The sequence below is a fragment of the Alistipes sp. 56_sp_Nov_56_25 genome, assembly GCF_001915285.1.
Taxonomy (GTDB): Bacteria; Bacteroidota; Bacteroidia; order Bacteroidales; family Rikenellaceae; genus Alistipes; species Alistipes shahii.
On sequence record NZ_MNQF01000001.1, the window covers coordinates 57,672 to 115,342 of the forward strand.

The 57,671-nt window shown below is 58.6% G+C and carries 40 protein-coding genes (2 of these 40 cut by a window edge); 17 read left to right on the top strand and 23 right to left on the bottom strand.

Features of this window, described 5'->3' with window-relative positions; translation table 11 throughout:
• From purM to folD, 5 genes are all read left to right on the top strand, one after another.
• A protein-coding gene (gene purM / locus BHV64_RS00185) for a phosphoribosylformylglycinamidine cyclo-ligase (RefSeq protein ID WP_015547967.1) crosses the window boundary here: on the top strand, positions 1-497 show its 3' portion. It extends 529 nt beyond the left edge of the window; 497 of the gene's 1,026 nt are visible here — the last part of the coding sequence; its start codon lies off the left edge, out of view; it ends in the stop codon at positions 495-497.
• A 4-nt stretch (positions 498-501) separates the two neighbouring features.
• A complete protein-coding gene (gene purN, locus BHV64_RS00190; RefSeq protein WP_022061308.1) occupies positions 502-1,062 on the top strand; it encodes a phosphoribosylglycinamide formyltransferase in 561 nt (186 codons plus the stop codon).
• Entirely contained in the window at positions 1,062-2,591 is a 1,530-nt protein-coding gene (gene purH, locus BHV64_RS00195; RefSeq protein ID WP_288115431.1) for a bifunctional phosphoribosylaminoimidazolecarboxamide formyltransferase/IMP cyclohydrolase, read from the top strand. The genes purN and purH overlap by 1 nt, the downstream gene beginning before the upstream one ends.
• A 249-nt stretch (positions 2,592-2,840) precedes the next feature.
• Positions 2,841-4,097: a phosphoribosylamine--glycine ligase gene (gene purD, locus BHV64_RS00200; RefSeq protein WP_015547965.1), complete on the top strand. Its 1,257-nt coding sequence runs from the start codon at positions 2,841-2,843 to the stop codon at positions 4,095-4,097.
• Between the two features lie 12 nt (positions 4,098-4,109).
• Positions 4,110-4,967: a bifunctional methylenetetrahydrofolate dehydrogenase/methenyltetrahydrofolate cyclohydrolase FolD gene (gene folD, locus BHV64_RS00205; RefSeq protein WP_015547964.1), complete on the top strand. Its 858-nt coding sequence runs from the start codon at positions 4,110-4,112 to the stop codon at positions 4,965-4,967.
• 107 nt (positions 4,968-5,074) lie between these two features.
• Here folD and BHV64_RS00210 read toward each other — a convergent pair whose 3' ends face one another.
• From BHV64_RS00210 to BHV64_RS00270, 13 genes are all read right to left on the bottom strand, one after another.
• Complete coding sequence (locus BHV64_RS00210) at positions 5,075-6,577, bottom strand: BACON domain-containing protein (protein ID WP_288115432.1); 1,503 nt, start codon at positions 6,575-6,577, stop codon at positions 5,075-5,077.
• Positions 6,578-6,604: 27 nt separating this feature from the next.
• Complete coding sequence (locus tag BHV64_RS00215) at positions 6,605-8,422, bottom strand: RagB/SusD family nutrient uptake outer membrane protein (RefSeq protein WP_288115433.1); 1,818 nt, start codon at positions 8,420-8,422, stop codon at positions 6,605-6,607.
• A gap of 21 nt (positions 8,423-8,443) precedes the next feature.
• Positions 8,444-11,713: a SusC/RagA family TonB-linked outer membrane protein gene (locus tag BHV64_RS00220; protein WP_288115434.1), complete on the bottom strand. Its 3,270-nt coding sequence runs from the start codon at positions 11,711-11,713 to the stop codon at positions 8,444-8,446.
• Between the two features lie 56 nt (positions 11,714-11,769).
• Positions 11,770-13,743: a calcineurin-like phosphoesterase C-terminal domain-containing protein gene (locus BHV64_RS00225; RefSeq protein ID WP_168949013.1), complete on the bottom strand. Its 1,974-nt coding sequence runs from the start codon at positions 13,741-13,743 to the stop codon at positions 11,770-11,772.
• A 594-nt stretch (positions 13,744-14,337) separates the two neighbouring features.
• The gene (locus BHV64_RS00230; protein ID WP_217727253.1) at positions 14,338-15,723 is read right to left on the bottom strand and encodes a GNAT family N-acetyltransferase; all 1,386 of its coding nucleotides are present in this window, start codon (positions 15,721-15,723) and stop codon (positions 14,338-14,340) included.
• Positions 15,716-17,626, bottom strand: coding sequence for an LTA synthase family protein (locus BHV64_RS00235; RefSeq protein WP_288115436.1), 1,911 nt, complete (start codon positions 17,624-17,626; stop codon positions 15,716-15,718). Before BHV64_RS00235 ends, BHV64_RS00230 begins: the two co-directional genes overlap by 8 nt.
• Positions 17,627-17,629: 3 nt before the next feature.
• Positions 17,630-18,484 carry a carboxylating nicotinate-nucleotide diphosphorylase gene (gene nadC, locus BHV64_RS00240; protein ID WP_015547957.1) on the bottom strand — a complete coding sequence of 285 codons (855 nt, stop codon included), beginning with the start codon at positions 18,482-18,484 and terminating at the stop codon, positions 17,630-17,632.
• Between the two features lie 45 nt (positions 18,485-18,529).
• Positions 18,530-19,009, bottom strand: a complete 480-nt coding sequence (locus BHV64_RS00245) for a hypothetical protein (RefSeq protein WP_288115438.1) — start codon at positions 19,007-19,009, stop codon at positions 18,530-18,532.
• Between the two features lie 12 nt (positions 19,010-19,021).
• Positions 19,022-21,301 carry a TonB-dependent receptor gene (locus tag BHV64_RS00250; RefSeq protein ID WP_217727256.1) on the bottom strand — a complete coding sequence of 760 codons (2,280 nt, stop codon included), beginning with the start codon at positions 21,299-21,301 and terminating at the stop codon, positions 19,022-19,024.
• 78 nt (positions 21,302-21,379) lie between these two features.
• Complete coding sequence (locus BHV64_RS00255; protein ID WP_195579541.1) at positions 21,380-21,955, bottom strand: helix-turn-helix transcriptional regulator; 576 nt, start codon at positions 21,953-21,955, stop codon at positions 21,380-21,382.
• Positions 21,955-22,428 (bottom strand): 23S rRNA (pseudouridine(1915)-N(3))-methyltransferase RlmH, encoded by a 474-nt coding sequence (gene rlmH / locus BHV64_RS00260; RefSeq protein ID WP_022061294.1) that lies wholly within the window; start codon positions 22,426-22,428, stop codon positions 21,955-21,957. Before rlmH ends, BHV64_RS00255 begins: the two co-directional genes overlap by 1 nt.
• 141 nt (positions 22,429-22,569) lie before the next feature.
• Entirely contained in the window at positions 22,570-23,358 is a 789-nt protein-coding gene (locus BHV64_RS00265) for a S1/P1 nuclease (RefSeq protein ID WP_217727257.1), read from the bottom strand.
• Between the two features lie 13 nt (positions 23,359-23,371).
• Positions 23,372-24,727, bottom strand: coding sequence for a glycoside hydrolase family 2 TIM barrel-domain containing protein (locus BHV64_RS00270; RefSeq protein ID WP_022061292.1), 1,356 nt, complete (start codon positions 24,725-24,727; stop codon positions 23,372-23,374).
• 203 nt (positions 24,728-24,930) lie between these two features.
• Here BHV64_RS00270 and asnS point away from each other — a divergent pair, with 203 nt between their 5' ends.
• From asnS to BHV64_RS00285, 3 genes are all read left to right on the top strand, one after another.
• Positions 24,931-26,319 (top strand): asparagine--tRNA ligase, encoded by a 1,389-nt coding sequence (gene asnS, locus BHV64_RS00275; RefSeq protein ID WP_015547951.1) that lies wholly within the window; start codon positions 24,931-24,933, stop codon positions 26,317-26,319.
• Between the two features lie 197 nt (positions 26,320-26,516).
• A complete protein-coding gene (gene rpoN / locus BHV64_RS00280) occupies positions 26,517-27,941 on the top strand; it encodes an RNA polymerase factor sigma-54 (RefSeq protein WP_147620539.1) in 1,425 nt (474 codons plus the stop codon).
• A gap of 236 nt (positions 27,942-28,177) precedes the next feature.
• Entirely contained in the window at positions 28,178-28,786 is a 609-nt protein-coding gene (locus BHV64_RS00285) for a hypothetical protein (protein WP_015547950.1), read from the top strand.
• A 68-nt stretch (positions 28,787-28,854) separates the two neighbouring features.
• Here the strand turns inward: BHV64_RS00285 and gdhA are convergent, their stop codons facing one another.
• From gdhA to BHV64_RS00330, 9 genes are all read right to left on the bottom strand, one after another.
• Entirely contained in the window at positions 28,855-30,210 is a 1,356-nt protein-coding gene (gene gdhA, locus BHV64_RS00290; RefSeq protein ID WP_217727258.1) for an NADP-specific glutamate dehydrogenase, read from the bottom strand.
• Between the two features lie 251 nt (positions 30,211-30,461).
• Positions 30,462-31,064: a DUF4923 family protein gene (locus BHV64_RS00295; protein WP_015547948.1), complete on the bottom strand. Its 603-nt coding sequence runs from the start codon at positions 31,062-31,064 to the stop codon at positions 30,462-30,464.
• A 10-nt stretch (positions 31,065-31,074) separates the two neighbouring features.
• On the bottom strand, positions 31,075-33,000 hold the full coding sequence (locus BHV64_RS00300; RefSeq protein WP_217727259.1) for an NAD(+) synthase: 1,926 nt from the start codon (positions 32,998-33,000) through the stop codon (positions 31,075-31,077).
• 30 nt (positions 33,001-33,030) lie between these two features.
• Positions 33,031-34,248 carry a peptidase T gene (pepT, locus tag BHV64_RS00305; RefSeq protein ID WP_015547946.1) on the bottom strand — a complete coding sequence of 406 codons (1,218 nt, stop codon included), beginning with the start codon at positions 34,246-34,248 and terminating at the stop codon, positions 33,031-33,033.
• A 19-nt stretch (positions 34,249-34,267) separates the two neighbouring features.
• A complete protein-coding gene (locus BHV64_RS00310; RefSeq protein WP_138265958.1) occupies positions 34,268-36,271 on the bottom strand; it encodes an OPT family oligopeptide transporter in 2,004 nt (667 codons plus the stop codon).
• A 66-nt stretch (positions 36,272-36,337) separates the two neighbouring features.
• Entirely contained in the window at positions 36,338-36,664 is a 327-nt protein-coding gene (locus BHV64_RS00315; RefSeq protein ID WP_015547944.1) for a nucleoside triphosphate pyrophosphohydrolase family protein, read from the bottom strand.
• Between the two features lie 135 nt (positions 36,665-36,799).
• On the bottom strand, positions 36,800-37,891 hold the full coding sequence (locus tag BHV64_RS00320; protein ID WP_288115439.1) for a DUF4091 domain-containing protein: 1,092 nt from the start codon (positions 37,889-37,891) through the stop codon (positions 36,800-36,802).
• On the bottom strand, positions 37,831-38,538 hold the full coding sequence (locus BHV64_RS00325; RefSeq protein ID WP_288115441.1) for a hypothetical protein: 708 nt from the start codon (positions 38,536-38,538) through the stop codon (positions 37,831-37,833). The genes BHV64_RS00320 and BHV64_RS00325 overlap by 61 nt, the downstream gene beginning before the upstream one ends.
• A 145-nt stretch (positions 38,539-38,683) precedes the next feature.
• The gene (locus BHV64_RS00330) at positions 38,684-39,937 is read right to left on the bottom strand and encodes a UDP-N-acetylmuramoyl-tripeptide--D-alanyl-D-alanine ligase (protein WP_217727261.1); all 1,254 of its coding nucleotides are present in this window, start codon (positions 39,935-39,937) and stop codon (positions 38,684-38,686) included.
• Positions 39,938-40,364: 427 nt separating this feature from the next.
• On the opposite strand from BHV64_RS00330, the gene BHV64_RS00335 reads away from it, so the two are divergent.
• The 8 genes from BHV64_RS00335 to BHV64_RS00370 all read left to right on the top strand — a co-directional run bounded on the left by BHV64_RS00335 (position 40,365) and on the right by BHV64_RS00370 (position 54,693).
• Complete coding sequence (locus BHV64_RS00335) at positions 40,365-41,354, top strand: glycoside hydrolase family 43 protein (RefSeq protein ID WP_288115442.1); 990 nt, start codon at positions 40,365-40,367, stop codon at positions 41,352-41,354.
• 36 nt (positions 41,355-41,390) lie between these two features.
• Positions 41,391-44,492, top strand: a complete 3,102-nt coding sequence (locus tag BHV64_RS00340; RefSeq protein ID WP_288115443.1) for a DUF5107 domain-containing protein — start codon at positions 41,391-41,393, stop codon at positions 44,490-44,492.
• 37 nt (positions 44,493-44,529) lie between these two features.
• Positions 44,530-46,311 carry a DUF4091 domain-containing protein gene (locus BHV64_RS00345; protein ID WP_168949028.1) on the top strand — a complete coding sequence of 594 codons (1,782 nt, stop codon included), beginning with the start codon at positions 44,530-44,532 and terminating at the stop codon, positions 46,309-46,311.
• Positions 46,312-46,335: 24 nt separating this feature from the next.
• The gene (locus tag BHV64_RS00350; RefSeq protein WP_288115444.1) at positions 46,336-49,479 is read left to right on the top strand and encodes a SusC/RagA family TonB-linked outer membrane protein; all 3,144 of its coding nucleotides are present in this window, start codon (positions 46,336-46,338) and stop codon (positions 49,477-49,479) included.
• 12 nt (positions 49,480-49,491) lie between these two features.
• Complete coding sequence (locus BHV64_RS00355; RefSeq protein WP_288115445.1) at positions 49,492-51,429, top strand: RagB/SusD family nutrient uptake outer membrane protein; 1,938 nt, start codon at positions 49,492-49,494, stop codon at positions 51,427-51,429.
• Positions 51,430-51,503: 74 nt separating this feature from the next.
• Positions 51,504-52,763, top strand: coding sequence for a DUF5126 domain-containing protein (locus BHV64_RS00360; RefSeq protein ID WP_278409181.1), 1,260 nt, complete (start codon positions 51,504-51,506; stop codon positions 52,761-52,763).
• A 13-nt stretch (positions 52,764-52,776) separates the two neighbouring features.
• On the top strand, positions 52,777-53,868 hold the full coding sequence (locus tag BHV64_RS00365) for a DUF4998 domain-containing protein (protein WP_288115446.1): 1,092 nt from the start codon (positions 52,777-52,779) through the stop codon (positions 53,866-53,868).
• 60 nt (positions 53,869-53,928) lie between these two features.
• Positions 53,929-54,693, top strand: a complete 765-nt coding sequence (locus BHV64_RS00370) for a DUF5040 domain-containing protein (RefSeq protein ID WP_288115447.1) — start codon at positions 53,929-53,931, stop codon at positions 54,691-54,693.
• Between the two features lie 61 nt (positions 54,694-54,754).
• Here BHV64_RS00370 and BHV64_RS00375 read toward each other — a convergent pair whose 3' ends face one another.
• Positions 54,755-57,295, bottom strand: a complete 2,541-nt coding sequence (locus tag BHV64_RS00375) for a GH116 family glycosyl hydrolase (RefSeq protein WP_288115448.1) — start codon at positions 57,293-57,295, stop codon at positions 54,755-54,757.
• A 299-nt stretch (positions 57,296-57,594) separates the two neighbouring features.
• Between BHV64_RS00375 and BHV64_RS00380 the strand changes: the two genes are divergently transcribed.
• Positions 57,595-57,671, top strand: the beginning of a protein-coding gene (locus BHV64_RS00380; protein ID WP_288115449.1) for a two-component regulator propeller domain-containing protein. The gene runs 3,946 nt beyond the window's last position; 77 of the gene's 4,023 nt are visible here — the first part of the coding sequence; its start codon is at positions 57,595-57,597; its stop codon lies beyond the right edge, outside the window.

A 57,671-nucleotide genomic window follows, 5' to 3' on the forward strand; every position in this document is an offset into this window, starting at 1 on the left:
TGCTGGTGGGCGTTGCGTCGAGCGGCGTGCACTCCAACGGCTTCAGCCTCGTGCGCAAGATCGTCGCGGACAACTGCCTGAACCTGCGCGAGTCCTATCCCGAACTGTCGAACAAACAGCTCGGCGAGGTGCTGCTCACGCCGACGAAAATCTATGTGAAGCAGGTGCTGGAGGTGGTTCGCAACTGCGACGTGCACGGCATCAGCCACATCACGGGCGGCGGTTTCGACGAAAATATTCCCCGCATCCTCCGCGAGGGGCAGGGGCTTGAGATCGACGAAGGGTCGTGGGAGATTCTGCCCGTGTTCCGCTTCCTCGAAAAGTACGGCAAGGTGGCCCACCGCGAGATGTTCAACATCTTCAACATGGGCATCGGCATGGTCATCGCCCTCGATGCCGCCGAGGCGCAGAAGGCCATCGGCATCCTCACGGAGCAGGGCGAGCGTGCCACGGTCATCGGACGCGTAACCGACACCGAGGGTGTCGTCATCCGATAGAGGGATGCGGCGCCTTGCGGTTTTCGCCAGCGGCAGCGGCACGAACTTCGAAGCCATCGTCACGGCCTGCGAGCGGGGCGTGCTGGATGCCGAAGTCGTGCTGATGGTCTGCGACAAACCCGGTGCGAAGGTGGTCGAAAGGGCTGCCGCTCACGAGGTCGGGGCGTTCGTCTTCGCGCCGAAGCAATATGCCTCGAAGGCCGACTACGAGCGGGAGATCGTCGCGCGGCTGGATGCCGCGGGCGTGGAGCTGGTCTGCCTGGCGGGCTACATGCGCATTGTGGGCGACGTGCTGCTGGGGGCCTACGGCGGGCGGATCATCAACATCCACCCCTCGCTGCTGCCGGCCTTCCGCGGGGCGCATGCCATCGAGCAGGCGCTGGAATACGGCGTCAAGGTCTTCGGCGTGACGATCCATTACGTCGACGCCGAGCTGGACGGCGGACGCATCATCGCCCAGCGGGCCTTTCCCTACGAGGGCGATGACATCGGGGAACTGGAAGCGATGATTCATGCCGTGGAATATCCGTTATACATTGAAACTATTAAAAAACTGATCGAATAATGCGCGCATTAATTAGTGTAAGTGACAAGACCGGTGTCGTGGAGTTTGCCAAAGGGCTGCGGACTCTGGGCTGGGAGGTGATCGCCACGGGCGGTACGATGAAGCTCCTGGCCGACAGCGGCGTGGAGGTAATCAACATCAGCGACGTGACGGGATTCCCCGAGATCTGCGACGGCCGCGTGAAGACCCTGCATCCCAACGTGCACGGCGGACTGCTGGCCCGCCGCGACGATCCGGAGCACCTGAAAGCCCTGAAGGATAATCATATCGAGTTCATCGACATGGTCTGTGTGAACCTTTATCCGTTCCGGGAGACGATTTCGAAACCCGGCGTGAAGATGGAGGACGCTATCGAGAACATCGACATCGGCGGACCTTCGATGCTTCGCTCGGCGGCCAAGAACTGGGCCGACGTGACGGTGGTGTGCGACCCCGCGGACTATGACGCGATTCTGGACGAGATTCGCGCCGGCGGCAATACCGAAAAGGCCACGCGCCTGAAGCTCTCGGCCAAAGCCTATACGCATACCGCCGAGTACGACGCGATGATCGCCGCCTATATGCGCGCGCAGGCGGGTCTGAACGAGAAGCTTTTCCTCGAGTTCGACCTCGTGCAGTCGCTGCGCTACGGCGAAAACCCCCACCAGTCGGCCAAATTCTACCGCGAGGGGAAGGAGGTGCCCTATTCGCTGGCATTCGCCAGACAGCTCAACGGCAAGGAGTTGTCGTACAACAATATCCAGGACGCCAACGCCGCGCTGTGCATCGTGCGCGAGTTCGACAAGCCGTTCTGCGTGGGCCTCAAACACATGAATCCCTGCGGCGCCGCGACGGGCAAGGATGTCGTCGAGGCGTGGACGAAGGCCTACGAGGCCGACAAGGTGTCGATCTTTGGCGGCATCGTGGCGACGAACTGCACGGTGACGCGCGAAGCGGCCGAGCTGATGAAGCCGATCTTCCTCGAAATCATCATGGCCCCGAAATTCGACGAGGGGGCGCTCGAAGTGCTCTCGGCGAAGAAGAACCTGCGCCTGCTCGAGGTCAGCATGGACAAGGGCGACGTGGACCCGAAACAGTATGTGAGCGTCAACGGCGGCCTGCTGGTGCAGGACCTCGACGTGGCGACGAAGGCCGTTACGGCCGATATGTGCGTCACGAAGGCGAAGCCCGCTGCGGAGCAGATGGAGGATATCAATTTCGGCTGGCATATCGTCAAACACGTGAAGTCGAACGCCATCGTGGCGGTGAAGGACGGCCGGACGCTGGGCGTCGGCGCCGGACAGATGAACCGCATCGGCTCGGCGGAGATCGCCCTGAAGCAGGCGCATGCCGCAGGCGTCACCGAGGGTCTCGTGCTGGCGTCGGACGGTTTCTTCCCCTTCGACGACTGTGTGACGCTGGCCGCCGAATACGGCGTGACGGCGATCGTGCAGCCCGGCGGTTCGGTCCGCGACGAGGATTCGATCCGGAAGGCCGACGAGAAGGGTATCGCCATGGTATTCACCGGTGAGAGGCACTTCAAGCATTAGTATCACCGGCGTTACCATTTTGGGGTAGTACAGAAATCCGACCGGATACCGGAGCCGTTGGCAAGGGACGGGCTAAAAGCGCGAGCGGAGGGGACGGTTTGTTTACAAACCCGCGAATAGTCGCCCGGAGCCAGCGTTAGACCGTTCCGGGCAGGCGGAGGTATCGTCGGAGAGTTTTTGTGGCACTTTTTGCGGAAAAAAGTGCCGGAATCTGCGGAGTTTATTCTGCGATAAAAAGGAATTTTGTTTATGAAGGTACTGGTTATCGGCGGCGGAGGCCGCGAACACGCCATTGTCGACGCGCTGTCGCGTTCGCCGCAGGTTGAAAAAATTTACTGCGCACCCGGGAATGCGGGCATCGCCCGGCAGGCCGAGTGCGTGGCCATTCGTGAAACCGAGGTGGAACGCCTGCGTGACTTTGCCGCGGAGCGGGGCATCGGCCTCACGGTCGTGGGTCCCGAAGTGGCGCTGGCGGCGGGTGTCGTCGACTGCTTCAGGGCCGCGGGGCTGCGCATCTTCGGTCCGACGAAGGCTGCGGCGCGCATCGAGTCGTCGAAGGAGTTCGCCAAACGGCTGATGGCTAAATATGCCATCCCGACAGCCGGATTCCGCGCATTCAACGACTATGCCGGGGCGCTGGCCTATGTGCAGGGGCGTCCTCTGCCCGCAGTGCTGAAATACGACGGACTGGCCGCCGGAAAAGGCGTGGTGATCGCCCGGACGATGGCCGAGGCCGAAGCGGCGTTGCGGGATATGTTGCTCGACGATAAGTTCGGCGAGGGCAAGGTGGTCGTCGAGGATTACCTCGAAGGTCCCGAGTTTTCGTTCATGTGCTTCGTTTCGGGACACAAGGTGTGGCCGATGGCGCTGGCGCAGGACCACAAACGGGCCTACGACGGCGATGAGGGTCCCAATACGGGCGGTATGGGCGCCTATTCGCCCCTGCCGTTCGTGACGGCGGAGGACGAACGCTATGCCCTGGAGAAGATCATGCAGCCCGTGGCCGACGCGATGATCGCCGAGGGGTGTCCCTTCGAGGGCGTGCTCTACGGCGGACTGATGAAGACTGCGCGGGGTATCGAGGTCATCGAGTTCAACGCCCGTTTCGGCGATCCCGAGACCGAGGTGGTGCTGCCGCGCCTGAAGAGCGACATCGTCGACATCTTCTGTGCCGTGGCCGAGGGACGCGATACGCAGCTGGAGTGGCACGATTTCGCCGCGCTGGGCATCGTGCTGGCCTCGAAGGGCTATCCGGGCGACTACGAAAAAGGACACGAAATCAAGGGCCTGGACCGCGTCGAAGGGGCTGTTTATCACATGGGAACCCGGGCCGACGGCGGGCGGATTCTCACCAACGGAGGCCGCGTGCTGTTCGTGGTGGGCAAGGGCAGGGACCTGGCCGAAGCGCGGAGGAATGCGCTGGCCGACGTGGCCCGCATCGACTGCGACAATCTGTTCCACCGCACCGACATCGGCCACCGGGCTTTCGACGATTTGGAAAGATAATACGAGCGATATATGGCAAAAATAATCAGCGGAAAAGAACTTTCAGCGAAACTGAAACTTGAAATGGCGGACGAGGTGAAGACCTTCCCCGCGAAATACGGCCGTGTGCCCCATCTGGTTGTCATCCTCGTGGGCGAGGACCCCGGCAGCGTGAGCTATGTGACGGGCAAGGCCAAGGCTTCGGCCGAGGTGGGCATCCGCAATACCACGATCCGAAAGCCCGAGTCCGTTTCCGAGGCCGAACTGCTGGACATCATCACGGCCCTGAACCTCGACGACGAGGTGGACGGCATTCTGGTCCAGCTGCCCCTTCCGAAACATATCGACGAGGACAAGGTGATCGCCGCCATCGACAAACAGAAGGATGTCGACGGCTTCCATCCCCTGAACGTTGCGGCGCTGTGGCAGAAACAGCCCTGCACGCTCCCCTGCACCCCGAAAGGCATTCTCAAGATGCTGCGGGCCGCAGGCGTGGAGATCGCCGGCAAGCGCGCCGTGGTGATCGGCCGCAGCAATATCGTGGGGCTTCCCGTGTCTAAACTGCTCTTGGACGCGAACGCTACGGTGACGATGGCCCACAGTCGTACGCGCAACCTCGCCGAAGTGACGCGCGGGGCGGAGATTCTGGTGGTGGCCATCGGGCGGCCGAAGTTCGTCACGGCGGAGATGGTGTCGCCGGGCGCCGTGGTGATCGACGTGGGGGTGAACCGCGACCCGGAGACGGGCAAACTGTGCGGCGATGTCGATTTTGCGGCCATCGAACCCAAGGCCTCGGTGATCACGCCCGTGCCGGGCGGCGTCGGGCCTATGACGATCTGCTGCTTGATGGAGAACACGATCGAGTGTTTCCTCCGGCGAGCGGGCCGGTAGCCGGCGGAACGGAGCGAAAACTTCGGTTTTTTTTGCGCCTCCGCTGAAAAAAATCAGCCGTTGACTCACGGGTCAACGGCTGATTTCGTTTTACAGGGTTCCTGTTATCAGAGTTTGATCGGTTCGGATATTTTGATATTGTCGAGGAACCAGCGGTTGGCTGTTCCGACTTCCCACTGCGTCTGCGTAATGGTGATCTTCGTATCCTTGTTGACCGTAATGCCCTTCAGGCTGACTTCGGCGCGAACCCATTCGAGCTTGTGACCATCCTCCCATCCCAGTTCGGGTATGTCGATCTGCACTTTGTCGCTGCCGTTCTCGAAGATGACGATCAGATTGACGGGGTCGATCTTGCCGGACCCCTGGCGCATTCCGCACCAGTCGAACGAGAGTGTCACATTGTCCTTTGCTTCGGGAACCCTGTCTATCGGAGGAAGAATGATACCTGCGTGATTGCCGGTCTTGCCGAATTTGAGGTAGTTCTGCTGGAGGTAGATGCGTTTGTTGTCGTTCTTGTCGTAGATAAACTTGTAACCGAGTTTTTCGACAGCGTCGAATGCAGTCACTCCATCGACAGTTATGGAGGTAAGCGCTGTCGCTTTTGCATCGAGGTTATCCGTCTCGACCGTTTGGCCGACACCGCTTGCTACGGACCACGGTTCGAGCCATTCGAAGTTCTCCAGGAAATAGACGATCTCGTTCAGGCCGTTGTCCTCGACATCGGTGGCCATGATGCGCTGTACAGGCTCGGCCAAACCGGCGTAGTAGCCGGTGACGGTTACGATATGGCCGGTCAGGGCGGAAAGGCCCAGACTCGACGGGGCGTCCACGACGCTGACCGAGTACTTGGCATCCTCCGAAACGGTGAGGGTGCTGCCGTTGAAAACGCCCTTGACGGTGACGTATCCCCGTTTGGAGGAGGTGTAGTCGTCGATCTTTGCGCTGATGTCCTCCGGTTCGGGGTAGTTCACCGCTCCGCCGGACAGAACCGTCACCTCGTCGCAGTCGATTACCGTAGCGAGTTTCTGCGAGTCGGATGACTTGGTGCCCAAGAGCGAAATCTTGTCGCCGACGGCAACCGTCGTGGCGTCCGAGACGAAGATATTGTCCGTGTTTTTGTCGTCGCTGATGACGAAGCCTTTGGTCGTCACGGCCACGACGATCGCCGACGGTACGGAAATGACCGTTTCGTCCGCCAGGGCGGCGAGTTCACCTGCCGTGTACTCCTTCACATCGCGGTATTTGTCTCCGTTCTGCGTGATGAGCACCTGTGCGCGGCTTGCAAGAGTCCGTCCCTTGAAGACGAGGGTGGCCTTGCGGGGATTGTCCTCCGCGCCGTCGCGCATGTTGTCGGTCACCGAAATCGTCACGTCCATGACGCCGGTTCCCGAGTTGGGCGTGACCGTCACCCAGTCGGGGACTTCCGTCACCCAGTCGGCGTCGGCATAGATGGTGATGATCTTTTCCGCCGCTCTTTCCGCTTCGAAATTCAAGGTGTTGGCGCTCGCCAGAACAGCTTCGGAAAGGTGGTCCTCATCCTTGTCGCAGCCCCAGAAGGAACACAGGGCCGCCATGAGGATCGGGGCTGTCATATATTTTACAAATCTCATAATCTTGTTTTTTAGGTTATTTCCGACTTAAAAATCGAGTCCGTCGCTCCATCCCGGATTCTGCGTGAGGTTCGGGTTGAGCGAACGCTCGCCGCTGGGAATCGGGTAGAGGTAATCGCGTTCCTCGTTGAACGGAGTGCGCAGATTCTCTACGGTTTTGTGATAGTAGACATAGCCTTTGTTCCCCTCGGAGAGGATGATGTCCGAACCGAGTTCGTATACCGAAACTCCTTCGCCGCCCTGGGGTTTGGTGCTTCCTGCCGCATAGAGAATCAGATCGGCCGTTTCTTTGCCCGCAAGCTTGTATTCGCCGGGGCCCGGGAAATACATGCCGGAAATGGCCTGGTCGATGCAATAGCCGGCTTTCCAGCGATACAGATCCTGAAGACGGAAACCCTCCTGGATCAGCTCGACGGCCCGTTCGCGGCGGATTTCCAGAATGGCGTTTACGATTTGGTTGGGGCCGGTCACGTTGGGATAGCCGTACTCCTCGGACGAAAGATACCAGTCGGGTTGTTTGTCGTGGAGATACTTCATGGTGAGGGCTGGCATCCCCACCCGGCTTCGGATTTCGTTGATGGTGATATTCAGATCATCATCCGAGAGCGATCCCAGTTCGGCCTTGGCTTCGGCATAGTTGAGCAGCACTTCGGCATAGCGGAAAACCGGCATGTCGCAGGTCGAACGGTCGTTGCGGTCGATCTGTCCTCCCGAGGCCGTCGTGTCCTGAACGAATTTGATGGGTTGGTAGCCGGTGATCGTGACGCCGAGATCGGGACCCTGTACTCGCTTGGCGCCGATGCGTTTGTAACCCGGGGTGCGGATCGACTGCGCCAGGCGCGGGTCGCGGTCCTTCACCTCCTCGGTGAAAGGCATTGTTTGCCACTCTGTCTTAAATTTGTCGGTGAATGCCGTGCCGTCCTTCATCAGGTACATGTTGATGAATTTGCGGGTGTAGCCCGGGCGGCCCTGTGTCGGCAGCAGCGTGTAGGCCGTCGCATTGTGGTAGACCTGGGCCTCGTAGCTGTTCCGGATGGCGAGGATATACTCTTCGGTGCTGGCATTCTCCTGTGCGAAGAGCATCATGTAGTCCTTGTCCGGAGTTTTGGTGGAGTAGAGCTTGTAGGGACCTTCGTCGATGATCGTTTTGGCGGCCTTGGCGGCTTCCTCCAGATAATAGGTGTAGTCATGTCCTTCGAGGTTGATGCCGTGGTATTTGCGGTAGGTTCCCTCGAAGAGGCAGAACCGCGCTTTCAGCGCCAGCGCCGCCCATTTGTTGACGCGGTAGGTCGATATATCCTCCGTAAGACCGCCGCTGTTGATGGCTTCGTCGATATCCTTGATCATATTGGTCATGATCAGTTCGCGTGAATCGCGCGGTTTGTAGAGCGCTTCGTCTGCCGAGCCGAGCTGCACCTCGTACCAGGGCACGTCGCCGAAGCGTTTCACCTTGTCGAAATAGAAGGCGGCGCGGAAGAATTTGGCCAGGGCCGTATACTCGGTCACAGCCTTCTTGTCCTCGCATTGATCGACATATTCCAGCAGGGTGTTTATGCGGCGCAGGTTGCCCCACGACCAGCCGCCGCCGGTGTTCGGAACGGTGCGCTTGTCGCCTCCGTAGAGAACATCGGAGAGGGTCATCTGAACGAGCAGGTCGTTCTGCTCATCGTAGGGCGTCTTGTCCAGCAGGTTGTCGTAAAAGGGATTGGAGAAGAGTTCCAGGTCGCTTCTCGTCTTGAAATAGTCGAACTGCGTCACCCGATCCAACGGTTCTTTGTCCAGCAGGGAGTCGCAGGCCGATAATCCTGCAATCAGCGTTGCTGCCAGTATGATTAATCGCTTCATGGTATTCGGATTTTGAAATTATTAGAAGGTGATGTCGATGCCGAACATGAACGTCTTGGCCCACGGATAGTAGGCGTTGTTGTTCACGCCGGAACGGTTGATAGCCGCTTCGGGATCGACGTACTTGGAGTTCTTTTTGAGCGGCGACCAGTAGCAGAGGTTCTCGCCCGAGAAATAGATGCGGATCTGGTCGATGCCGGCCTTCTTGGTGAGGGTCGCGGGGATCGTGTAGCCGACGGTCAGGTTTTTCAGGCGCAGGTAGCGGATATTTTGCAGGTAACGGTCGTTGACCTTGCTCAGATAACCTCCCGATGAAGAATAGGCTCTTGCGCGCGGGAAATAGGAGTCGGGATTGTCCTCCGCCCATACCTTGCCGAGGAAATCCGTCGGGAGGTAGGAGAGGTAGGGATAGGAATAGCAGCCCCAGAAAGGCATCATTTCTCCGTGGGGATACCAGTAGTGGTTGCCGGTTCCCTGGAAGAAGACCGAAGCGTCGAAGCCCATCCAGCGGATCGAGGCGTTGATACCGTAGGAGAGCGTCGGGAGCGAGTTGCCCAGGATCGTCCGGTCGCCCGGCTTGTCGACGGTGTCGTTGCCGACTCCCCAGACGCCGTTGCCGTCGAGGTCGACGAACTTCAGGTCGCCGGCCTGCCAGCCGCCGGTCAGACGGCCCGTGCTGTAACTCAGGTCGACCTCTTTGGCATAGGCCTGCGCCTCTTCGGTGGTCTTGAAGAACCCGTCGGTCTTGAAGCCCCAGATTTCGCCGATCTCCATGCCGACGTAATAATCTCCCTTTGTCAGGTTGGTCAATGACTTGTTCGGGTTGTTGTCGTATTTGGTGATGACGCTCTTGTAGTCGCTGAGGTTGAAACCGACGCTGTATTCGAACGGTTTGCCGGCGAGTTTGAACTGGTCGCGCCAGCTGACGGAGAGTTCATAACCCTTCGTGCGCAGTTCGGCGGAGTTCATGCTGGGCGAATCGGCCCCGTATACGCCGGGCAGCGCCATTCCGTCGGTCAGCATGTCCTTCGTGTCGCGGATGTAGACGTCGCCGGTGAAGTTGAGCCGGTTGTTCAGCATGGTGAGATCCAGACCCAGGTCCCACTGCTGGGCGGTTTCCCAGGTCAGGTCGGAGGCTACGGGGGCGCCCAGCGAGGAGTATTTGCCCTTTATGCTGCCGTCGAAGGTGTAGTTGCTGAAATCCTTGTTCGTGATCAGGCGCATGTAGGTGTAGTAGGACGACACGTTCTGGTTGCCCAGGCTGCCGAACGAAGCGCGCAGCTTGAGGTTGTCCACCAGGTCTTTGGCGTTGCCGAAGAACGGCTCCTCGGAGATGCGCCATCCGGCCGATGCCGAGGGGAACAGGCCCCAGCGGTTGCCCGGTGCGAAACGCGACGATCCGTCGTAGCGTCCGCTCACCTCGAAGAGGTAGCGCCCTTTGTAGTCGTAGTTGATACGGGCGAAGAAGCCTGCCAGGGCGTATTCGTTCTGGCCGCCGCCGTAAGCGCCCTCCGTGGGAGAGCCCGTTGCTAGATTCAGGTCGTCGAGGTTTATGGAGGAGAGGTTGATGCCTGCCACCGAGACGTTCTTGCTGGACCACGTTTCGTAGTTGAATCCGGCGGTTGCCGACACGTGGTGCGCCTCGCCGAACGTTTCGTCGTAGTTGGCGTAGACATTGGCCGAATAGTAGTTGCGCGTCTGAACCACTTCGTCGAGCTGGTTCATGCCGGCGCCCGTGTCGTAGGCGAGCAGCGGCCCGTCGGGGTATTCGCGGTAGTTCATTGCGGAACTGCGGCTCGTATTGCGGTTCTGGTAGAGGCGGTAGGTGAAGTCACCCGTGATGCTCAACGTCTTGAACGGCGTGATGACCAGGCGTGTCGTGTTCGAGAAGTCGTTCGAGCGGTCGACGTTGCGGTGCGTGCCCTCGTTGAGCAGGATGTGGCGTCCGTTGGCGATCTTGTAATCGAGATACGGCGTGCTGTAAAGCCACGATCCGTCGGGGTTCTTCATGGGGAAGTTGGCCAGTGCGTGGCGGGCGCTGTAAGCGATGGTGTTGTCTACGCTGCCGTCTCCCAGAGACTTGTAATTCGACGAGAAGAACGACGTGTTGTTCGAGAGCGTTGCCCACCGGTTGATCCGAAAATCGAGTTTCGCACGCAGGTTGTATTTGTTATACACGTCGGGATGTGCGCGCTGAATACCTTCCTGGCGGTCATAGGCGCCCGAGACGAGGTATTTGATGTCCTTCGTGCCGCCGCTGAGCGAGATGTTGTGCTGCTGCACGGGCCGACGCTGCTGGAAGAGCATGTCCCACCAGTCGTAGTTGCCGTAGTAGACCCACTGTTTGCGGCCGTTGCGGATCTCTTCGACGACCCACGGACGGTCGGGATGCTCGGTCCTGTCGTTCACGCGCGCCAGCAGCTGCTGCATGTCGTGATCGTTGTATTTGACATAGTTCGTTCCGGAGTCGGCCTGCCAGAACTTGTTGACCGTATAGACCGACCAGTAACCGCGGTTCTCGTAGTCGGTCGAGGTCGTGGCCTCCTCCCAGCCGAAACGGCCGCTGTAACGCACCGTCGCCTTGCCGTCCTGGGCCGAGCCGTTCTTGGTGGTGACCAGGATGACGCCGAAGGCTGCGCGGGCGCCGTAGACGGCTGCCGCCGAAGCGTCCTTGATGACCGAGATCGACTCCACGTCGTTGGGGTTGACGCGGTTCAGGTCGCCCACCACGCCGTCGATCAGCACGAGCGGGTCGGCCGAGTTGATCGAGTTGACGCCGCGGATGTTGATCGCCGGCGTGCTGCCGGGTTTACCCGAGGAGGTGGTGATGTTGAGACCCGCTACGGAACCCTGCAACATGCTGCCCAGCGAATGGGTGACGCGGTTTTCGAGCTCCTTGCTCCCTACGGTCGCAACGGCGCCGGTCAGGTTGACTTTTTTCTGCGTGCCGTAGCCGATTACGACGGTTGCATCGAGCATGATGGCGTCCTCTTGCAGGTAGATCGTGATGCTGTTCCGGCTTGAGGGAACCGTCACTTTCTGGGGCAGGTAACCCAGGCAGGTGACCTGGAGAACGGCTTCTCCCGACGGAACCTGGATTTTGAAGGTGCCGTTTTCAGAGGTTGTGACGCCTTTGGTCGTACCATCGACCAGAACGGCTACACCCACGAGCGGCTGTTGATTGGCGTCGAGGACTTTTCCCGACACCTCCCTGTTCTGGGCCGAAAGGGCTGTTATTCCCCCTCCCAATACCAGAAGAAGAGATAGAACCAGTGGTCTTAATACTCTCATAAGATCTGTGTTTGTTGGTTAGTAAATGATGATTGTGGTTGGGTATGTAGCGAAAATCACTTGCGTCGGTAGGCATCCGTGGAGAATGCTTTCGGCCGCTGCATGTTTTCGGTCCACTCGTTTCCGAATTCGTCCTTGACGGTGATCACAAGGTCGGTGTCCGCATCGTCCGCCTTCACCTTGAAGAAGTGCGTGAACTTGTCGGTGATGAACGACGGGGTCGACTTGAGTCCCGCGTTGTTGAACCGCTTGACCGAGAGCGCCGCGATATGGAGCGGGTCGTAGGCCCAGACTTCGGTGTAGGGCAGCGTCTTGCGGTTTTCGTCGACGACGCTCAACGTCCAGTCCGAATTCCAGTTCCAGATGTTGATCAGCACCTCGTTGTCGTTGTTCTGCGGATAGGCGTTGACATATTGCATATAGGCGTTCTTGACCGAAGCGGAGATGTCGGAAGGCATCAGCGGAACGTCGGCCATCGAAAAATGCACGTTGTTCAGGTCGTAGCTGCGGAACTGGTACTCTTCGGGCCATCCGGTCGATTTGTAGAGACATTGGAAATCGGTTCCCGTGACATCCCAGATGCCGTAGCCGCCCGGAGTTCCGTCGGTTCCGATGTGGATTCCGGGCGTGAGGTTGCCGGACCACCACCACGAAGCGCATACCGAGCCGGAGTTATACTCCCGGAAGTTATGCCCGTCCACGATCGGAGCGTCGGGCGTCACGTTGAAAAGTTTGTGGGTATGCCCCGTCACGAAGCGGACGGTATATCCGTCGAGGATGTCGAAAAGCCGCAGGGTGTTGACCTGATCGTGGTCGATCTTGAATCCCGATGTGGTCGGATAGAACACCTGCGCATGCATGGCAACGACGACGGGGGTCGTCTTGGCCACGTGCGACAGGTCTTTCGCCAGCCAGTCCAGCTGCTCGGCGGAGAGGCTCTTGACATAGTTGCGGGAAGTGCTCCCGTCGTAGCTGCTGCAATCAATGTCGTCCATGACGACGTAATGGACCTTGCCGATGTTGAATGAATAGTAGGTCGGGCAGATCTGATCCACATATTTGACCGCCGCATCGTAGTCCGACCTGGTCTGGAAGTCGTTGTCATGGTTGCCCATGGTGTGGAAGATCTGCAGATTCTTGATCTGGCTGTTGACGGTGTTCAGGTACTGGGGGAAATAGTAGCTGTTCGAATACCAGTAGAGGTCCCAGGTCATGTCCCCGAGGGTGAGCGCATACATCTTCTCGCCCTTGTGGCGGGTCATGTAGTCCGTAAGGTCGGAGGTGAACTGGGCGAACTGTCCCAGGTCGCCCGTTCGGTTGGCGAGGTGCATGTCGCCCAGCATGAAGATCTTGTAGGAGTCCTGTCCGTCGACCTTTTCGAGCTTGAAGTCGGCCCGTTCGACGACGTCGGCGCTGTTTTTGAGCGCGCGGTGGAACTGCGGGAGCACCCCGACGGACGGAACTTCGTAGCCGCTCGGGACGGAGATGAAGACATATCCCCACTTTTTGGCCGATTTGAGCTGGTAGATGCCCTTCTCGTTCGTGACGGTCACCTCCGCGCCGTCGGAGACCACGACGTTCTCCACGCCGACGCCGGCCGACGACACGATCCCGTAGACCGTGGTGCCTGCATCCGGTTTGAAATCTATGTCTTCGACGATGTTGATGTAGATTCTTCCGAACGATTTTTTGCGCGCGTCTCTTTTGACGAAGACTTTGTAGTAACCCGTTTCACACCCGTCGGCCAGGCGTACGGTGAAACTGTCGGAAGAGGTGTTGACGATGGGGCAGACGTAGGAGATGCCTGCGTCCGACTCAAGAATGAATGTGTCTGTGGTCAGGGGCGATTTCCCCCCCCCACTTACGGCGAAAGTGCACTCGCCGCCTTCGGTGACGTCTACCGACCCCGGAACCGTGAATTGCACGTCGAAATTATCCGCGGGGGTCTTTTCGTCATCGCTGCCGCCGCAGGCGAAGAGTTGCGAGACGGCGATGAGTGCCAGTAACAGATACTTTAATACGTTTTTCATTTTAAGTTCTTCGATTATAATTTTTTTATTTGTCCGCGTTTTGTAAATCCGGTTGTTTGGACACCTCGAAGGCCCGGAAAGACCCGGTCGGGGACTCCGTCCCGAAGTCTCCGTTTGCGGCCCTGCCGGCCTTCGCATCTTCCATTATATATATGGTAACCATCTGTTTACCGTGTCGCTTCTGTCTGAAAAACTTTTCAAATATAACTTGTTTGTGTTTCGATTGTGTTTCGAATACATTTCAAAATTAAACTTATTTTATTAAAAAACAAAATCGGATGATTTTTTTTGCAAATAAAAAATTTTAATTTTTAGTCGTGTTTCGTTTGGTAGATTTGCCATTTCCCTTTCATCTCTTTTTCGTTGCCATTGATTCGTGGAATGGTTGTGAAGCGAAACTGTCGGGCGTCTGTTTTTCGGTGACGGCAGCTCGGAAAACGGCATGGCGGAGAAGAGTGGCGGGCGGAACCGGAGGTGTTGTCGGAACCGGTCCCGGCCGCTCGGGGCGGGCTGTCGCCTGCGCCGGGAGCGGCAGTGTGGCGGACGGATTCCGGCGCAGGCCGAAAAGACGCTCGCAGAGGTGAGTTCCGGAGGCTATGAACGCCAGGAGGCGGTGAGCTGTTCGGGGAGCGGAACCGAGGAGTCGCGCCGCCAGACCATCGCCCGGTCGGCGGCCGCGTCGCCCGTGCCGAAGTCGAAGCGGTCTGCGGAAACGAACCTCGCCGGAACGTCGCCAGCGAACCCGAAGCGTCCGTAAAATTCCCGGAGCCACTCCTTGCCGGGCGTCGGGATGAGGAACGCCGCATCGTCGCCGCGCTCCGCGATGAGCCGCATCGCTTCGCGCATCAGCTGCGAAGCCAGTCCGCGTCCCCGGAACGCCGGGTCCGTCGCTACGCCATAAATATAGGTCGTGCGGCCCAGCTCCGTCCGGAACGGCAGGAGGTGGAGCATCGCCGCCATGCGGCCTTCGGCCTCGGCCGTCAGCATCCGGCGGCGGGAGTAATAGCGCATGATGAACGAGTCGGCGAACTGCTCGTCGTCGCCGAAGGCCTTCATCCAAAGCTCTTTGCAGGCCACTTCGTCGGGGTGCATGCAGATCGCCGCGAATTTGTGCTGGAGGAACGCCGGGTGGTAGGAGAGTTTGGCCTGCCGCAGTCCGTCCAGCCCGAGGTCCTCCTCGCGGTTGATCAGCGTGAAACGTTCGGGGAGGTGCTGTGCGAAGAGTTTGTTGATGATCGTGAAAGCGCCGTCGAACTCCGTGTCGGCCTTCTCTACGTGGGTGTCGAAGGTGTGGTCGTTGACCGCCGAGCCGTAGGTGAAGGCCGCGAGGCGGTCGCCGACGTAGATGCAACCGCCGATCAGCCCCAGTTCTTCGAAATGTTCGAAGGCCCGCTGCATGGCCCGCTGCTCGGCGCACAGCTCCGAGGTGTGGCCTTCGTGGGCCTTGCGCCATTCGCGCTCGAGGGCCATGCACTCCCCGAAGCGGTCGGGCGTCAGCTCTTCGTAGCGGTAGTCGGGATATTCGGCCGTGAAGCGGTTGATGTGGTTGCGCTTGGGCTGATAGCGGCGTCCGGCAAGGTTGCGAAGATCGTCGGCGTTGTAGACGTAATCCTCCAGCGCGCGGTCCGACTCGAACGCGAAATGGCAGGGAACGATCCGGCGGATCGTGTCGCGGCCTTCGTCCGTCAGGCCGATGATCCGCAGCCGCTGTCCGTGGGCGTGGGCGTCTTCGCGCAGGAGGGGGAGGATCGGGCCGAAGTCGCCTTCGCCTACGGGCTGCATGTAACCGATGCGCTCGCCGCCGTCGATCTGGAAGCGGATCACCAGGAATCCGCCGATCTCGGCCCACGCGCTGTGGAACACCGCCTGCCAGCAGTACATGTTGGCGAAGGCGAGGTCGCAGTTGCAGATGCCCGAGGGCATGGTATAACGCTCGATGACCGCCCGGTCTTCGAGGCGCACGGGTTTGAATTCAATCATTTGCCGTATAGCTCTTTTTCTCGATATGGGTGTAATACTGCTGGACCAGCGCCCGGAAATTCTGTGCCAGACTGTCGGCGGCCGGGGTGGCCGGGCATTCCTGCACATCCATGTCCGAATCGTCGAGCACGATTGCGCCTTCGCCGGTCAGCGCGCGGAACCGTCCGTCGTAGCTGACCGACCAGCGGGGCCGCTGCGGTTCGTTCAGCACGTCGCGCCCGAATGCGAAATAAGGCTTCCGGTTGCCCGTGAGCCCCAGCAGGGTGGGCATGATGTCCAGTTGCTGCGTGATCTCGCCGACCTCGCCCCGCAGGGCGCCGTCGGGGGTGTAGATGAAGCCGATGACGTGCATGTTGCCCGGGTAGGAGCGCGTCTCCTCCGCGAATTTCTCCGACGACACGTGGTCGGCCACGAAGACGAAGATCGTGCGGCGGAACCACTCCTCGCCGCCGAAGCGCTGGAAGAAGAGGCGGAACGCCCGGTCGTCGTAGGCGACGCCCTTGTGAATCCGGGTGTAGCCCTCGGGCAGCGTCGCGGCGTACTTTTCGGGTACGACGAACGGGTGGTGCGACGAGAGGGTGAACAGCGCGGCGAAGAAGGGTTCGGGCATCGCCGTCAGCTCCTCGCCCGTGAATTGCAGGAACTCTTCGTCCCAGATGCCCCAGTAGCCGTCGAAATCCCTTGTTCCGTGCTTCGCCTCGTAGTCCTCGCGGCTTACGAGCCGCTCGACGCCTGCCGAACGGGCATAGGCCCCGAAGCCCATCGAGCCGCGTTCCGAGCCGCAGAAGAAGGCCGTCGCATAGCCTTTGTCCGCCAGCATGGCGGGCAGCTGGCGGCTCTCGCCCAACGATTGGGGCATCAGTACGAACGGCGTGCGGAACGAGGGGATGCTTCCCAGCACCGAGGGCATGGCCTGGATCGAACGCGAGCCGTTGGCGTACATCCGTTTGAATGTCAGGCCATTGAGCATCAGTGAATCGAGGAACGGCGTGAAGCCTTTTTCCGGGAGGTCGGCGTAGAGTTCCGGATGGAGGAACGCGGAGTGCTCGGCCGACATGCTCTCCATGATGAAAATCATCACGTTGCGGCCTGTGAGATCGACCGCCGCGCTGTCGGCGGGCCGGTGCACGGGCGTGAAGCGCTGCGGCAATTCCTCCGGGGTGAAATATTTCCTGTATTTGACGCTTCCCGCGCTGCCGATGGTGCGCAGGATGCAGAACGGGTTGCTTAAAATCAGATTGGCCTTGCCGCTGTCCGCCGTGTAGAGCATGGCGTTGGAAAGGGTGATCGGACGGGTCATGCGGGTCATGCCGCCGCGCATCCCGGCGACGCTCAGCCCCGCCGCGAGGGCGAAGACGGCCGTGCCGCCGGCATAGTAGGCCCAGCCGCGGCTGAAAACGCTCTCCTCGTGCGTCCGGCGGCGGTAACCCCACGCCAGCAACGCCACGAGTCCCGCCCACAGCAGCACGAGATACCAGTTTTCGGCCATGAACTTTCCGGCCAGCTGCAACGAGTTGTCGTTGTCGGCGAAGAAAATTTCGTCGGCCGTGAAACGCTTCTGCGTGTAGCGGAAATAGACCGTGTCGGCGAGGTTCGCCGCTGCGATCAGCACGGCGTTGACGATCACGTAATACCAGAACAGCATGCCCCGGTACCAGCGCCGTTCGCGCAGGTGCAGGGGCAGGAGCGACAGCAGGATGAACACGCCGTCGGCATAGACGACCGACGCGGTGTCGAATTTCAGCGACCCGGCCACGAGCTGCCCCAGTTCGCTCCACTCCGGCGGACCGAGCAGGGCGGCGTTGTAGACCCAGAACGCCGCGCGGCAGAGCATCAGCGCCGCGTAGAGCAGTGCGATGCGCCACACGAGCAGCGCCAGCGGCGTATGGAGCAGGCGTTTCATCCTCTATTCGCAGGCCTTCAGCGACATGTCGAGCGACTTGATCTGGTGCGTCAGCGCGCCCACCGAGATGAAGTCGACGCCGCACTCGGCATAGTCGCGCATCGTGTCGAGCGTGATGCCGCCGCTCGATTCGGTCTCGCAGCGTCCGGCGACCTTCTCGACCGCCCGGCGGGTCATTTCGGGAGTGAAGTTGTCGAACATGATGCGGTCGACGCCGCCCGCCGCGAACACCTCGTCGATGTCTTCCAGCGTGCGGACCTCGCACTCGATGGGGATCGTCTTGCCTTTGGCCGCGAGGTATCGGCGCACACCTTCGATCGCGGGGCGGATGCCGCCGGCGAAGTCGATGTGGTTGTCCTTCAGCAGGATCATGTCGAACAGCCCCATGCGGTGGTTCTCGCCGCCGCCGATCTTCACGGCCATCTTGTCCAGCACGCGCATGCCGGGCGTGGTCTTGCGCGTGTCGAGGACCTTGGTACGAAGTCCCTCCAGCCGCTTGACATAAACGGCGGTCTGGGTCGCCACGCCGCTCATGCGCTGCATGATGTTCAGCAGGATGCGCTCGGCCTGAAGCAGCGAGCGCAGGCGTCCCGAGACGTAAAAGGCCACGTCGCCGGGCGCGACACGGTCGCCGTCGTGCAGGATCTGTTCGAATTTCATTTCGGGATCGAGGCGTTGCAGTACGAGTTGCGCGATTTCGATCCCGGCGATCGTGCCCTCCTGCTTGCACAGCAGGCGCATGCGTCCGTGTTCGTCGGCCGGGATGCACGAGAGCGACGTGTGGTCGCCGTCGCCGATGTCCTCCCTGATGCAGAGTTCGATCAATTCATCTACGAAAGGTTTGTATTCGGGTTTCATGGTTCGTGGATATTTATTCTTTGATAATCAGTCGCCCTTCGTATATTACCTGAAAAACGCCGGCGCAGGTGAAGCTGACCCGGCAGTCAACGCCGTCGATTGCGCCTGTGAGATTGGTGATTTTATAGCGTTCGACGGGCCGGTAGCTCGATCCTCCGCCTTCATTGTTCTCTTTGAGGGCGGAGGGAATGATCTCCTCCCTGACGAAGTTGAGCGCGGGGTATAGGTGACCGTTTGGAGCCGCATTTCCACGCCCGGCATGTTGGCCGCGAAGCGCGTTTTGTGCATGTAGAGGGAGAAACTCTCCGGACCGCCTGCGAATTCGAACCAGGCTTCCGGGTCCGTAAACGTTTCGCCTTTGGCGTCGGTCACGGTCGAGGTGCCGTAAAAATGCAGGTTGGCACCTTGCAGGTATCCGTTTTCGATGCCGTCATTGGTTGTGGCGTAACGGACTTTGGGTTCGCCGTCGTCGTTGCAGGCAGCGAAAGCTGCGGCGGCGAAGAGGAGGAAGAGGATTTTTTTCATGTGTTGGTATTGTTAGATGTTTATATTCAGAGTGATGCCGAAGGTGCGGGGGCGTCCGCGCTGGACGAACTCGTTGCCGATCGACTTGAAATAGAAGACGTCGTAACGCGCTCCCCCGAGGTTGCGGCCCCAGATGTCGAGCGAATAGTGCTTGTGCTCGAACCGCACGGAGGCGTCTGCTAACGCATAAAAGGGCTGCGAAAGTGTGTTCTCCTCGTTCCACCAGATGCGCCCCGCGCAGCGGACTCCCGCTTGCAGGACCACGTCGCCGAGCCACTTGACGCCCGTGGGCAGGGTCCATGCCGCCTGGGCCGAGAGGGTGTGCTGCGGGGCGTAAGGGATGCGGTTGTCCTTGAAATCCTCGATGCCGTTGTCGTAACGCACGAAACGGGCGTCGGTGTATCCGTAGGCCGTGTTGATCTCCAGCGACCGCCACGGCGCGAATTGCAGGGCCGCTTCGGCTCCGACGCTGCGCGTGCGGCCCGCGTTGGTCATCATCCGGCCCGTGCTCTGTCCCTCCGGGAAGATCGTGAGCTGTTGGTCGCGGACATCAATGTAAAATACCGCGAAATCGCCCCGCACGGCGCCGTCCATGCACGAGAAGTGGCCGCCCAGTTCGTAGTTCCAGCTGTATTCCGGCTCGTAGGACATCAGGTCCGCTTCGTCGTACTGCGAACCGGCCATTCGCCATTTGAGCTTTTCGCTCAAGATGTCGGAGAACATCTGCGTGTTGAATCCCCCGGCCTTGTAGCCCTTGGCTACCGAAATATAGAGGTTGCGCACTTCGTCGAAAGCGTAGAGCAGCGAGACCTTCGGCAGCACTTCGCAGTAGGTGTGGGTGATGCGGTTCCCCTCGTCGATCGAGATGCGTTTCGGCGCGGGCGCGCCGCCCTCCTTGCTGACGAAATAATCCATGTCGGTCCGGCTGTGGTAGGCCAGCGACGTGTGTTCCACGTCGAAACGGATGCCGGCCGTGAGCCGCCAGCGGCCCAGCCGCAGGTTCGACTCGTGGTAAACGGCGCCTCCGTACACGGGCATACGGAAATCGGAGTAGAGCGGCAGTTCATCCGCGGAGATCGAGTATTCCTCGTTCCAGATCGCGCCCAGATGCTCGTTGGCGTTCTTGACGATCAGCTCCTCGATGCCCGTGCGTTTGAAGTGCACCGGGGCTTCCATCACGCCGTGGCGGTAGAAACCGAAGGCGCCCAGCAGCCAGCCGTAGCGCCGTCCGTCGTGCGAACGGAAAACGATGTCCTCGGTCAGGGCGTGTTCGCGCCGGGCCTGCCGGAGCGTGAACCAGGGTTCGGGCGTGAAGTCCTGGTCGAGCGTCATCTCGTCGTCGGAGTACTGGTACGAGGTGATCGACGAGACGGAATATTTCGCGGCGTCGTAGCGCACCGTGAGTCCGTCGCTGACCGTTGTGCGGCGGTAGGACGACGGGTCGTTATAGCTGATCTGGCCGTTGCGGATGACGGTCTTGCCGTCGCGCACGATGTCCTCGCCGGCGTAGGCGTAGGGATAACCTCCCTGGTCGAGCGCCGAGAACGAGAAGGTGTTGTCGATGCGCACTCCCCGGTTGTTGCGCCACTGCGTTTTCCAGCGTCCTCCGCCCAGACGCTCCCAGTCGCATTTCTCGCCCGTGCAGTCGTTGTCGAAGAAGCCGCCCGTGTGGGTGAAATAGCCCGTCACGGCCATTCCGAGGTCGGGCGAGAGCTTGTAGTAGGACGATGCCCGGAAGCGGTAGGAATCCCCGCTGCCGTATTCGGCCGTCAGCCGCACGCCCTCGTAGGTGAGCGGCGAGAGCGTGTAGACGTTCACCACGCCGCCCATCGTGTTGCGGCCGTAGAGCGTCGACTGGGGCCCGCGCAGGACCTCGATGCGTTCGGCGTCGGCCAGCTCCGTGTCGAAGTTGTCCTTGTTGAGCACCGGGACGTTGTCGATATTCAGCCCGATGACCGGCTGGTCGATGCGCGCGCCGAGGCCCCGCACGTAGATCGACGAGGTCATGCGCGAACCGTAGTCCGGAGCGTGGAAGTTGGGAACCGTTTGCGAGAGGTTTTTCACCGCCCCGATGCGTCCCCGTTCGATGGCGCGGCCGCCGACGATCGACGCCGCGACGGGCTGCGAACGCAGCACGAGGCCTTGTTTGATGGCCGTCACCTGCACCTTGTCCACCACGATCACCGTGTCGGCCGTCTCCGTGTCCGGCGTCGGGCCGTCGCCGCCCGCGGTGCGGGCCGCGGCCGCGGAGGCCAGCAGCAACAGGGGTATGACGAGCGATTTGCGGTGCATGTATCGGTTGCGGTTATCGGGAGTACAAAGTAACGGTTTTATTTCGGTCGGTGCAATCCTAATTTATGAGGAGGCGCGTCACATCCCGTCGGGATCGACGTAGCCCGCCGCCAGGGCGTAGACCACCAGCCCGGCGGCGGTGCGGATGCCGAGCTTCTCCATGATGTTGCGGCGGTGGGAGATCACGGTCGTCAGGCCGATTCCCAGCCGGTCGGCGACCTGCTTGTTGATCAGTCCGCCGGCGATGAGCGTCAGCACTTCGGCCTCGCGCTCCGTGAGCGGCTGCGCAGCCTGCGGCTGGACGGGCAGGGCGTGTTCCGGTCGGCGGACGCTGTGTTGCAGTCGCATGAGCGAGCGCACGAAACGCTCCTCGTCGGTCTGCACGTCGATGCAGTGCACCCCGGCGGGCGTCTGTCCGTTGGCGAGGAGGATGGTTCTGTGGCTGCGGGCGCGGAAGAAGGCGTTGTGCGCCGCGAAGAGCTGCGCCGTGACGAAATAATGGATGAACCGCTCCGGATCGGCCTCCGCAAATTCCTGAAAGTTGCCGAACAGTTCCACGTCGGCGGCCGGGGCCGCTTTTTCGAGGATGGAGCGCAGTCCCACGCCTACGAGAACGTTGGCGGTCAGGATGGCTATGACGGGGCGCTGCTGCATCATTCGTGGTGGTAGGGTTCGTTGTTGAGGATGGTGAAGGCCCGGTAGATCTGTTCGGCGAAGATGGCCCGCACGATCTGGTGGGAGAAGGTCATGCGCGAGAGCGACAGCCTGCCGTCGGCGCGTGCGTAAACTTCGTCCGAGAAGCCGTAGGGACCGCCGATGACCAGTACCAGGCGTTTCACGCCGCTGTTCAGCCGCTTTTGCAGCCACAGCGCGAACTCCACCGAACGGTATTCTTCGCCGCGCTCGTCGAGCAGCGTCACGTAGTCGCCGTCGGCAAGCTGGCGCAGGATGGCCTCGCCTTCGGCCGTGCGCTGCTGTCGGACGGTCATGCTTTTGGTGTTGCGCACGTCGGGCAGCGCGGTGACGGCGAACCGGCAATAGTGATTCACGCGCCGGGCATACAGTTCCACCAGCGCGGCGATCTCTTTCGAGTCGGTCTTTCCTATGACGATCAGCTCTATGGTCATTGCGTTCCGCCTGTGCGTCGGTCGGGCACAGTACGGCGCAAAGATAGCCTTTTTATTCGGTTCGGGCAAATCGTTTTTCCCGTCCGGAAACGGCGATGCCGCGCTTCGGGGCGCGGCATCGGGGCTTCGGGGCCGGGGGCGCTATCCGAACAGTTCGTTCAGCACACGGGCAAGACGGTATCCGGCATTGCGGATCTGGCGCTCGATCAGCGGCAAGGCCTCGTTCAGGAAATCCTGTCCCAGCCGCTGGCCGGGCTTCGCCCATTCGAACTGCGCCTCGCACACGACGGCGTTGTCGTGGAGCCAGTCGCGCGGCGTTCCGGCTGCTACGGCCTGCCTTTCGGCCTTCGGAAGGCGGTCCAGCTCATCGGCCCACTCGCTGACCGACCAGATGCGCGTGGTGGTGATGATCTCGTTGTCCCAGACGCTGTGGATGGGGAATTTGTGCGGCTTGTGGTACTTGTCCTCGAACAGCACGTCGTATTTCGTGTCGTGCGTCGTGTACTTGATGTGCGCCGGGCAGTGCATGTCGCCCACCAGATGGATGATGTACTTGAGGTTGACCTCCACGGCCGAATCGGTGAGGCTGCGGTAGTTCTTCAGGTTCTCGATGGCCTGCTCCAGTCCGTAGATGGCGTTGCCGCCCGTCGCGAGCATCGAATCCTCGTAACGCAGTCCGGCGTTCACGGGCACGGTGTGCCAGTTGTTGGTGAACTTGTACTCGGGGGTGTGGCGGTATTCGTCCATCCACTTGGCGAAGTAGACGATCGAGTGGCCCCCGAGGTACTTCTCGATGCGCTTTTTGGCTTTTTTCGTCAGATTGCGTTCGGCGATCTTGGCGATCGTCTCGTGGCCTTCGCGTCCCCATCCGAAGACGCTCCCCGTGTTGAGCAGGCCGGCGAAGAGCAGCAGTAACAGCAGTTTTTTCATTGGGTTGTCGTATTTACAGGTCCGAATTCCACTCGCCGTCGGTGTCGGAGTAGATCACCGGACGGGACTTTTCGACCGATTTGAGCCACTGGTAGGCCTTGTACATATTGTAACCGTTGCCCGAAGGACCGCCCAGGGAGTAGGCGATGACGCAGGTGAAATTGCGCGAACGGTAGTACATCGCCTTCACGCGTTCGAGGTAGTCGCCGACAAGCCGAGGGTCGTTCGACGGCGTGCCCCCGACGGTGCGGTCGCCGCTCCGCTCCGGGGCGTTGATGTTGGCCCGGTCGATGACGTAAAGGCCCAGAGAGTCGCACAACTCGTAGAACCATGCGGGCTGCGGATAGTCCGGGCAGATGGTGTTCTTTCCCTTGGCCTTCAGGGCTTTCAGCTCCGCGAGCGTCGTCTTGCGGTCGGCGGCGGCGTTGTATCCGGCCTTGACGGGTTTTAGCTCCTTGCCCAGCCGCATGATGCGTCCGTCGACGAGTTCGGTCTTGCCGAAGCCGATCTTCAGGGGCATATACTCCTTGTAGACTCCGTTGCGGCGCGTGAAAAGCATCACCTTGTAGAGGGGCGGCGTTTTGCTTCCGGCCTCCCATTTGTTCTTGTAGGTGTGGTAGATGAACGGCGAGAAGCGCACCGTGTCGGTCGAGCGGCCCGGGATGGTGATTTCGGTCATGTTGAATTCGAGCAGCTTGCCCTGCGGCGAGTAGATGTCGTAGCCGACGGTGACGGGTTCCTCGTAGTTGTATGCGTTCTGCGTCACGATTTTAAGGTCGAGCATTCCGAAGTCGCGCCCCAGCGAGTCGGGCACCAGTCCGATTTCGAAATCGGCGATCGAGCGTTTGTTCTGGTAATAGAGGTAGCTGTTTTCGAAGGACTTGCGGACGACGGGGGCCGCGGCGTCGAGCTGCCGGGCGGGATTGTCGTTGCGCATCAGCAGTTTGAAGTCGTTGGCGCCTTCGCGGATGAAGGGGGTCAGGTCGAACTCCGCGGGCGTCAGCGGGTCGCTGACCTCGGCCACCTGGCGGTCGTTGAGCCAGAGCGAGTAGGCCGAACCGGGATTTTCCACGTGCAGGTAGACCATGCCGTCGGTCCAGGCGAACGGAATCTCGATCTCCTGTTCGAGAACGGCATGAAGAGGACCTTCGGTCGCAATCGTCACCTCGGGTTCGAAAGCCTTCCAGTAGCCTCCGGCTTCGCGGTTGCGGGCCTCGGCGTCGTGGCGCGCGTCGTAGGGGACGACCTCCGTACGGTAGACGCGGCCTCCTCCGGGCGTCATCGGGACCGGATTCCTCTCCTCCATGATCTGGGCCGTCGCAGAGAGCGCGCAGGCTGCCAGCGCAGCCGTCAATATCGTTCGTTTCATTGTTTACGGGGGTGTATAATCACGACAAAGGTACAAAAAAGTTGAATGGGTTCAAAACGGAATTGCATGCGGCCCGGTGAAACATTCCGACGCATGGAAGTGTCGTTACGGCACCAAAGGTACTTTTTTTTTGACAAATCGCAAATAATCGTTAACTTTGTCAATTCAGAAAAAACGACTGGAAACACAGACAAAATCGAGATATGAAAACGCAGAGAATCGTAGAAATCCTGAAATCGGACGCTGTCGATACCGACGTCGTCGTAAAAGGCTGGGTGCGCACCAAGCGCGGTAACAAGAACGTGGCGTTCATCGCCCTGAACGACGGGTCGTGCGTAGGTAATATACAGGTGGTGGTCGATCTGGCCAAAATCTCCGAGGAGCAGCTCAAGCCCGTGACCACGGGCGCCTGTCTCCGCGTCGACGGCCGTCTGGTGGCTTCGCCGGGCGCGGGGCAGGGCGTCGAGGTGCAGGCCGAAAAAATCGAGGTTTACGGTACGGCCGACCCCGAGAGCTATCCCCTGCAGAAGAAGGGGCATTCGCTGGAGTTTCTGCGCGAAATCGCCTACCTGCGTCCGCGCACCAACACGTTCGGCGCGGTGCTCCGCATCCGTCACGCCATGGCTTACGCCATCCACGAATATTTCAACAAACACGGATTCTACTATTTCCACACCCCGATCATCACGGCTTCGGACTGCGAAGGCGCCGGCGCGATGTTCCAGGTGACGACGCTCGATATGAACAACCTGCCCCGGACCGGGGAGGGGGCGGTCGACTACGCGCAGGACTTCTTCGGCAAGGCGTGCAACCTCACGGTGTCGGGCCAGCTCGAAGGCGAGCTGGGCGCACTCTCGCTGGGCCGCATCTACACCTTCGGCCCCACGTTCCGTGCCGAAAACTCGAACACCCCGCGCCATGCGTCGGAGTTCTGGATGATCGAGCCGGAAGCGGCCTTCTTCGAACTGGAGGACAACATGGAACTGGCCGAGGATTTCCTCAAATACCTCATCCGGTATGCGCTGGACAACTGCATGGAAGACCTCGAATTTATGAACAAGATGTGGGACAAGGGGCTGCTGGAGCGTCTGCACTTTGTGCTGGAGCACGATTTCAAGCGTCTCGACTACACCGAAGGCATCGAGATTCTGAAGGCTTCGGGCCGCAAGTTCGAATTCCCCTGCGACTGGGGCTGCGACCTGCAATCCGAGCACGAGCGCTACCTCGTGGAGGAGCACTTCAAGCGTCCGGTCATCCTGATCAACTACCCCAAGGACATCAAGGCCTTCTACATGAAGCAGAACGACGACGGCAAGACGGTGCGCGCCATGGACGTATTGTTCCCGGGAATCGGCGAAATCATCGGCGGTTCGGAGCGAGAGGCCGATTATGGCAAACTTCATGCGAGAGTCGCCGAATTGGGCATGAACGAGAAGGAACTCTGGTGGTATCTCGATACCCGCCGCTGGGGTTCGGCACCGCACTCGGGCTTCGGCCTGGGCTTCGACCGCCTGCTGCTTTTCGTGACGGGCATGACCAACATCCGTGACGTGCAGCCGTTCCCGCGGACGCCCCAGCACGCCGACTTTTGACGAAAGCCGTCCGAGTGCGGCGCCTTCCGGCCTTCCTTCGCCGTCCGCGACAGCCACATACTTGAGTGTGCTCCTGCCGCGCCCGACTTCCCGAAAACCGGAATCCGCCCGCCCTGAACGACTTTCGAAAACCCTGAAACCCGATAAATGAAGAGACCAAATTCGGAATGCTGAACAATTCTTAATTTGGACCCAATATGGCTATTAATCAGAAACAGGTACTTTCGCTTCAGCAGAAGCTCTCTCCGCAGCAGATACAGATGATCAAGCTGCTGGAACTGCCCGCCGTGCAGCTCGAACAGCGCATCAAACAGGAGATCGAAGACAATATCGTGCTGGAAGAGGAGGAGCGTTCGGCCGAGGACGAGGAGCAGCCTCCCCAGCAGATCTCCTTCGACGAATACCTCCGGGAGGACGACACGCCGTCGTACAAGAGCCGCATCAACAACTTTTCGAAGGACGACAAGCAGCGTCCGGTCTATCTGACCGAAGGACGGTCGTTGCAGGAATATCTCGTCGAGCAACTGGGCTACCGCAATCTTCCGGAGCGCGACTTGCGGCTGGCGGTCTACCTGATCGGCAGCATCGACGAGGACGGCTACCTGCGCCGCGATCTGGAGTCCGTGGCCGACGACATCGCCTTCACGATGGGGCTTGAAACGACGGCCGGGGAGCTGGAACGCCTGCTCGGAATCATTCACGAACTGGAGCCGGCGGGCATCGGCGCGCGCGACCTGCGCGAATGCCTGCTGTTGCAGATGGCGCAGATGCCGGTCAACACCCGTCCGCGGCGGCTGGCCAGGAAGATTCTGACCAGCTATTTCGACGAGTTCGTCAAGAAGCACTACGAGAAACTGATGGCGCGGCTGCAAATATCCGAGGACGATTTCCGCGACGCGATCGCCGAGATCCGCCACCTGTCGCCCAAGCCCGGCAACCTCTACGCCGAGGGCGGCACGGACACCACGCCCTATATCATTCCGGATTTCATCCTCGACTATCAGGACGGGCGGTTCAACCTCTCGCTGAACTCCTACAACGTTCCCGAGGTGCGCGTCAACCGCCGCTATATGGAGATGATCCGCGAAATGGTGGGTTCGGACGGACGGGTCAGGGAGAAGGACAAGGAGGCCATTCAGTTCGTGAAGAACAAGATCGACTCGGCGAAGTGGTTCATCTCGGCCATCAAGCAGCGGCACGACACGCTGATGCGCACGATGCAGACCATCCTGGACTACCAGCAGGAGTATTTCAAGGACGGCGACAAGTCGAAACTCCGGCCGATGATCCTCAAGGACATCGCCGACCGCACGGGGCTGGACGTATCGACCATCTCGCGCGTGGTGAACAGCAAGTACGTGCAGACGCAGTTCGGGATCATCCTCCTCAAATCGCTCTTCTCGGAGGCCATGCAGACCGATTCGGGCGAGGAGGTGTCGAGCTACGAGATCAAGAACATCTTGCAGCAGTGCATCGACGAGGAGGACAAGCGGCGTCCGCTGACCGACGAGACGCTGATGGACATCCTCAATTCGAAGGGCTACCGCATCGCCCGGCGCACCGTGGCCAAATACCGTGAGATGCTGGGAATACCGGTGGCAAGGCTTCGGAAACAGATATAGCCCGCTTAAGAAGCGGGATTTAAGGGCGGCAGGCTTTCGGATATCGGATTCGGGTCTGCGCTGCCTGCCTTGAAAAACGTTTTTTAAGCGGGCGGGTCATTGCGGGCGAATGCAATGAGCGTGGCAATCCGATGGATAGTCGGGAGGTTCCGACATGATCCGCAGATCGCCGCGTCGGACTGAAAGTCCTCCTCGCAATGACGCCCGTCTGAACGGCGGGCATTAAAGAATTGGAAATGAACTATAAAAAAATCGCTACCGGCATATCCTGGGTCCTGCATCCGTTCCTGCTGCCCGTCTACCTGATGGCGGTGCTGCTGACGATGACCGCCTTTTCGCACTATCCTCCCAATGTGAAGTTCTATTTGCTGTGGGTGGTGGCGCTCTACGCGATCGTCATTCCGCTGCTGTCGCTCGGCGTGCTGCGCTCGCTGGGCCGCATTTCGGACTACCGGATCGACGACCGCAGGGAACGCTTCCTGCCGCTGCTCGTCGGGGCCGTCTGCTACGTGCTGTGCGCCATCACCATCGCGAAGATTCCTTCGGCGATTTTCCTGCGTAAATTCATGGTCGCCGCGGCCTGCTGCGAGGTGCTGTGTCTCGTGGTGTCGTTCTACTGGAAGATCAGCCTTCACCTGACGGGCATGGGGGCCGTCGTGGCGCTGCTGGTGGTGATGAACGTCGTGGGCGTGGGCAACATGCTCGTTCCCCTCATGGTCGCCATCCTCTGCGCCGGGGCGCTCGCGTCGGCGCGCCTCTACCTCGGATGCCACAACGGCTGGCAGGTGCTGGCCGGATTCTGCGGCGGTTTCGCCGTGTCCGTCCTCGCGGTGCTTTTTCTGTAAATCGTCCCGAAAAAATGAAAACCGGCCGGAAACAGTTTCCGGCCGGTTTTTCGTAGTTGTACCGCCTGTTAGACGCAGCCCTGGGCGAGCATGGCGTTGGCGACCTTCATAAAGCCGCCGATGTTGGCGCCCACGACGTAGTTGATGTAACCGTCGGACTGGGTTCCGTAGCGCACGCAAACCGCGTGGATGTTCTGCATGATGGACTTCAGCTTCGCGTCGACCTCCTCGGGCGACCAGGTGAGGCGTATCGAGTTCTGGGTCATTTCGAGTCCCGAGGTGGCGACGCCGCCGGCGTTGGCCGCCTTGCCCGGAGCGTAGAGCAGCTTGTGCTGCTGGAAAATCCGGATGGCGTCGGGCGTCGAGGGCATGTTGGCGCCTTCGGCGACGCACATGCAGCCGTTGTCGACCAACGCCTGCGCCTCGTCGCCGTTCAGCTCGTTCTGCGTGGCGCACGGCATGGCGATGTCGCACTTCACGCCCCACGGACGTTCGCCGGGGTAGTAGGTTGCCGACGGATATTTTTCCGCGTACTCCTTGATACGGCCGCGGAAGATGTTCTTCAGCTCCATGACGTATTCCAGTTTCTCGGGGCTGATGCCTTCGGGATCGTGGATGTAGCCCGACGAATCGGAGAGCGTCACTACCTTGGCGCCCAGTTCGGTGGCCTTCTGGCAGGCGTACTGGGCGACGTTGCCCGAGCCGGAGATGCAGACGGTCTTCCCTTTGAACGAGTCGTTGCGCGTGGCGAGCATCTCCCGCGCGAAGTAGCAGGTTCCGTAGCCCGTGGCCTCGGGGCGCAGCGGGCTGCCGCCCCAGTCGCGGCCCTTGCCGGTGAGCGTGCCGGTGAATTCGTCGCGCAGACGCTTGTACTGGCCGAACATGAAGCCGATTTCGCGGCCGCCGACGCCGATGTCGCCCGCCGGAACGTCGGTGTCCTGTCCGATGTGACGTTGCAGCTCGGTCATAAACGACTGGCAGAATTTCATCACCTCATTGTCCGACTTGCCTTTCGGGTTGAAGTCCGAGCCGCCCTTGCCGCCGCCCATCGGGAGCGTCGTGAGGCTGTTCTTGAAGGTCTGCTCGAAAGCCAGGAACTTGAGGATCGAGAGGTTCACCGAGGGGTGGAAGCGGATCCCGCCCTTGTAGGGGCCGATGGCGCTGTTCATCTGGATGCGGTAGCCGCGGTTGATTTCGATTTCGCCTTTGTCGTTGAGCCACGGCACGCGGAAAATAATCACGCGCTCGGGTTCGGCAATGCGTTCCAGCACCTTCATCTTTTGCAGGATCGGGCTGGTCACGATGTGCGGGGCCAGCGATTCGGCCACCTCGCGGACGGCCTGATGGAATTCCGGCTCTCCGGGATTGCGTGCAATCAGCCGGGCCATGAAGTCTTCGACGTACTGTTGGGCTTGTTCGTTCATAAGCGATTCGATTTTGAGGGGGTTTGTATTTGTTTCTCGCCCCTAAAAATAGAACATTTATCGGAGTTTTGCAACTTATTTAAGAATTTCGTAAAATATTTTATTTATCCGCTCCCCGAATTTGCTTACTGTCTGCGAGGAGGTTGGACTTCGGGAATGAAAATCCGTAACGAAAAATGACGGATTTGCAGTAAATCCGTCATCGAAATTTTTTCAAATTTTTTTCGGCTTTTCCCGCCGGGAAGCCCGTATTATTTCGAAAAGGCGAAGCCGACGTAGACGTTCTTGTATTTCGACAGCAGCGTCGTGGCCGTCGAAAAATAGGAGACTTTGCTGCCGAGCGCCGTGACGACCTCGACGAGTCTGGTGACCGGGAAGACCAGCACCAGTTCCTGCCCGCTGATGTAGGCGTGGCCGGGAACCGAACCCAGGTTGAGCTTGCCCTTGGCGAAATGGAGCGTCACGACGTGTGTCGGGGCGTCGTATTCGTAGGTTCCCGAGAGGGTGTGGGAGCCGAGCGTGGCGGTGAAGGCGTCGTCGTCCTTGCCGAAGGTGAACGTTCCGGCGCCGGGGCGGATGCCCGCCTTGGCATAGGCCTTTTCGAGCTGTTTGACGACGGCGGTTTCGAGCGCCGCGCCCCCGACCTCCGAAGCGATGTCGCCTCCTTCGAACTTGACGCCCGGACCCGTGTAGTTCCACGTTCCGGCAAGAGCATATTGGGTCAGCTTGCCGTCGGTGGCTTTGTCGGCGGCCGCCGTGGCGGCTTTTTTCAGGGCCTCTTTCCAGTCCTGCGCCGAGGAGGTCGTGCCGCCGAGCAGGAGCAGGGATGCTGTGAATAACAGGAGTTTCTTCATTGGATCTATGTTATAACATGTCGAGTTCGCGCAGCCATGCCGCTGCCGAGGCGTCGGAGGGCATGCGCCAGTCGCCGCGGGGCGAGAGCGTCACCGAGCCGACTTTCGGTCCGTCGGGCATGGCCGAACGTTTGAATTGCTGGGTGAAGAAACGGCGGACGAAGACCGTGAGCCACCGGAGAATCGCGGCGCGGTCGTAACTTCTGTCGAAGGCCTGTTCGGCCAGCAGCAGGATTTTCGCAGGACCGTAACCCGCGCGGAGGAAGTTGTAGAGGAAGAAGTCATGGAGTTCGTAAGGCCCCACGAGGTCCTCGGTCTTCTGGGCGATCCGGCCCTCGGCGTCGGCCGGGAGCAGTTCGGGGCTGACGGGCGTGTCGATGATGTCGAGCAGCGTGGCGCGCGTCGCGGCGTCCTGTTCCGTCGCGGCGGCCCACTTCACGAGGTGGCGCACCAGCGTCTTGGGAACCGAGGCGTTGACGCCGTACATCGACATCTGGTCGCCGTTGTAGGTCGCCCAGCCCAGCGCCAGTTCCGACAGGTCGCCCGTGCCGATGACCAGTCCGCCCTCCATGTTGGCCACGTCCATCAGGATTTGCGTGCGTTCGCGCGCCTGGGCGTTTTCGTAGGCCGCGCCCCGGCAGCCGGGGTCGAGGCCTATATCCTGAAAATGCTGCGTGCAGGCGTCGCGGATCGGGATTTCGCGGATCGTCACGCCCAGTCCGCGCATCAGCTCCAGCGCATTGTTGTAGGTGCGGTCGGTGGTCCCGAATCCGGGCATCGTGATGCCGATGATGCCCGCGCGGTCGAGGTGCAGGAAATCGAAGGTCCGGGCCGTCACGAGCAGTGCGAGCGTCGAGTCCAGGCCGCCCGAAATCCCGACGACGGCCTTTTCGGAGCGGGTGTGAACCATCCGCTGCGCAAGTCCGTGCGACTGTATCCGGAAAATCTCCTCGCAGCGTTCGCTGCGGTCGGCTTCGTCCTTGGGTACGAACGGCATCGGGTCGATGTCGCGGTCGAGCGCCACGCCGCGAAGCCCCTCGGGAATCTCCATTTCGATCACGGTGTTCTCCGTGGCCCCTTCGTTCGCGCGGAACGAGGTGTTGCGGCGGCGTTCGAACTCCAGCCGCTCGATGTCCACGTCGGCGACGACCAGCTGTTCGTCGGGCGAGAAGCGCGCGGCTTCGCGCAGAATGCAGCCGTTTTCGGCGATGACGGCGTTGCCGGCGAACACGAGGTCGGTGGTCGATTCGCCGAAGCCCGCCGAGCAGTAGACATAGGCCGCAATCGCGCGTCCCGACTGCTGGGCCACCAACTGCCGCAGGTAGGCGTGTTTGCCGACCGATTCGGGCGATGCCGAGAGGTTGAAGATCACCTTCGCGCCGTTGAGCGCCAGCTGCGACGAGGGCGGTGCGGCGGTCCAGAGGTCCTCGCAGATCTCGATGCCGAACTCCGCGCCGTTGACTTCGAACGTGAGGTCGGCGCCGAAGTCGGCCTGCTGCCCCGCGACGGCGATATGCTCGTCGGAAATCCCGGCGCCCGACGCGAACCAGCGGTTTTCGTAGAACTCCCCGTAGTCGGGGATATAGGTTTTGGGAACCACGCCCAGCACTTTGCCTTGCGTGAAGACCACGGCGCAGTTGTAGAGCGTCGACCCGTGGCGCAGGGGAGCGCCTGCGATCAGCGTGAGGGGGAGTTTGCGCGTGGCGCGCACCAGGCGTTCCAACGCCTCGTCGGCCGCGTCGAGCAGCGTCTGCTGCAACAGGAGGTCGCCGCAGGTGTAGGCCGTGACGCCCAGTTCGGGGAACGCCACGATCTCGACGCCCCGCCGGGCGGCCTCCTCGGCCATCGCCGCCATCCGTTCGGTGTTGTAGTCGCAGTCGGCGACCCGCACGTGCGGAACGGCCGCCGCCACCTTGAGAAAACCGAAATTGTCCATAGACTTCGTGATTTTTAATTGTTCTTCGGGCTATTCAGACCAAAGAACCGCCAGATTCAGGATCACCTGCTGGGCCTTGCGCATCGTCGTGAGCGAGCAGTATTCGAACTTGCCGTGGAAATTCATGCCTCCGGTGAAGAGGTTGGGGCACGGCAGGCCCATGAACGAGAGGCGCGCGCCGTCCGTGCCGCCGCGAATGGGCCGCACGAGGGGTTTCACGCCGGCCATCTCCATCGCTTTCAGAGCCTTGTCGATCACCTGCGGGTGCGGCTCGACCATCTTGCGCATGTTGTAGTACTGATCCTTGAGCGTGAGGGTCACGACCTGGTCGCCGTATTTCTTTTTCAGCAGGTCGACTGCGGCCCACATGAAGACCTTTTTCTGCTCGAACTTCTCGGCGTCGTGGTCGCGGATGATGTAACTGACCGAAGCGTTCTCGACCGTGCCGTTCAGCCCTACGCAGTGGTAGAATCCCTCGTAACCCTCGGTGAACTGCGGACGCTGCGAGGCGGGCAGCAACCCCTGAAGTTCGCACGCCACGTCGATGGCATTGATCATTTTGTTCTTGGCGTAGCCCGGATGGACGTTGCGGCCCTGAATCTCGACCTTCGCGCTCGCGGCGTTGAAGTTTTCATACTCCAGTTCGCCCTCCATGCCGCCGTCGACCGTGTAGGCGAAATCGGCGCCGAAGGCCTTCACGTCGAAGAAATCCACGCCGCGGCCCACCTCCTCGTCGGGGGTGAAGCCGATGCGGATCTTGCCGTGTTTCACCTCGGGGTGCGCCATGAGGTATTCCGCGGCGGTCATAATCTCCGCCACGCCGGCCTTGTCGTCGGCGCCCAGCAGCGTCGTGCCGTCGGTGTGGATCAGGGTGTGGCCCTTGAAGAAGGCCAGCTCGGGGAAGTCCGCAACCCGCATCGTCAGCTGGCCGTTCAGGGCGATGTCGCCGCCGTCGTACTCGTCGATCACGCGGGGTTTCACCTCCTTGCCGCTCATGTCGGGCGAGGTGTCGACGTGGGCGATGAAGCCGATGACGGGGGCGTTCTCGCACCCTTTCGAGGCGGGGACGGTGCCCATCACGTAGCCGTACTGGTCCATCGTGACCTCGGTCATGCCCAGGGCCTCCATCTCGTCGCGCAGGGCCGCCAGGAGGACCTTCTGTTTTTCGGTCGAGGGGAATGTCGTGCTCTCCTCCGACGACTGGGTGTCGTAGGAGACGTATTTCAGAAAACGTTCTTTCAAGTCCATTGTCGTTGCAGATTAAATGTTATTCTTCCTTTTTGGCCCGCAGGGTGTGCCAGGCGAAGTAGCCGATCAAAACGAGGTACATCGCAAGGCCCGTCCATTCGGCGGCGTTCGACGAGGCCCAGCCGGAGAGGAACCAGTCCACGCCGACGAATTTCAGCACGGCGCTCACCACGCCCATCAGCGCGCCGCCGGCGATGAAGCCCGAGGCGATCAGCGTGCCGCGGTCGAAGCGGGCTTTGTTCAGACCCTCGTCTTTCGAGCGGCCGGAGACGAACCAGGCCACCAGTCCGCCCACCACCAGCGGGGCGTTCAGCTCCATGGGGATGAACATGCCCAGCGCGAAGGCGAGGGCCGGGACGCCGATCGACGTGAGCACAAGGGCCAGCGCCGCGCCGCAGAAATAGAGCATCCACGGGGTCTGGCCGCCGGTCATCAGGGGCTGGATCACCGCCGCCATGGCGTTGGCCTGCGGAGCCACCAGCGCCCCTTCGCCCACGAATCCGTAGGATTTGTTGAGGATGATCATCACCCCGGCCACGGTTGCCGCAGCAACGAACGTGCCGAGGAATTTCCAGGCCTCCTGCTTTCGGGGCGTCGTGCCGAGCCAGTAGCCGATCTTGAGGTCGGTGATGAAGCCGCCGGCCATCGACAGGGCCGTGCAGACCACGCCGCCGATCACCAGCGCGGCGGTCATGCCCGTCGTGCCGCTCAGCCCCACGCTCACCAGCACCAGCGACGAGAGGATCAGCGTCATCAGCGTCATGCCCGAGACGGGGTTCGTTCCCACGATGGCGATGGCGTTGGCCGCGACGGTCGTGAAGAGGAACGCGATGATGAAGACGATCAGAATGGCCGTGACGGACTGCACCCAGCCGTCGAGCAGCCCGAAGTGGAAGAAGACGAAGACCGAAATGAGCGTGGCGATCAGGATGGTGAGGATGCGCTTCATCGAGATGTCGCGCTGCGTGCGCTCGGGGGCCGCGGCGGCGCTTTTGCCGCCTCCGAACTCCGAGACCGCGAGGCCTACGGCCTGGCGGATGATCTTCGACTGGCGGATGATGCCGATGATGCCCGCCATGGCGATGCCGCCGATGCCGATCGGCTTGCCGATGAAGGCGAAGAGGTTTTCGGCGGTGAAGATCGACTGCGGGTCGGCGACGATGTCGGCGCGTGTGACGCCCAGCAGCGAGAGCATCGCGGCGGGATCGACCGCTTCGGCCAGCGAGCCGATCACCGGGACGATCACGAACCAGACGAGGCACGAGCCGGCGGTGATGATCATGGCGTATTTCAGGCCGATGATATACCCCAGACCCAGCACGGCGGCCGAGGTGTTCAGCCCGAAGACCACCTTGAACTTGTCGGCGGCGACTGCGCCCCATTCGCAGATGCGCGTCGAGACCGACTCGGTCCACAGTCCGAACGTACCGACGACGAAGTCGTACAATCCGCCCACGAGTCCCGCGACGGCCAGCAGTTTGGCCTGCGAGCCGCCCTTCTCGCCCGAAACGAGGACCTCGGTGGTCGCCGTGGCCTCGGGGAAGGGATATTTGCCGTGCATCTCCTTGACGAAGTATTTGCGGAAGGGGATCAGCAGAACGATGCCCAGCAGGCCGCCGAACAGCGACGAGAGGAACACCTGCCAGAAAGCGGCGTCGAGGCCTAGAATGTAGAGCGCCGGGAGGGTGAAGATGGCTCCGGCGACGATCACGCCCGACGAGGCGCCGATCGACTGGATGATGACGTTCTGCCCCAGCATGTTCTTTTTGCCCAGCACCGAGCCCATGCCCACGGCGATGATGGCGATTGGGATGGCCGCTTCGAAGACCTGCCCGACCTTGAGGCCGAGAAAGGCCGCGGCGGCCGAGAAGACGACGGCCATGACGACGCCCATCGTGACCGAGTAGGGCGTCACCTCCTTCGGGTTGGACGAAGCCGGCATCACGGGCGTGTACTCTTCGCCCGGCTTGAGTTCGCGGTAGGCGTTTTCGGGCAGCGAAGTTTGGATTTTTTCGGGTTCCATGTATGATTATGAATTTTGAATTCTGATTCTGATTCTGAATTGCAATCGTTCGGTTTTGCCGAACGATTAGCGGTTGTCGCCGCTGCCCGTCAGGTGGTTGCGCTGCATGCGCGAGCGGAGTTTGTCTACGTTCATCTGCGCCACGTCGTCCAGTTCGTAGCCCAGGTCGCGGGCGAGGGTGGCGCAGTACCACATGACGTCGCCGATCTCCTTGACGATTTCGAGTTTCTTCTCGGGGGTGAACTCCTCGTGGGCGTCGCGGATCACTTTTTTGACCTTGTCGGCCACTTCGCCCGCTTCGCCCGTAAGTCCGAGCGTGGGGTAGATGATGCGGCGGTCGTCGGGGTAGATCGCCGTTTCGAGGGCGTGCTGCTGATATTCGTTGAGAGTCATCGTTTGGGGTTTATGAGTTAAATCGGACAAAAATAACGATTTTTTCGCAAGAATGCACGAAAAGTCCCGGCAACCTGTCTGAAAATCGGGTTGTCGGGACCTCTTTTTATGCCGTATTGCGGACCGTCCGGCGGATCAGAGCGTATTCAGCGTCGCGCGGGCATTGCGCAGGGTCTGCTCCCAACCGTCGAAGGCGACCGACGAACGGAACGGCTCCAGCAGGTCGTGGAGGGTTTGCAGTTTCGCATCGTCGCCGCTGAATTCCGTTTTCAGCAACCGGATTTTCTCCCAGTCCTGGATGCCTTCGACGAGGCGTTCGAAACGGATCGACGAGCGGCCTTCGGGATAGACGAGGTAGGTGTCGCCGGCGGCCCATTTCCGGAACCGCGAGTCGCGGATCGGGTCCTCGACCCACGAGTTGTAGGCCCAGCGCAGGAATCCGTCGTAATCCTCGGCGGCGGCGTACCAGCTCAAATAGGTCGCCTCGGCCGGCGCCGACGAGGTGTAGGTGTTCGGGAATCCCGACGAACAGCAGACGTAGAAGGTGGTCGTCAGCCCCTTGCTGCGGCGCTGGACGATGTCCGTCTGTTCGATCGGGCCGAAGATGCTGGCGCACATGTCCTTGATGTAGGGATACTGTTTGAAGATCTTGTGGTTGTCGGCCAATGCGATGCCCAGTTCGGGCGCGACCTCCTTCAGCAGGGCGGTCGCGGCGGCCATCACCTCGGGCGAACGCTCGTCCATAGCGATGTTGGTGATGCCGAGCCATCCTTTTTCGCGGAGGTGACCGACGAAGGCGGGCAGGAACGGGCCCCACATTTCGCGGAAGGCCGGCGTGCCCGGATCGGCCTTGACGTCGACGAATTCGCCCGTCGCGGCATCCTTGTAGTGGAGCATGTTGTTCCACGGCAGCATCGAATAGCAGTTGACGTACTTGCCGACGCCCAGGTCGAGCATGAACCGCACCCAGCGGTCGAAGACCGTGAAGTCATACTCCCACGTGCCGTCGGCCAGGCGCGTCCAGACGATCATATCGGCGTAGGCGTCGTAGCACTGGTTGTTCCAGGGGTCCTTGTTGAGCGTTGCCGTGATGACTTTCTGCCCGGCGTCTGCGAGCTGCCGCATCGTCGGCCGCATCCGTTCGAAATGCTCGTCGCTCCAGACCTCTACCCCTTCGGCGCGGGCCACGGCCGCCGGATGCTGCCACAGGTCGAGGTGTAGGTCCACTCCGAAGGCGCGGGCAGGGTGCGTTCCGTGACGTTCAGGTGCAGCGTCAGCGTTTCTGCGACGCCTTCGCCCTTTACCGCAACCGGAGCCGTGTAGCGGCCGGGGGTGGCGTCGCGCGGGATGTCTACCGTGATCCAGACGGGACGGGTCGACCGGGCGGGCACGTCGCATGAAGCCGCCTCGTCGAGCAGGTCCGCTTCGAGGTGCGCCGGGTTGTTCTCCGGCCGTGCGCCGCAGGGTTGGTCGGTCAGAAAGCGGTCGCTGACGACGTATTTGACGAAGCGTGCGCGGGCGATGCCGGGGAGCTTCGCGCCGTTGTCCGCAACGAAGTCGCCCACGGTGCAGGTCAGGCCGCCGACAGCCGCGGGAGCGGAGATGACAGCCTGGGCCGAGACCTTCTCGCCGCGCCAGCCCGTGAGGGTCGTCTGATCCGTCACGGCTGCTGCGCAGGGTGTCGCGCGGGGATAGCGGACATCCGTCGAGCCGAACGTGACGATCGGTTTTTCGACTCCGTTCCAGGTTTCGGGTTTCTCTCCCTGCGGGTCGGCGGGTTCCGTCCAGTCGAAATGCGAGAGAGCATGCTGCGGGGGAATGCCGGTGCAGGAGAGCAGTGCCAGCAGGGGGAGAGTTGCGAGTAGTTTTTTCATGGTCCGTTTATTTTGGGTCGGTTTGTTTCGGTTGTTTTCGGTTGTTTTCGGGTGCGGTTCCGGGTGCAGTCTCCGGGTGCAGTCTCCGGGGCGGTTTCCGGGGACGGTCTCCGGGTGCAGTCTCCGGGGCGGTTTCCGGGGACGGTCAGAGCGCCTCCAGCGCCTGCTCCAGCCCCATGCCGTGCGAACCTTTGACCAGCACGAGGGAGTGCTCCACGGGGGAGACTTTCAGCAGCGAGATCAGGTCGTCGCGCGTGGGGCAGAGCGTGACGTTGGCCGGCTTTTCCGCGAGTCCGTCGTAGGCCTTGGCGAATTCCGGACCTACGAGCAGCAGTTCCGCTTCGGGGGCCTGTGCGGCCATCTCGATGATTGCGGCGTGTTCGCGTTCGGACCAGTCGCCCAGTTCGAGCATGTCGCCCAGAATCAGCACCCGGCGCTGACGCTCTTCGAGCGGCTCGGCGAGAAAATTCCCGACCGAAGCCCGCATGCTCGACGGGTTGGCGTTGTAGCAGTCGGCGACGAGCGTGTTGCGGGACGTTCCGATGCGCTGCGAGCGGTTGTTGTCGGGAACATAGCCGGCGATGGCGTGGCGGATGCGTTCGTCGGGAACGTCGAAATAGCGTCCCACGGCGACGGCGGCCGCGATGTTGAATCGGTTGTAGCTGCCTTCCAGATGGTTTTCGATGCCGTCGGCCAGCGATGCGGAGTAATATTCGGCGGCCAGCGAATCGCGTTCGGCGGCCATGCCCGTCAGGATTTCGTCGTCGGCCGGGACGAAGGCGTGGCCTCCGTTCGCCGCGAGGAAGTCGAACAGTTCGCCCTTGCCGCGGCGAACCCCCTCCGGTCCGCCGAAACCTTCGAGGTGCGCCAGGCCGATGTTGGTCAGGATGCCGTAGTTCGGCTCGGCGACCGATGCCAGCAGAGCCAGTTCGCCGCAGGCGCTCGCGCCCATCTCCACCACGCCGAACTCCGTGTCGCGGGTCATGGCGAGCAACGTCAGCGGCACGCCGATGTGGTTGTTGAGGTTGCCGCGGGTGGCGTAGACCTCGAACCGCTCGGCCAGCACGCGGCTGACAAGCTCTTTCGTGGTGGTTTTGCCGTTGCTGCCCGAGATGGCGAGGATCGGGATTCCGAGCGCCCGGCGGTGGCAGCGGGCAAGGTCCTGCAAGGCTTTCAGCGTGTCGTCGACGAGCACGATGCGCTGCCGCTCGTCGGAAGCGGCGACCTGCGGATCGTCGGAGACGGCGTAGGCCGCGCCTTTTTCGAGCGCTTCGGCGACGAAACGGTTGCCGTCGAAGGTATCGCCCCGCAGGGCGAAGAAGATGGAGTCCGGCTCGATCCGGCGCGTGTCGGTCGAGATACGGGGGTGCTGGCTGAAAAGTTCGTATAGTTCGGACATATTAGGGTGTGTAACGCAGATTTAACGTCTTTTCTGTTTTTACCGTCCGGTGTCGTTTTGCAGCGTGATATACGCGATATAAAACCCTGCTTTTCACCTTCGTGGTACTGTTTGGGATAACGATTGTGAGGTAAAATCGGTGCCGCCGGATGCAAATTGTCATCTGTGGATCAACCGGTGAGGCAAAGATAGGAATTAAATCGGATTTCGCAAGAAGCCGTTTTACGCCGCTTCCGCTTCGTCATTAATGACGCATTTCGGTCAAATTATGCTACAAACTTACATTTATTTTATGTAACTATCTTATAATCAGCGTGTATTTGCTTTGTGCGACAGGTGCCGGACTGTCGTATTTTTTGACGAGATACTTTCCCGAAAAGGATTGAGGCTCTGCTACATTTGCTATAACCTTAAAAACGGAATTCGAATGAAAATGAAATCAGCGATTTTTGCATGGATGACTTTGATGTTATTGAACGGATGCGGCTTGATAACTCCCGGACAGAAAAAGTCTGTTTCGGAATCACAGAAGGAACGTCCGGTGGTGCATGTGCCTTTGGCCGATCCTTTTATTCTGTTGCATGACGGTACGTATTACGCTTACGGAACAAAGGCCGAGCATGGAATCGCCGTTTTCGAATCCGATGATCTGCAAACCTGGCGCCAGGCTTCCGGGCGGGCTGCCGAAGGCCTGGCCCTGCATAAGGACGACGTATACGGAGACCGCTGGTTTTGGGCTCCGGAGGTTTACTGTATCAACGGAGCGTTTTATATGTTTTTCTCCGCGCAATCGCATGTCTGCGTCGCGGTGTCCGATTCGCCTTTGGGTCCGTTTGTGCAGAAGGAGAAGAAACCGATGATCGAAGGAGAGAAGTGTATCGACAACACTCTTTTCATTGATGATGACGGACGGAAATACATGTATTTCGATCGTTTTAACGACGGTCTCAATATCTGGATGTGTGAACTCGAAAATGATCTGCTCCGGATTAAACCCGGGACCATGCAAAAATGTATCCATGTTTCCCAGGAATGGGAGACCGTGTGGCCGCGGGTGAACGAAGGCTGTTTCGTGATAAAACATAATGGTATTTATTACATGACCTATTCGGCAAACAGCTACGAAAGCCCCAATTACGGCGTCGGATGCGCGATGGCCGACTCTCCTGTCGGCCCGTGGACCAAATACGGTCATAATCCGCTATTGCAGTTCCCCGGAGACCTGGTGGGCGTGGGACACAGCGCCATGTTCAAAGATAAAACGGGGCGGTTGCGTATCGTCTTCCATGCACACAACAGCAAAGAGAAAATACATCCGCGCAACATGTTCATCAGCAACGTCATGTTCCGATACAGGGATGGTGCCTATATGATGGAAATAGATAAAAAATACATGGTTCCGCAGATGGCGCAGTAGCCGGAAGAGATCCGCCATAATCATAACGACAAGACCATGAAACACGTTATCCTGATTTTTCTTTTGTACGTTCTTGTGCAGCCTGCTGCCGTATTTGCAGCAGGCGGGCCTCGGGCCACGGTAAGGGAGGTGCGCACGGTGTATAAAACATATCCTTTTTCAGATCCTAATCCGATAGCTGTACGGGGAAAGATATATCCGTATTTTCGGTATGACGGATTCACGGACCGGGCCGAAGACAAGGCATGGAATGTCGTGGTGCTGGAAAATGATTATGTGGCTGTCACCATCATGCCGGAGATCGGAGGCAAGGTGTGGGGCGCTACGGATAAAACGACAGGCCTCGCATATATTTATGACAACGACGTGGTCAAGTTCCGCGATATTTCCCTGCGCGGACCCTGGACGAGCGGAGGCATCGAGTTTAATTACGGAGTGGTGGGGCACAGCCCTACGACTTCATATCCGGTGGATTATCTGACCCGCGAAAACGCGGACGGCAGCGCAAGCTGTATCATCCGGATGCTCGATTTGCTGACGCGGACGACCTGGAGCGTCGATATACGGCTGCCGGCCGATGGAATCTGGTTTGAGACGAATTCCGTGTGGCATAATAGCTCGGGCGTTTCGCAGCCTTATTACAGTTGGGCCAATTCGGGCGTTTCGGCGACGGAAGATCTGGAATTCGTTTATCCCGGAACGATGGTCGTGCGGCACGACGGCACTATTCACGATTGGCCCTATGACAGGGAGTACGGCAAGGATCTTTCGAAATGGCGCGAGAATAATTTTCTGTGGTCTAAATCGTATCACATCGTTGGTACGCGCGACAAATATTTCGGAACATGGTGGGCCGACCGGAATTTCGGGATGATGCATTACAGCGAGCGGGACGACAAGCCGGGACGGAAGATGTTCAGTTGGGCATTGTCGGATCAGGGCGACATCTGGGAGGAATTGCTTACGGATAATGCGGGGCAGTACGTGGAGCTTCAAAGCGGTCGTCTGTTCAATCAAAATATGGTTACGAGCGTTCTGACTCCTTACAAACAGACCGGTTTCGCCCCTTATGGAACCGATATGTGGACGGAATACTGGTTCCCGTATCACGGGACGGAAGGGGCGGCCGACGTGACGTTGAAAGGCGTCGTCAATCTGAAGGGGACGGAATCGGGTACGGAGATCGTCGTCTCTCCGCTTCGCCGCGAATCCGTCGTATTGCAAGTATATGACAAATCGGGAAGAGAGATTGCGGAGCGGAGGACCGACTGGTCTCCCGGAAAACCCTTCCGGATGGAGGTGCCGGTCTCTCCGGACTCTCTGGGGCGGGTGATGGCTTCCGGGGTGGAGTTGTGGACGGGCCGGGACAAGACGCTCTCCCGTCCGATGGTCGCCCCCGGGGATTTCAATTGGGAAACGGCTTACGGACAATGGGTGCGGGGGCAGTATCTCGTATGGCTCCGCAACTATGCCGAAGCCGAACCTTTTGCCCGGAAAAGTATCGGGTATGACCCGTGCTATGTGCCGGGACTCAATCTGATGTCCGTCCTGCTGCTTAACCGGAACGACTGTCAGGGAGCTTTCGATTGTTCGATGCGGGCGCTTGCCGTCGATACGTACGATGCACAGGCCAATTACCTGATGGGATGTGCGGCGATGAGGCTCGGCCGGACCGACGATGCGATGGACGGATTCGAAATCGCGGCGCTTACGAATGAATATCGTAGTGCGGCCTGCACGCAGTTGGCCAAATTGTATGTCAGGGACGGGCAGTATGCAGAGGGCGTTCAGTATGCCCGGAAGAGTTTGATCGGGAATGCCTATAACATTGAAGGCCTGAAAATGTTGTATATGGCGTCCGATTGCCTCTCGGAAGACGCCGAAGCCGTGCTTTCGGCGATCGAAAACTGCGATCCGCTCAATGACTTCGTGCGCTTTGAACGCTATTGGGCCGACCCGGACGAGAAGAACCGGACCGCCTTTCAGTCGCTGATCCGAAATGAGATGGCTGTGCAGAATTATCTGGAACTGGCGATCTGGTATTATTCGATCGGGCAGGTCGGCCGGGCGGAAAAGGTATTGTCGATGTCGCCGGGCGATGCGGAAACTGCGTATTGGCGCGCATATCTGTCGCAGGATCGGGAGCTGTTGGAAAAAGCCGATGTTTCCGATGTGTCGTTCGTGTTTCCTTTTCGCGAGGAGAGCGTGCCGGTATTCGAATGGGCGATGAAGGAGAGCGGAAATTGGCGGAGCGCCTATTTGCTGGCGCTTGTCCACTATTCCCGGAATAACGATGCCGAGGCTTTGGAGTTGTTGCGAAAACAAGGCCGGGAACCCGATTTCGCGCCGTTTTACATAACGAGGGCGAGTCTCGAACCCGACAAGACGTTGCAGGAGGCGGATTACAGGCGAGCCGTGGCGCTCGACGGTGCGGAGTGGCGCTATGCACATGCGCTCACCCGGTTTTACATGCGGCATTCGGAAAATCGGAAAGCGTTGTCCGTGATCGAAGAGTTCAGCCGGCGGAAGCGGAACCATTTCCCGACGGAAACGCTTTTGGTGAGAGCCTTGATTTGCAATGAAGAGTATGGCGCAGCCGAACGGGTCCTTGCGAAAACCCGCATCCTTCCGTTCGAAGGGGCAAAGGACGGAATCAACCTGCAAAAACATATCAAGTTGATGCTGGCGGTGGATAAAATGCGGAAAAAGCAGCATAAAGCGGCCTTGGATAAAATTGAAGAGGCGAAATTGTGGCCGCGGAATCTCGGCGTCGGCAAACCGTATGACGAGGTGATCGACACGAGACTCGAAGACTGGCTGTCGTTCGTTGCTGCGGAACGCGGGGGGCTGAAAGGGCAACGGGAGCACTTCTTGCAGCGCCTTGTCGGTTCGAATGTAAACACCCCGGAATACCTGCTTCTGCAATCCGCCGCCTGGCATATAGCCGGAGACGAGACGAAAGCCCGCAAACTGGCTGACGGATGGTTTGCCGCACAAAAAGATGAAACGGCGCATCGGAACGGAAAGGAGTTTCTGGAAGTGGTCGGACGCGGAGAGTATGCTTCGGATACGGCCCTGGATTTTTACAAACCCTTGATTCAGACGCTTACGGCAAAGGCCGACAACCGGCTTTTTTGAATAACAGTGAACCACTAACCAATCTAAAATTAACAGTATGAGAAAACTTATTCTAATTTTTTGCGGCGTGTTCTGTTGTCTGACAGCCCTGCATGCGAAAGATCCGGCGCTCTATCTTTATCAGGTGGATGCTTTGGATAAAGTGTTCAAGGACCGGCGCTATTTCGTGGATGAAATCGACACCCTTGCAGTCGCCAGGGGCGAATATGCGACGCTTCAGGTGGTCATCAAGTCCAATCGTGAGATAAAAGGGATGCGGGCCTATGTGGAATCTGTCGCCGGAGGAGCCGGAGAGATCGAGGGCGCGCAGACCGGTTGGGTCGGATATGTAAGGGCCGGCCGGAAGTATCAGCCGACGTCCAAGGATCTGCTGCGAACTCCGTCGGATTATTTCCCCGACCCAATTCTGACGGATGTCGAAATGGATATGGAGGTGAACGATGTGCAGCCGGTGTGGGTCACCGTTCCGATTGCCAGGGATACGGAACCGGGCCTTTATAAGGGGAGGCTCGTTATAGAAGGACAGGTCGACCGGAAAAAACAGTCGTGGAGCAAGGATTTTTATGTACGGGTTTTTCCCGTCACAATAGAGGAGACTTCGCTTCTGGTGAGCAACTGGTCCGCACACACTTCGCCGGTGACATTGAGCTATCTCAACGGAATGGCTCCGGTCGAACTGTACAGCGACTTATATTGGGAACTGATCGGCGTCCATGCTCGAATGATGGTTTCGCACAAACAGAACGTTCTTCGGATATTTCCTTCCTGGCATGTGCTGGCGACCTATGATAACGGTAAATACACTTTTGACTTCAGCCGGTTCGACCGGGAAGTGGAACTTTTCGATGCGGTGGGAGAGACCCCTCTGAAGAGAATCGAAGGCGGGCACCTCGCCTGGCGCTCCGGCGCCTGGGACGAACCGTTCCATGTCGAGATTCTGCTTCCGGACAACGAGGAAACCCGGAAATACAAGGGGACGGCCGCTCCCAATAAGGTGGAAAACGGACTGCGCCGGGTGATTCTGCCCATCACGGACCCCCGGACGAAGAACTATCTGGATCAGTATCTGCCCGCGCTGAAAGCCCATCTCGAAGAGAAAGGATGGTATGGCCGCTACATGCAGCATATTGCCGACGAGCCGACGGCGCGGAATGCACCGTCTTACGGGGCGATCAGCGAATATGTGAAAAAACACCTGCCGGGGGTTCCGGTCTTCGATGCCGTGCTTACCTCCCGGGAACTTGCCGGAACGATAGACGTGTGGGTTCCGGTGCTGGACGTGATACACCGCGACTGGAAATTTTACCAGGACCTCAAAAAACAGGGCAAAGAAATCTGGTTTTACACCTGCGTAGGTCCCCGGGGAAATTACGCCAACCGTTTTCTGGAGCAGCCGCTCGTGCAAACCCGTATCCTGCACTGGATCAATTACAAATACGGACTTGTCGGCTATCTTCACTGGGGGCTGAATTTCTGGGGCAGCGACCCGCTGACGTCCGACGCTTCGCGCGACCGCGGTAAACTTCCGGCCGGCGATGCCAACATAACCTATCCGGGATACCGCAAACTATACTCTTCGATCCGGCTTGAAGCGATGAGGGACGGCATTTATGATTATGAATTGCTGAAAATGCTGGAGCGGAAAAATCCGGCGAAAGCGCGCGAATACATCAATGCGATTGTTATGAATTTCGACAATTACGACAGCAATTTTTCCTATTTCAAAAGAGTGCGCCGCGGCATACTCATTTATCTCAGCCAAACGGATGCTACGTTGAATGCTGTTCGTGGAATGGATGCCCATTCGATGAACGATTAATCCGATCTTTAATACGATAAACCTATGAAAAGAAAGCCAATAACAGTGGCCTTCCGGGCCTTTTGTCTCTCTTTGTTGTTCGTCATGTCGGCTTTTGCCGCGGCACAGGCGGCGAAGCCGATGAAACTGACCGGCCGGGTGGTCGATCCCGACGGCTTTTCGCTGGTGGGCGTCACCATTACGATAAAGGGCACCACCAAAGGTGTCACCACGGACTCCGAGGGAAAATATGAATTGGATGTAAATGCCGAGGACATCGTCGTGTATTCCTATATCGGTTATAAGACCCAGGAGATTCTGGCAAAAGAGGCGGACCGCTTTGCGGTGGTCCTTCAGCCCGAGTCGCAGGAGATTGAGAATGTTGTGGTCGTGGCTTTCGGAACGCAGAAGAAGGAGAGCGTCGTCGCATCCGTGTCGACCGTCGACCCCGGGAAGCTGCGTATTCCGGCCAGCAACCTTACGAGCGCTTTTGCCGGTCAGCTGGCAGGTGTGATTGCATACCAGCGTTCGGGAGAGCCAGGACTCGACGACGCCGAATTTTTCATTCGCGGAGTGACTTCGTTCGGCGCCGGTAAAAAAGACCCGTTGATTCTGATCGACGGAATCGAAATGAGCTCCTCCGATCTGGCCCGTCTCAATGTGGATGACATCGGGAGTTTTTCGGTTATGAAAGATGCCAGCGCTGCGGCCCTGTACGGTGCGCGCGGTGCGAACGGAGTTATTCTGGTGACAACCAAGCGCGGAGTGGAAGAGAGCGTGCGGCTTTCGGTCCGGGCCGAAATCTCGACCTCCATGAACACGAGCCTCGTGGAGCTGGCCGATCCGGTTACCTATATGAAACTGCACAACGAGGCTGTGAGGACAAGATGGGGTGCGGAAAAGATGATGCCCTATTCTACCGCGAAGATCCTGAATACGCAACTTAAAAAGAATCCGGTGCTTTATCCGTCTGTCGATTGGTACGATTACATGATGAAGGATTTTACCATCAATCAGCGTTACAGCATGAATATCACCGGAGGCGGTAAGGCCGTACAATATTATCTGTCCGCCAATTTTTTGAGGGATCAGGGCATTTTGAAGGAGGACAGCCGGAATAATTTCGATAACAATATCAAGCTGAACAGGTTTCAGCTGCGCTCTAACGTCGACATCAAACTGACGCGCAGGACCAAGGCGGTCATCCGCTTCTACGGGACGTTCGACGAGCGCACGGGACCCAAGAAAGAGGGCAGCGAGATGTTCAGCGCTGCGCGTAATGCCACTTCGGTCATGTTCCTCCCTTTTTATGAACCGGACGAAGAGCACAGCCATACGACTCATACCCTTTTCGGAAACCAGACCCAGGACGGCAAACTCGTCTATACGAATCCGTATGCTGAAATGGTAAGCGGATTCAAGAAAAGTTCGTCTTCGATGATGACGAGCCAGGTCGAATTGACCCATACGTTCGAGAATGCGCTGGAGGGATTGGTGTTATCGGGAATTTTCAATCTGAAACGGGATTCGTACTATGATTTGCAGCGAGGGTTCGTGCCGTTTTATTACGCACCCGTCGCCGGGCTGTCCAACGACGAATACCGGTTGCAGTCGCTCAATCCCGACGACGGAACCGAATACCTCGATTTTAACGGCGGAAACAAATACGTGACTTCGACCTTGTACGGGGAACTTCGCGCCAATTACACCAAGACGATCGCGGAGAAACACAATATTACGGCGATGTTGGTCGGTACGATCCGGAATGCCTCCACCACGGAGGTGTGGTCGTTGTACGAGTCGTTGCCGAACCGGAATATTTCGCTGTCCGGGCGGCTTGCTTACGGTTACGATTCCCGCTATTTCATCGAGGGCAATTTCGGTTATAACGGCTCCGAACGATTCGCAAAGAGCCATCGGTTCGGATTTTTCCCGTCGATCGGTCTCGGCTGGATGATTTCCAACGAGAAATTCATGCAGCCGGTGAAAAAGGTGCTGACCAAACTGAAACTGAAAGCGACTTACGGACTTGTCGGAAACGACCAGATCGGAAATCTCAAAGACCGGTTTTTCTATTTGTCGAACATCAACATGAAGGCCGGCGGGTACACGTTCGGAACGGATCTGACCTATTCGCGTCCCGGAATCGCCATAAACCGCTATGCGGATCCCGACATCACGTGGGAGATCGCCCGGAAAGCGGATTTCGGCGTGGAACTCGGACTCTGGAACGCATTGGACATTCAGGCGGATTACTTTTTTGACAAGCGGAAGAACATCCTTCAGACGCGGGCCGACATACCGAGCACCATGGGGTTGGGATATACGCCGACCTCCAATGTCGGCGAGGCGCACTCCGAGGGTTTCGAAATCTCGATGAATTTCAACAAGTCCTTTAATCCGGATTTCTGGCTTACGGCGATGTTCAACTATACGTATGCGATCGGGAAATATACCAAATACGAAGAGGCCGATTTCTCCGATACGCCCTGGCGTTCGCATGTGGGACAAAAGATCAATCAGATTTACGGATATATCGCGGAGCGTCTTTTCATCGACGACGAAGATGTGAAGAATTCTCCCGTCCAGACCGTATCGTCCGGAAGCGGCATTCAGTATGGGGCGGGCGATATCAAATACAAAGATATTAACAATGACCAGGTGATCGATTCCAACGATATGGTCCCGATCGGATTCCCGACGGCCCCCGAGGTCGTGTATGGAGTGGGCTTCTCGCTGGGGTACAAGAGTATCGACTTTTCCTGTTTTTTCCAGGGATCGGGCCGCTCCTCATTTATGATCAGTCCGACGCAGACGGCGCCGTTCCTCAATAACGGGCAGCGGGCTTTGCTGAAATATTATGCCGACGACCATTGGTCGGAAGACAACCGTAAGCTGGACGCTCTATGGCCGAGACTGGCTGACGACGTAGTGCCCAATAATACGGTGAACAGTACCTGGTGGCTTCGGAACGGATCTTTCCTGCGGCTCAAAAAACTCGAAGTCGGCTATACGCTGCCTGTGAAGTGGACCAGAAAGGTGAAGATGGATAAGGCGCGGATCTATTTCAATGCGACCAACCTGTTCGTCCTGTCCGACTTTAAGATGTGGGACCCGGAAATGGCCGGAAACGGTCTCGGATATCCTCTTCAGCGGGTTTTCAATCTTGGCCTGAATTTGAATTTTTAATAGAAAACGACCATGAAACATTATAGATACTTTATATCGCTTCTGGGTGCTATCACCTTGATGACGGCCTGTGATTTTCTGGATGTCGTGCCGGACGATGCTCCGACGATCGAAGACGCCTTCAAGAACAGGGCTGCGGCCGAAAAGGCGCTCTTTACCTGCTATTCGTTCCTGCCGGACCCGACGAATCCATACGATTATCCGGCCTATTTTACCAGCCACGACGAGTTCGAGATCGGCAGCATGCACTGGATTGTCGGAACTGCGGCGTATGCCATAGCGAACGGGCAGCAGAATGCCAACAGTCCCAAACAGAACTATTGGCCGACAATGTATCGGGCGATCCGTTACTGCAACATCTTTCTGGAAGGAATCGGCACGCCCCGGGATATTCCGGAATATGAACGGAAACGATGGATTGCCGAAGTGAAATTCCTGAAGGCTTACTACCATTATTGGCTGGTGTCTTTGTACGGCCCGGTCGCCATCGTTGACAGAAATCTGGATATTTCGACCCCTACCGAAGAGACGATGGTATACCGGGAACCCGTGGACGAATGTATTGATTACATCGTGAACCTGCTTGAGGAGGCCGCGCCCGATTTGCCGACGACACCGCCCAATCCTATTCAGGACGACGGACGCATCACGCAGAGCGTCGCGCTGGGAATCCGGGCCAAAGCCCTCGTGCTCGCGGCCAGTCCGTTGTTCAACGGAAATTCGGACTATGCGAATTGGACCGATAACCGGGGAAGGCAGCTGGTCTCTCCGACGTTCAGCCGGGAAAAGTGGGAACGCGCTGCGGAAGCGTTGAAAGAAGCGATCGACACGTGCCATTTTGCCGGACACGCGCTTTACGAATTCGATAAAAGCAAATTTACTGGGTCGATGGCCATGGACGACGAGCAGGCTAAAGCCATGACAGTCCGCAAGGCTGTGACCGAACGATGGAATCCGGGACAGGTCTGGGCGTCTACGGCGAGTTTCGGCCAGGGGAAAGGTTCGGGACTCGGGGCTTTCCCATCGTATGGGAATATGCAGCGGGCATTGATGGCGAAGGTCTTCAGCGAAGATACGCGTTCCGAAATCGGCATGATGGCCGCTTCGGCGAATATGGCGGAGCTGTTTTATACGAGCAAAGGAGTTCCCATTGAGGAAGACAAGTCCTGGCCCTATGCGGACCGCTACAATTTCGATATCGTGAAAGCCGGCACCTTCAGCGGACATTTTGTCGGGGTCAATGAAATCACGGCGAAATTGAATATGGAAAGGGAGCCGAGATTTTACGGAAGTCTCGGTTTCGACCGGGGCTATTATGAACTGACGACCACGACGTCGAATGCGGGGGCCAGTTTCAATATGCTCAAAATGAGATACGGGGAGCCGGGAAATGGCTCTGTTACGGGGTATATGGTCAAGAAACTCGTCGCATTCGAGACGAGCGCCAGCCAGGGCCAGTCCACGGGTCCCGTGTACAGCGGTTATAATTATCGGATGCCGTTGCTCCGGTTGGCGGATTTGTATCTGCTTTACAGCGAGGCGCTCAACGAAGTGAAGGACGAACCGGATGACGAGGTTTACAAGTGGATCGACAAAGTGCGGGCCGTGAACGGCCTGGAAGGGGTCGTGAATGCCTGGAGCCAGTATTCCAATTATCCCGATCGGCCGAAGTACAAGGCGGATATGCGGGAGATCATCCGGAAGGAGCGGCTGATCGAGCTGGCTTTCGAAGGTCAGCGCTTTTGGGACATGCGCCGGTGGAAAACAGCGCAGCAGCATTGGTCCCAGGCAACCTATGGGTGGGATAACCTTGGAAGCAAGGCCGAAGCCTATTATGTCCGGAAAGAGGTGTATCCGGGCCGTTCGGTGTCGTTTAAGGAGTACCTGTGGCCGTTGAGCCTCAATGATTTGCTTGTGAACAGGAATTTGGAACAGACGTTCGGGTGGTAATGAAAAATGGAATTGATATGAAACGGATATATGCAGCGATAGTGTTTTTTATGTGTTCGGCATCTCTGACGACGATGTCCGGATGCAGCGGAGATGAAGGCCCGGCAGGTCCGGAGCCTCCCGTGATCGAAGATTATGTCATAACGCCGATTAACGGAGGCGGGATTGCGACGTATTCGATCCCGGATTCCGAAGAAGTCATGTATGTCATGGCCGAGTATGAACGGAATGGTAAGAAATGCGTCGAACGATCGTCGGTTTACAGCAATACCATTCGTATGGAAGGATTTGCTACGACCGATCCGGTAACGGTTGCTTTCTACACCGTTTCCCGGAACGGAGTGAGGTCGGAACCCGTTGTCAAAACCTTCGAACCCCTGACTGCTCCGCTTTACCTCGTCCGGCAGACGCTTTCGATGGTGACCGATTTCGGCGGCGTGTCGGTCTTCTGGGAGAATCGCTTCAACACGGAGGTCGGAGTCGCATTCCTCGTTAAGGATGAGAACGGCGAATTCCGGGACAACGAATACCGTTTCTCCCGGCTCGAAGAGGTGAAGGAGACGTTCCGTGGGTTCGAGGCCGAAGAGGCTACGTTCGGCGCGTGTCTGATCGACAACTGGGGGAATACGTCCGATACCCTGGAGCTGACTACGACGCCTTATTATGAGACGATGTCGAAGAAGCCGTTTTCCCGCGTCAGGTTGCCGGGCGATGTCGTAAGCGACACCTGGGCGTTTTCCAATGTGTGCAACGGAACCTGGCACACGTCCATCAATACCAACTCGGACGCCTGGCTGTCTGGCAGCAAGTTCGGGAACGGACATATGTTCACCATTGATCTGGGCGAGCGGATGAAAATGAGCCGCGTTGTGCTGTATCCCCGTCTGCGGACCGCATCGGAGCCGTTCGGAAGCATCAACGTGCGTAATTTCGAAGTGTGGGGAACCTCTGCGCTGAAAACGGAGATGCTCTCCGGGCATGATTATTATTGGCAGGACATTCCGGAATTCGACGAGCCGGAAGAGGGTGGCGATCCGGTAGCGAAAGAGCATTGGAAAAACGACTGGCAATGCCTCGGTGAATTCGAGATCGTGAAGCCGGATGTGCCGGAAGGAGCCAACCAGCAGGAGATATTTCTGGCGGCCTGCGGAGCGGGTTTCTCCTTCGACTTTCCCATTGATGCCGAACCGATTCATTATATACGGTTTGTCGTACGCCGTACGTGGAGCGGGGCCGGTTCACACCCCGATATATATCCTCCGCGGGCCTTGAACGATTATTTCATGCTGTCCGAGCTCAGCATGTACGGTGATAATACGGTTCCCCAGAAATAAAAGACTTTAGACTATGAAAATCATATTTGAAATTTTGTTGGCAGGGGCGGTGGCCTCGTTGGCGGCGACTGCCTGCGGAGACATGGACAGCATCCATGAGCAATATTCCGGCCGGCCGGAAAAAATCTATATCGGCCGGGTCGATTCGCTGAAAGCTCATGGCGGCCTTAATCGGACGATGCTGAGCTGGTATATGAATTCGGACCCCAAGATTGACAGCACCGTCATCTATTGGAATTTCAGGCAGGATTCGCTTGTGAAACCTTTTGTAAGAACGACTCCCGGAATGCAGAAGGATTCGGTATTCATAGAGGGCCTCGGGGAGGGAAATTTCAATTTCGAGGTGTATAACCGCAATGTCGAAGGCCTGTATTCCATGATCCAGACCGTTTCGGGCCATGTGTACGGGGATGCTTATATCAACGGGCTGCGGCAGCGCGCCATTTCGTCGGTTACGGTCACGCCGAATGCGGAGACGCAGAGCAATTCGATAGAGATAGTCTGGGGAGATGCGGATATGCTGAATGCCTATTCGGAGATTGTTTATACGGAGAAATCCACGGGAAAACGGGAGACGATACATGTCACTTCGGAGAAGGACCCGGCCAATCAGGCTTTGGTGACGAAGTTCGATGATGTGGGCAATGTGCTGGGGGATGAAAGCTCTTCGTTCGAGGTGGTCTGCTATTATATTCCCGAAAAAGGTGCATGCGACACGATTCCCAAACGGTATGCGAAGCAGTTCCTGACCTATGTTTCCACGGGCTCGCGTGTCCAATATACGGGCGGTAAGGCCGGTAATCCGATTGCGTGGTCCAATTACGGAAAGATTCTGCAACGGGCGAATGACAATACGTACGACTGCAATTTTATCGGCGGCTGGGGAGCGAACGCCATAAATTTGTTCCGGCTCACGATAAAAGAGGACAATACGGTCGATATGGTGGGGTATTACGGCAATTATTCATGGACCCTGACCAATACGGACGGAACGGTGAGTACATACGATCCGGAAACGAAATCGTTCGATCTGAAGTATACGGTCATCACCAACGCTTCGGGAGACTATACCGAGGTGCAGGAAAAGGTGAGTCCGCGCTATTGACATTGTGAAACCGGAATGCCCGGCGGGAATGGCTGTCGGGCATTTTTTATCTTGTGAGTTATGAAATTCCGCTGTTTTATAGTATCCGCCGCTCTGTTGTTGTTGTATCCGGCCGCAGCCTGCGGGCAGGCGGGATACACATTCGTATTGACAGGCGCCTCCTTCGCATCTCCTTCCAATACCTGGTTCGAAACCGGCTGCGAGCGCATCGGGGCGACGCCGATCAACCGGGCTATCGGCGGGCAGTCCATTTTATCCACCGTGAAGATGATGCTCGACGGTACGTTGTATTCCAGGGAAGAACTTGAACGGATGGATGCTTTGGTGATCATGCAGGTCCATGACAGGGACGTGTACGTCAGTGAAGACCTCGGTAAAGGTAAATGCTGGGAGGAATGCGCTTCCTGCCTTGAAACGGGAAATTATGCGGAAGGGTTCGATTTTGTCATCAAACGGTATATGTCCGATTGTTACAACCTGCGGGACGACCCGGATTCGAAGTACTACCGTTCCCAATCGGGTAAACCGGCTTTGATCGTCCTGTGTACGCATTGGCACGACGCACGCACGGCTTATAATGAAAGCGTGCGGAAGTTGGCTGCGAAGTGGGGGCTTCCCCTTGTGGAATTCGATGCCAACATCGGATTCTCGCGTCACATGCCGCATCCCGTCACGGGCGGGCAGATCAGTTTGATTTATGCCGACGATACGCAGGTGGTGAATGGAGTGCGGGTCGGGTGGCATCCGTTGCGGGGAAAGGATCAGTACATTCAGCGAAAGATGGCCGCGATATTTGCGGCCAGGATGTCGCAGTTATTGCCGTGACGGATATTCGGAGCCGTTCATGCCGGAAAAGAGGAGGCCTGCACCCTCCTCTTTTCCGGCGTTATAAGTTAACGGTCCGGACTTTCGCTTTTTTGCCGCGCAGCATGCAATGCCGGATGTCGATATTGCCGTAGTAGGTCGTGACGGCCGGTTTTCCGTTTTTCAGTTCCACTGTGCCGAAGCCCCCTGCCGTGGAGAGGAAGGAGGTGAAGTCGCCGTCTGTTGCAGGGTCGATATAAAGCGTTTTGTCGACGGCGTCGTAACGGATTCCCGTCAATGCCTGGAGCAGACTGTAACTCGACATGGCCCGTGCATACCAATGTCCGCATTCATACTCGTTGAACGGATTGCGGACTCGCCCGTCGTACCGGTTCCGGACCGTGCGTATGATTTCCAGCCCTTTCTCCGTTTCGCCCAGAAAGATCAGGTGTGCGGCAACCTGGTATTCGATTCCGGTCCACACTTCGTTGCTGTAAACGAACGGCCGGCTGGGCTGGCCTCCGTGCGGCCAGCTGCAGAGTACAAGCCCTCCGTCGTCGGCCCCCATGGCGAATGTCGGCCTTTGGGGATTTGCATGGTTTTTCATGCTGGGCAGGTAGTTGTACCGGTGTACGGAACGCAAATGCGAGGCTGTTTTTTCCTGATCCATCGGATCGTCCAGCCCTGCGGTGCGGATCATCCAGCCGCCGATGACCCCGTCGGAGAGACAGCCTTTCCCGAACTGGTATTTAGGCCCTTCCTGCATAAGTACGGCTGTTTCCTCGGGCGAATAGCCGCGGTAATAACGTTCTTGTTGCGTGGGGTCCGGAACCTGGAGGTCGGTCCAGCGGATTTCCTGAACGAAATATTCGCCGTTGAACAGTTTCCCGTTCATGTAGGCGAGGCATTTGTGCAACAGCGACTCGTAGCGGGTCGGATCGTCCCGGAACGTTTTGCTTAATTCGACCATTGTGCGGAGAGCCGCTGCGTAAAAACTCATGCTCATGCCTTCCGGTCCCCAGAACTCGATGTCGTATGTATTGTGGTGCGGCTCTTCGATGACACCCTTTTCTTTCGGGTCCCATGTGCGGATGCAATAGTCGATACTCGATTTAATCAGCGGATAGAGCCGTTTGATCCATTCCGTATCCCCGCTGATACGCCAGTCCCGGTAAGCCTTGACGATGCCTCCGAACTGGCCGTCGCATGCCGCATGGAATCCGTGTTCGACGGGACGGATCGGAAGATTCGCCCGGAATGTCTGATGTCCCCGGCTGTCCTGGTCGACCATGAATTCCGTTTCGCGCAGGGTGCGCTCCATGTCGGGAAACAGGTGCGGCAGGGCCTGGACGTAGTTCCAGACATGCGTACATGTGCCGTGGCAGCTTCCGCTCGAATCGTTGTTGCCTTCCCAGCACCATAGCCGGCCGTCGTGTTGCCGCATTACGGTCGGAGATTTCAGGATGGACAGATTGGCGGCTACGGCCTCGGTCACCTCCGGTGGAAGCGTCGACGCGTGGAAGGCTTCCGCAAAAAGCTCCGATTTCTTTCGCAGATCGTCATAGTGCGCTCTCCAATATGCGATGACGTCATTAATGCCTTCGAACCGGGAGGCATACCAGGGTTTATAGTAATACGGGATTCCTTCGTAGTCGGCCGGATCGTAGCAGGGACCCCGGTCCCGGTCGTTGCGGGCGTCGCCTCCGATATGGTTGCCTGATGACGGAACGTACCATGCCAGATGTACTTTTACGGTTTTGCTCTCTCCTCGTCCGAGCTTTAGCGGTACGGCCAGCGAAGCCGCTTTGGCATCGTTTGAAGGTGGATTCGAAGTCAGTTTCCCCTCGCTTATATCCCGCCATGCGAATGTCAGCGGGTCGAACCATACGCTCCGGAACCAGCAGTGGTTGACGACTGTCGCCGGGTCCCCGGTAAAAATGGCGAAATGGCCTTCGACCCATGGTTCCCTGCCGTCGGGGACTGCCTCCTGCGTGAGGATGAAGCCCGTAGCAGTCGGAAGTATCGAGGCTGCCGCCGTCTTGTGGTTCGCAGACATGAAATTATTGTTCGCTCCGTAATAGAATACGGCCTCGACAGCTTCGTCGGACGTATTCGTGAACGTGTATTCCAAGGCTCCGACCGGCAGACCGGAGTTGTCAGCGTCGGTCGGAATAAAGGGACTCCAGCCTGTTATCCGAATGTCTATGGGTATGTCTTGGTCCTGCAGGACGATCTCGGCGAACGGAAAACGGGATGTGAATTGTCCATTGTCGAAACGGGGCATGCCGAGGAGCGTCTGTCCGTTTCCGCGGCCGGATTTGGGGCGTCCGAATTTCTTCCAGTCCGGACATTTGATTTCAAGGACTTTGGAACCGTTTTTCACGCCTTTCAGGTGTATGGCTGCGAACATGCCCGGCTCGTTGAAAAAGTCCATGTGGTGGCGTACGGACATATGGGAGACCGCGCCGGTCCCTTCCAGGCAGAACATGCCGGCTCCCATTCCTCCGATCGGGAATGCCACACGGTCGAGGAATTTGCCGGAATACGGTCCGTTGTAGTTCCGTTGTCCGAAAGCATGGAGGGAGACGCTCAGGCAGAGGATGCAGACGAGAACTTGTTTCATGTCGGTTTGTTGTCGATGTTGAAGTTCGGGGAGGGGTATAGCGGTTGTTGCAAATATAAAGGCGTTTCAGGGCGTCGCATGCTACAATATGCCCAAAGAGTGTTATGAATGTCGACAACGGCGGATTTCACCCGGAATTCGGGATGTGATTGGACATTTGGGTTGTTTTTTGGTAAAATCGGATTTTGAAATTAGGGAATTTAGCTATAATTTTAAATTCGAAATATCTGCTATTGCGATTTCTGTAAATCCCGGATGTCCTGAAGTCGTCTCTAAAGTCTGTCACCTACTTTCTCGATATGAAATTCGTCAATGTATTATTCGTTGTATTGCTTTATTGTACGCATTTGTCGGCGCAGGTTACGCTTCCCAATAA

Excerpts from the sequence above, each read along its gene's own strand:
- BHV64_RS00225 (WP_168949013.1), bottom strand. The coding sequence starts at position 13,743 with ATGAAAAACGTATTAAAGTATCTGTTACTGGCACTCATCGCCGTCTCG.
- BHV64_RS00355 (WP_288115445.1), top strand. The coding sequence starts at position 49,492 with ATGAAACATTATAGATACTTTATATCGCTTCTGGGTGCTATCACCTTG.
- BHV64_RS00250 (WP_217727256.1), bottom strand. The coding sequence starts at position 21,301 with ATGCACCGCAAATCGCTCGTCATACCCCTGTTGCTGCTGGCCTCCGCG.
- BHV64_RS00325 (WP_288115441.1), bottom strand. The coding sequence starts at position 38,538 with ATGAAAAAACTACTCGCAACTCTCCCCCTGCTGGCACTGCTCTCCTGC.
- BHV64_RS00370 (WP_288115447.1), top strand. The coding sequence starts at position 53,929 with ATGAAATTCCGCTGTTTTATAGTATCCGCCGCTCTGTTGTTGTTGTAT.
- BHV64_RS00230 (WP_217727253.1), bottom strand. The coding sequence starts at position 15,723 with ATGATTGAATTCAAACCCGTGCGCCTCGAAGACCGGGCGGTCATCGAG.
- purN (WP_022061308.1), top strand. The coding sequence starts at position 502 with ATGCGGCGCCTTGCGGTTTTCGCCAGCGGCAGCGGCACGAACTTCGAA.
- BHV64_RS00295 (WP_015547948.1), bottom strand. The coding sequence starts at position 31,064 with ATGAAGAAACTCCTGTTATTCACAGCATCCCTGCTCCTGCTCGGCGGC.
- nadC (WP_015547957.1), bottom strand. The coding sequence starts at position 18,484 with ATGAAACCCGAATACAAACCTTTCGTAGATGAATTGATCGAACTCTGC.
- pepT (WP_015547946.1), bottom strand. The coding sequence starts at position 34,248 with ATGGACTTGAAAGAACGTTTTCTGAAATACGTCTCCTACGACACCCAG.
- BHV64_RS00330 (WP_217727261.1), bottom strand. The coding sequence starts at position 39,937 with ATGTCCGAACTATACGAACTTTTCAGCCAGCACCCCCGTATCTCGACC.
- BHV64_RS00310 (WP_138265958.1), bottom strand. The coding sequence starts at position 36,271 with ATGGAACCCGAAAAAATCCAAACTTCGCTGCCCGAAAACGCCTACCGC.
- folD (WP_015547964.1), top strand. The coding sequence starts at position 4,110 with ATGGCAAAAATAATCAGCGGAAAAGAACTTTCAGCGAAACTGAAACTT.
- BHV64_RS00345 (WP_168949028.1), top strand. The coding sequence starts at position 44,530 with ATGAGAAAACTTATTCTAATTTTTTGCGGCGTGTTCTGTTGTCTGACA.
- purD (WP_015547965.1), top strand. The coding sequence starts at position 2,841 with ATGAAGGTACTGGTTATCGGCGGCGGAGGCCGCGAACACGCCATTGTC.
- gdhA (WP_217727258.1), bottom strand. The coding sequence starts at position 30,210 with ATGAACGAACAAGCCCAACAGTACGTCGAAGACTTCATGGCCCGGCTG.
- BHV64_RS00245 (WP_288115438.1), bottom strand. The coding sequence starts at position 19,009 with ATGAAAAAAATCCTCTTCCTCCTCTTCGCCGCCGCAGCTTTCGCTGCC.
- BHV64_RS00220 (WP_288115434.1), bottom strand. The coding sequence starts at position 11,713 with ATGAGAGTATTAAGACCACTGGTTCTATCTCTTCTTCTGGTATTGGGA.
- BHV64_RS00270 (WP_022061292.1), bottom strand. The coding sequence starts at position 24,727 with ATGAAACGAACGATATTGACGGCTGCGCTGGCAGCCTGCGCGCTCTCT.
- BHV64_RS00235 (WP_288115436.1), bottom strand. The coding sequence starts at position 17,626 with ATGAAACGCCTGCTCCATACGCCGCTGGCGCTGCTCGTGTGGCGCATC.
- rpoN (WP_147620539.1), top strand. The coding sequence starts at position 26,517 with ATGGCTATTAATCAGAAACAGGTACTTTCGCTTCAGCAGAAGCTCTCT.
- BHV64_RS00315 (WP_015547944.1), bottom strand. The coding sequence starts at position 36,664 with ATGACTCTCAACGAATATCAGCAGCACGCCCTCGAAACGGCGATCTAC.
- BHV64_RS00300 (WP_217727259.1), bottom strand. The coding sequence starts at position 33,000 with ATGGACAATTTCGGTTTTCTCAAGGTGGCGGCGGCCGTTCCGCACGTG.
- BHV64_RS00365 (WP_288115446.1), top strand. The coding sequence starts at position 52,777 with ATGAAAATCATATTTGAAATTTTGTTGGCAGGGGCGGTGGCCTCGTTG.
- BHV64_RS00340 (WP_288115443.1), top strand. The coding sequence starts at position 41,391 with ATGAAACACGTTATCCTGATTTTTCTTTTGTACGTTCTTGTGCAGCCT.
- BHV64_RS00375 (WP_288115448.1), bottom strand. The coding sequence starts at position 57,295 with ATGAAACAAGTTCTCGTCTGCATCCTCTGCCTGAGCGTCTCCCTCCAT.
- BHV64_RS00255 (WP_195579541.1), bottom strand. The coding sequence starts at position 21,955 with ATGCAGCAGCGCCCCGTCATAGCCATCCTGACCGCCAACGTTCTCGTA.
- asnS (WP_015547951.1), top strand. The coding sequence starts at position 24,931 with ATGAAAACGCAGAGAATCGTAGAAATCCTGAAATCGGACGCTGTCGAT.
- BHV64_RS00360 (WP_278409181.1), top strand. The coding sequence starts at position 51,504 with ATGTCCGGATGCAGCGGAGATGAAGGCCCGGCAGGTCCGGAGCCTCCC.
- BHV64_RS00285 (WP_015547950.1), top strand. The coding sequence starts at position 28,178 with ATGAACTATAAAAAAATCGCTACCGGCATATCCTGGGTCCTGCATCCG.
- BHV64_RS00350 (WP_288115444.1), top strand. The coding sequence starts at position 46,336 with ATGAAAAGAAAGCCAATAACAGTGGCCTTCCGGGCCTTTTGTCTCTCT.
- rlmH (WP_022061294.1), bottom strand. The coding sequence starts at position 22,428 with ATGACCATAGAGCTGATCGTCATAGGAAAGACCGACTCGAAAGAGATC.
- BHV64_RS00265 (WP_217727257.1), bottom strand. The coding sequence starts at position 23,358 with ATGAAAAAACTGCTGTTACTGCTGCTCTTCGCCGGCCTGCTCAACACG.
- BHV64_RS00210 (WP_288115432.1), bottom strand. The coding sequence starts at position 6,577 with ATGAGATTTGTAAAATATATGACAGCCCCGATCCTCATGGCGGCCCTG.
- BHV64_RS00335 (WP_288115442.1), top strand. The coding sequence starts at position 40,365 with ATGAAAATGAAATCAGCGATTTTTGCATGGATGACTTTGATGTTATTG.
- BHV64_RS00215 (WP_288115433.1), bottom strand. The coding sequence starts at position 8,422 with ATGAAGCGATTAATCATACTGGCAGCAACGCTGATTGCAGGATTATCG.
- purH (WP_288115431.1), top strand. The coding sequence starts at position 1,062 with ATGCGCGCATTAATTAGTGTAAGTGACAAGACCGGTGTCGTGGAGTTT.